The following is a 52,427-nucleotide window of genomic DNA, read 5'->3' as shown; positions in this document are numbered from 1 at the left end:
GAGGATGTTATGGAAAAAATCACATTAACCATGCCAGCGAGCCGCGCGTTAAGCGGCAAAGCGCTCGCAGGGGTTGTTGGTTCCGGGGATATGGAGGTGCTGTTTGCCGCCGAACCGGGCCAGACGTTAACCATTGATATCACCACGTCCGTCGACAACAGCCGCGGTCGCTGGGAGGCGTTGTTCAACCGCCTGCACACCGTCAGCAGCCTGCCTGCAGGAAAACTGACGATCCACGACTTTGGCGCGACGCCGGGGGTGGCACGCATTCGTATCGAACAGGTTTTTGAAGGGGTGAGCCATGCGTGATGATCGGAGTTTTATTGAATTAAAAGCTCGCCAGCGTGCGCAGGCATTGCTGGACGACGGGAGCTATCGCGAACTGCTGGATCCTTTTGAAGGCATTATCTCCCCGTGGCTGGGGCCGCAGGGCATCGTTCCTCAGGCCGATGACGGCATGGTGGTCGCCAAAGGCACCCTCAACGGCCAGCCTGCGGTAGTGGTGGCGATCGAAGGTGCGTTCCAGGGCGGCAGTATGGGCGAAGTGTCCGGCGCCAAAATGGCGGCGGCGCTGGAGCTGGCGGCTGAAGATAACCGCAACGGGATCCCGACGCAGGCGGTACTGTGTCTCGAAACCGGCGGCGTGCGTCTGCAGGAAGCCAACCTGGGCCTGGCGGCCATTGCCGATATTCATGCAGCAATTGTTGACCTGCGCCGTTACACCCCGGTGGTCGGGATTGTGGCCGGGACCGTGGGCTGCTTCGGTGGGATGTCTATCGCTGCTGCACTGTGCAGCTACCTGATTGTCACCCGCGAAGCGCGTCTCGGTCTGAATGGTCCTCAGGTTATCGAGCAGGAAGCGGGAATTGAAGAGTATGACTCCCGCGACCGTCCGTTTATCTGGAGCATGACCGGTGGAGAAGTCCGCTATGAAAGCGGCCTGGTGGATGCGCTGGTTGGCGATGGCGTGAACGCGGTGAAAGCGGCGATGAACGACGCGATTGCCAAAGGCGTGCCTGCAAAACATCGCACCGATAACTATGACGATTACCTGAACCGTCTGACGAATTTCGACACCCGCAAACAGGCCGATGCCGAACAGATTAAAGCGCTCTTTGCCCGGGAGGTGAAATGATGACTAACTCAGTAAGCCGTGGCGAACTCTGGCTGCAAACGCTCGCGCCGAACGCCAGACGCCTAGAGGGGTTATGCCCGTCCGTACAGGCGGCCGATGGTGAACTTAACGGTGAAACGGTACGTTTTGTTGCCGTGGTACCGGATGCCAACAACCACTTCCCGCGCGCGGCGAAAGGGGAAGTCGGTCTGCTGGAAGGCTGGACGCTGGCAAAAGTGGTGAGCGAAACCGTTGCCGCCGATGCCAACAGCGCCGTGAAGCGCCCGATCGTGGCGGTGATTGACGTGCCAAGCCAGGCCTATGGCCGTCGTGAAGAGGCATTTGGTATTCACCAGGCGTTGGCCGGCGCGGCGGCGGCCTATGCTAACGCGCGTCTGGCCGGTCATCCGGTGATTGGGCTTATCGTTGGTAAAGCGATGTCCGGCGCGTTTCTGGCGCACGGGTACCAGGCAAACCGCCTGATTGCCTTTAACGATAAAGGCGTGCTGATCCATGCCATGGGTAAAGAGTCTGCGGCGCGTATTACGCTACGTACCGTGGATGCGCTGGAAAAACTGGCGGCAACGATCCCGCCAATGGCCTATGACATCAGCAACTACGCCACACTGGGGCTGCTTTCCAACCTGCTGGACATCAGCAACCCGGATGCCCCTTCTGAAAACGATCTGACGCAGGTGAAAACCACGCTGCAACAGGCCATCCATGACGCTCGTCAGGACAACACCCTGAAAAACCGTCTCGGTGCTGACAATCGCCGCAGCTCTGCCCTCGTACGCGAACGCATGCGGGCAAGCTGGTAAGTAAAAAGAGACCTGCCAGATGCACTCCCCGCGGACGTAACCGTTACGTCCGCGCGGGAACCTGCATCCTGAAAATAATAATCATCGCGCCAGTGCTTAAACTTTTTTACTACAGGTGAATTATGACTTACGTAATTGTTCATGCTCTTGCACCGATTTTCGTCATCATGCTGCTGGGATTCTGGGCCGGTAAGGCAAAGATGGTCGATAACAAAAATGTCTCCCTGCTCAATATCTTCGTCATGGATTTTGCTTTGCCTGCCGCGCTGTTCAGCGCCACGGTGCAAACCCCGTGGACTGGCATCGTAGCCCAGTCACCGCTGATTCTGGTGCTGACCCTGGCGATGTGGATAACCTACGCGGCCATTTACTTCCTCGCGACCAGCGTCTTTAAAAAATCCCCACAGGATGCCGCCGTGCTTACGCTGACGGTTGCGCTGCCAAACTATGCCGCGCTTGGCTTGCCGATTCTGGGCAGTGTGCTGGGTGAAAGCTCTTCAACCTCACTGTCCGTGGCGGTCTCTATTGCCTGTGGTTCGGTACTGATGACGCCGTTCTGCCTGCTGATTCTGGAACGTGAAAAAGCGCGTGCCGAAGGCAATAACTCCGGTTCAACGCTCTCGATGCTGCCGGTGCTGATGTGGCGCTCGATTAAAAAACCGATTGTGATGGGACCCCTGCTGGGTGTGATTTTGTCTGCAGTCGGCATCAAAATGCCTGAACTTGTTCTGGCCGCCATTAAGCCACTGGGGCTTTCTGCAACGGCTGCCGCGCTGTTCCTGACCGGGGTGATCCTCTCTGCGCGTAAGCTGCAGATCAACACCATGGTGATTACCTCAACCGTAGCCAAGCTGCTGATCCAGCCTGCGATTGCCTGGGGTATCGTTCTGATCTTCGGTCTGCACGGCTCCGTGGCGATCACCGCTATCCTGATGATTGCGCTCTCTGCCGGTTTCTTCGGCGTGGTGTTCGGTAACCGCTTTGGCGTGCAGTCTCCGGATGCGGAAGCGGTGCTGCTGTTAAGCTCGGTACTGTGTATCCTGTCGCTGCCACTGTTTATCTCGCTGACTTCAGGAATGTAATCATGACCACAACATTACGCCCTCACGACCTCATCTGGCTTAACGCGCGTGACGCGCTGGAAGGCATCACTCACGACTGGGTGGATGCGGTATGGCATACCGGTTTACCGGTGGTCGTGCGGCGTGATGTTGATAACGCTGGCCGTATTCCCGTTGGCGTACGCGGTTTACGCCGCGACCAGCGGGCGGCCGGTTGGGTGAAGCCAGAAAACGTCGTGCGGGTGGTCTCACCCGAGGCGTTGAGCGTGACCGCCGATCTTCTGCGTTCACCGTTTGTGACTCAGCCACCGGTTCAGGTGGCGTTGCAACTTTCTCAGCAGTCATGGCCGTGGACGTGGGGAATTACGGGCAGCACGGGCTACGCCCTGGCGACCGGTATCCCGGTCATTCATGCCGACAGCGATCTCGATCTGCTGGTGCGAGCCCCTCAGCCTCTGTCGGCTGACGCTTTTCGTGTCTGGGCGTCACAGCTCAGCCGCGCGTTATGTCGGGCAGACACTCAAGTCGACACCCCTGAAGGCGGCTTTGCGCTGACGGAGTGGCTGCGCGACGGCAAAACGTTGCTGAAGACCCGCCGTGGGCCGCGCCTGGTGGCGGACCCGTGGCACAGGGAGGAGTGATGAAAATACTGTTTACCTTTCCAGGGCAGGGCACCCAGCATGCCGGTATGCTGCAAAACCTGCCTGGCACGACGCTGGAGCAGGCCCGCGAGGTATTGGGTGGCGAAGTCGATACGCTGGATACCGCGGCAGCGTTAACCCACACGCGAGCCGTTCAGCTTTCGTTGTTAATTGCCGGTGTTGCCTGGGCGCGTGAGCTTGAACAACGCGGCGTGGCACCGGATATCGTCAGCGGTCTGTCTATTGGCGCGTATCCGGCCGCGGTCATTGCCGGTGCGCTGGAATTTGCCGACGCGCTGAAGCTGGTCGCGCTGCGTGGCGATCTCATGGAGCAAGCCTATCCGCACGGTTATGGCCTGACCGCGATAATGGGTCTGACCCTGCCTCAGGTTGAAGCGTTGCTGGAAGGCACCGGAACGTATATCGCCAATCTGAACGCGGAAACGCAGATTGTGATCGCCGGCACCGATGAGGGGATGGCGCAGGTGGCGAAACGCGCGCTGGCAAAAGGGGCTAATAAGGCGCATCGGCTGACCGTCAGCGTGCCTTCCCATTGCGAGCTGTTGGCGGAGCCGGCGCACAAGCTGGTGGAGGCATTCACATCCGTCACGCTCACACGCCCGCGCTGTGCTTACCTGAGCGGCAGCACAGGACGCGTGCTCTGGACGCCTGAGAAAATCGCGGACGATCTGGCGATGAATATGGCGCGCACGGTGCGCTGGCAGGAAGCGGTGATTTCTGCCAACGAGCGTGAAGCTCGGCTGGCGATTGAAATGCCACCAGGCGGAGTACTGACCTGCCTGACGCGTCAGGCGGCCTGGGAAGGGGAGTCGGTTTCGCTGGAGCGCAGTGGTGTAGACGTGGCGGTACACCTCGCTAAGCGGCTACAGCGGTAGGGTCTGCGCAGGGTCGGTGGCGATACTGCGGGCATACATTCGCCCTTCGGCTGCCAGTGCCCGCAGGCTGGGGTCTTGCTCGCGGTTGCGGGCAAACACAATGGCAATCAACTGCTGCATTTGATACGGCTGGGCCAGCTTCAGTAGCTGTACTGAGTTCTCATACACTTTCTTCATTCTGCCTGGCATGAGCGTAAAGCCCACGCCCGCCTGCACCAGACTCAGCATCGAGAAAATGTCATTTACGCGGGTGACGATTTCCGGTTCGAAACCGGCAATATGAAACGCCTCCTGAAACCCGGCGTAGGTGGCAAACCCTTCCGACAGCGCGACAAACTTCTGGTCTTTGTAATCACGTAAGTCGGCAGGCCCGCTGGTGTTCAGCGTGGCAGAGGCTGGTGCGGCAAGAAAAATGTCGTCATGGAACAGGGGGAGCACTTCCAGACTGTTGCGGTCGATATCGCTTTCGGAAATAGAGATGAGGATGGCGTCGAGCAAACCGTCGTCCAGCATACGCAACAGGGTCTCGTTAGAGCCCATCGTCAGGTCCATCTCCAGGTCCGGACGGCGCAGTTTCATCCCCATAATCAGGCGTGGCACGGTTTCCAGCGTCAGCGAGTAGAGCGTGCCGACGCGCAGTCGTCCCTGGCCAACGCCGGCCGTTTTGCGCGCTTCTTCCAGCCCGCGCGCCATTACCTGCATCACTTCCTGACAATATTCCAGCAGCGTCCAGGCTGAAGGCAGCGCAATGAGATTGCGACCTTTGTGCGTAAAGAGCGGGCAGCGCACATTTTCTTCGAGAGTATGCAGCGCGCGGTGCACGCTAACGCCGCTCAGGCCAAGCGCTTCGGCGGTACGGGCGATATTGCCCTTCTCCATAAAGGTCATGAAGATGCTGAGTTTACGAAATGTAATGTCGCTCGTGATATCGAAACTCATAACCCTCCCGGGGATTTAGTCGGCCTGCAGCATGGCTTCCAGCTGTTCCTGGGCGTCCAGCCACGCCATCTCGCACGCTTCGAGGCTGGATTTCGTCTTCGCCTGTGTCTGCAGGCAGTCGGTCAGTTCTGCCTTACGGCTCTGGTCATACAGACCGCTGTCACCCAGCTTCTCTTCAACGGTAGCCAGCAGAGCGTTAAGTTTCTCCATCTCCTTTTCGAGACGGGCAATCTCTTTACGCAGCGGCTGGGTTTGAGTACGCAGTTCCGCTTCACGGCGCTTCTGGTCTTTACGCGCCTGGGCGCTGTTGGCGTTATCTTTCGACGAGTCGTCCGGCTGGTTTTCCTGCTTCTGCACGTCCGTCAGCCACTGCTGGTAGTCTTCCAGATCGCCATCGAACGGCTCGACTTTGCCATCGTGCACTAAATAGAGATCGTCCGTTGTGGAGCGGATCAGGTGACGATCGTGCGAGACGACAACCAGCGCGCCTTCAAACTCAATTAACGCTTCGGTCAGCGCCTGACGCATGTCGAGATCGAGGTGGTTTGTAGGTTCATCGAGCAGCAGCAGGTTCGGACGCTGCCAGACGATAAGCGCCAGCACCAGACGCGCTTTCTCGCCGCCGGAGAAACGTTCGGTGTTTTCGGTGACTTTATCGCCCTGGAAGCCAAAGCCGCCAAGGTAATCGCGCAGCTTCTGCTCCATCTCCTGCGGCGCCAGTCGCGCGAGGTGCTGGATGGGCGATTCATCCGCGCGTAAGAATTCCAGCTGATGCTGGGCGAAGTAGCCAAGCTTAATGCCTTTTGCCAGGCCGATCTCGCCGCTGACCGGGTTAAGCTCGCCCGCCAGCAGTTTAATCAGCGTCGATTTACCGGCGCCGTTACGCCCCAGCAGACCAATACGTGAACCCGGCACCAGGTTGAGCTTGATGGAGTCGAGAATAATGCGATCGCCGTAGCCAGCGCTCACCTTTTCCATCTTCAGCAGTGGGTTCGGCAGGCTCTCGGGCTCGCGAAAACTGAAGTGGAACGGGTTATCGACGTGCGCCGGGGCGATCATCTCCATGCGTTCCAGCATCTTGATGCGGCTCTGGGCCTGCTTGGCTTTAGACGCTTTTGCCTTGAAGCGGTCAACAAAGCTTTGCAGATGCGCCACGCGCTGCTGCTGGCTTTCATACATCGCCTGCTGTTGAGCAAGGCGCGTCGCGCGCTGGCGCTCGAATGAGCTGTAGTTGCCGGTGTATTCAAACAGGCTTTGCTGTTCGATATGAATGATTTTATCCACCACCGGGTCGAGGAAGTCGCGGTCGTGGGAGATCAGAATCAGAGTGCCCTGATAGCTCTTGAGCCACTTCTCCAGCCAAATAACCGCATCGAGATCGAGGTGGTTGGTGGGTTCATCAAGCAGCAGCAGGTCGGAACGGCAAATCAGTGCCTGCGCCAGGTTAAGGCGCATACGCCAGCCGCCGGAGAAGTCGCTGACGGGGCGTTCAAGCTGTTCGTTGCTGAAACCCAGACCGTGCAGCAGGCTGGAGGCGCGGGAGCGAATGGTCCATGCGTCGATGGCGTCCAGCTTACCGTGGACGGTGGCGATAGCATGACCGTCATTACACTCGTTGGCGGCGTTCAGTTCAGCTTCCAGCTTACGGTATTCACGATCGCCGTCGATAACATAGTCGAGAGCGGGTTCGCTCAGGGCAGGCGTCTCCTGATTTACCCAGGCAAGCTGCCAGTTACCCGGATAGGTAAAGTTACCGCCGTCAGCGCTAATCTCGTTTTTCAGCAGCGCAAGCAGGGTCGATTTTCCGCAGCCGTTTTTGCCGACCAGACCCACTTTTTGACCGGGATTGATGGTGGCGGAGGCGTTATCCAGCAGGACGCGCACGCCGCGGCGAATTTGTAACGAGGAGAAAACAATCATAGAAGCGCCGTATGTTCCGACTATGTTAATTTGTCATTATGATAATGTAAGGTGTGGGCCATTTTCCGCACCGGGCCGCCATGGTAGCCCAAAACAACGACGATACACAAAAACAGAAACAGAACCGGGAGGGGAGTGATGTCTCAGACAGCGAAAGTGCTGCTGCTGTATGCCCATCCGGAATCTCAGGACTCGGTGGCAAACCGGGTTCTGCTTAAGCCGGCTACTCAGCTCAGCAATGTGACGGTGCACGATCTCTACGCGCACTATCCTGATTTCTTTATTGATATTCCTTACGAGCAGGAAATGCTGCGTCAGCATGACGTGATTGTGTTCCAGCATCCGCTTTATACCTATAGCTGTCCGGCACTGCTGAAAGAGTGGCTGGACCGTGTGCTGAGCCGGGGGTTCTCCAGCGGGGTGGGGGGCAACCAGCTGGCGGGAAAGTACTGGCGCAGTGTCATTACGACCGGTGAGCCAGAGAGCGCTTACCGCCACGACGGTCTTAACCGTTATCCCATGAGCGATATCCTGCGGCCGTTTGAGCTGACGGCCGCGATGTGCCGCATGCACTGGATGAGCCCGATTATTGTCTACTGGGCACGTCGCCAGAAGCCTGAAGCGCTGGCGAGCCACGCCAGAGCGTATGGCGATTGGCTGGCATCACCGATTTCGGCAGGAGGTCGCTAATGGAAGGATCGAATTTACTCCTGGCCGGCGTGCTGTTTTTATTTGCCGCAGTGGTGGCGGTTCCGCTGGCCGCCCGGCTGGGCATTGGCGCGGTGCTGGGCTACCTGCTGGCCGGGATCGCCATTGGCCCCTGGGGGCTGGGATTCATCAGCGATGTGGATGAAATTCTCCACTTCTCTGAACTGGGCGTGGTGTTCCTGATGTTCATCATTGGCCTCGAACTGAACCCGTCAAAACTGTGGCAGCTCCGGCGATCGATATTTGGCGTGGGGGCGGCGCAGGTCTTGTTCAGTGCTGCGATTCTGGCCGGGCTGTTAATGCTGACCAACTTCTCGTGGCAGGCGGCGGTGATCGGCGGAATAGGTCTTGCGATGTCGTCGACAGCGATGGCGCTGCAGTTAATGCGTGACAAAGGGATGAACCGCAACGAGGCAGGACAGCTGGGCTTTTCGGTACTGCTGTTTCAGGACCTGGCCGTGATCCCGGCGCTGGCACTGGTGCCGTTACTGGCAGGCTCTGGTGACGATCATTTTGACTGGGTCAAAATCTCCATGAAGGTGCTGGCCTTCGCCGGCATGCTGATTGGCGGACGTTTCCTGCTGCGGCCGGTGTTTCGTTTTATTGCCGCCTCTGGCGTGCGCGAGGTGTTTACTGCCGCGACGCTGCTGCTGGTGCTGGGCTCGGCATTGTTTATGGACGCGCTGGGGCTGTCGATGGCGCTCGGTACGTTTATCGCCGGGGTGCTCCTTGCCGAAAGCGAATATCGTCACGAACTGGAAACGGCTATCGATCCGTTTAAAGGGCTGCTGTTAGGGCTGTTCTTTATTTCAGTGGGAATGGCGCTCAACCTGGGCGTGCTCTATACCCATTTGCTGTGGGTGGTGATGAGCGTTGTTGTGCTGGTGGCGGTAAAAACGCTGGTGCTGTATGTCATGGCACGGATATACGGGCTGCGCAGTTCCGAGCGCATGCAGTTTGCCAGCGTCTTAAGTCAGGGCGGAGAGTTCGCGTTCGTGCTGTTCTCCACCGCCTCCTCCCAGAAGCTGTTTAAAGACGATCAGATGGCGCTGCTGCTGGTAACGGTCACGCTGTCGATGATGACCACCCCGCTGCTCATCAGGCTGGTGGATAAGCTGCTCTCACGGCGCTTAAATCCGACAGAGGATGAAGATGAGATGCCGTGGGTGGAGGATGATAAGCCGCAGGTGATTGTGGTGGGCTTTGGCCGCTTTGGGCAGGTGATTGGACGTCTGCTGATGGCGAACAAAATGCGCATTACGGTACTGGAGCGCGATATCAGCGCGGTGAACCTGATGCGTAAATACGGCTACAAGGTTTACTACGGCGACGCGACCCAGCTCGAACTGTTGCGTTCAGCGGGGGCAGAAGCAGCAGAATCCATCGTGATTACCTGCAACGATCCGGAAGATACGATGAAGCTGGTGGAACTGTGCCAGCAGCATTTCCCGCATCTGCATATTCTGGCGCGTGCGCGTGGACGTGTTGAAGCGCACGAACTGCTGCAGGCAGGTGTGAAGCACTTCTCCCGTGAGACATTTTCCAGTGCGCTGGAGTTGGGACGTAAAGCGCTGATTTCGCTGGGCATGCATCCTCATCAGGCTCAGCGGGCCCAGATGCATTTTCGCCGGCTGGACATGCGAATGCTGCGCGAATTAATGCCGGTACACTCTGATACGGCGCAGATCTCCCGCGTGCGGGAAGCGCGTCGGGAGCTGGAAGAGATTTTCCAGCGAGAGATGCAACAGGAACGACGCCAGCTCGATGGCTGGGATGAATTTGAATAAAGGGTAACGAAAGATGGCTGTACGTAAACGCTTTATTGCGGGCGCAAAATGCCCGAGCTGCCAGGCGCAAGATACGCTGGCGATGTGGCGGGAAAATAATATTGATGTCGTAGAGTGTGTTAAGTGCGGTCATCAGATGCGCGAGGCGGATAAAGAAGCCCGCGATCATGTTCGCAAAGAAGAGCAAGTTATCGGGATTTTTCATCCGGACTAGCGATATGCCCTGAGTTTTTTTAAGCTAAAGGGTACACGGGTGCAGATTTCCGCTACAATCTGCGCCAGCAATTTTCCCTTGCTCAGGAGATATCATGAAAGTAGCAAAAGACCTGGTGGTCAGCCTGGCCTATCAGGTACGTACAGAAGACGGTGTGTTGGTTGATGAGTCTCCGGTGAGTGCGCCGCTTGACTACCTGCATGGTCACGGTTCCCTGATTTCCGGCCTGGAAAACGCGCTGGAAGGTCACGACGTTGGCGACAAATTCGACGTTGCTGTTGGCGCGAACGACGCTTACGGTCAGTACGACGACAACCTGGTGCAGCGCGTTCCTAAAGACGTGTTCATGGGCGTTGACGAACTGCAGGTTGGCATGCGCTTCCTGGCGGAAACTGACCAGGGTCCGGTTCCTGTTGAAATCACTGAAGTGGAAGACGACCACGTTGTGGTTGACGGCAACCACATGCTGGCTGGCCAGAACCTGAAATTCAACGTAGAAGTTGTTGCGATCCGTGAAGCGACCGAAGAAGAGCTGGCTCATGGCCACGTTCACGGTGCGCACGGTCACGACCATGACCACGATCACGGCCACGACGGCTGCTGTGGTGGTCACGGCCACGATCACGACCATGGTCACGACCACGGTAAAGGTGGTTGCGGTAACGGCGGCTGCGGTTGCCACTAATTCCGTTATGCGGAAAATAAAAAAGCGGGATAATAATCCCGCTTTTTTTACGCCTCAATAATGAGGTGGTGGCGTCTCTTCTGACTGAGAGGCAATATGTGACGGCTGTGTGGCCTTCAGTTTGTCCGTCAGCAGGCGCATGAGATCCCGCAGTTTCGCCATTTCCAGTTCATGTGCGGTCACGGTCTGGTTTAGCTCTTCGATGGTGATGTCCTGAAAAGCCAGGCGGCTTTCCAGCTCAGCCATTCTCGCTTCTAACATTGTGTCCTTCATCATTCACCTCGTTGTATCTCATTAACCACAATCGGCCAGCGGCGGCGAAGTTTAACTGAGTTTATCCTTAAGTTCAGTATCTATCCCCTTGGCAAGAAACTTATTTAAACAAAAATAGTCTGAAAAGTGGCGAGAATCGGGAGAGTCTGTCTGTAGATTTCTTCCGCAACGTTTTATAGTACGTAACTCATTTACGTTTAACGCTGGGGTGAGAGTCCCCAGGCCCTGGAGATATGGATGAAATCACTGTTTAAAGTAACGCTGCTGGCGACGACGATGGCTGTTGCGCTGAACGCGCCGCTGTCCTTCGCTGCTGATACTGCTGCGAAGCCTGCTGCAACTGCAGACAGCAAAGCGGCGTTCAAAAATGACGACCAGAAATCCGCCTACGCACTTGGCGCATCTCTGGGTCGTTACATGGAAAACTCTCTGAAAGAACAAGAGAAACTGGGCATTAAACTGGACAAAGCTCAGCTGATCGCGGGCGTTCAGGACGCATTTGCAGATAAGAGCAAACTGTCTGACCAGGAAATTGAACAGACTCTGCAGGCGTTCGAAGCACGTGTGAAAGGTGCCGCTCAGACTAAGATGGAAGCGGATGCAAAAGACAACGAAGCGAAAGGCAAAGCCTACCGCGATACCTTTGCTAAAGAGAAGGGCGTGAAAACCTCCTCTACGGGTCTGGTGTACAAAGTTGAGAAAGAAGGTACCGGTGACGCGCCTAAAGACAGCGATACTGTCGTGGTTAACTACAAAGGTACGCTGATCGACGGTAAAGAGTTCGATAACTCTTACACCCGTGGTGAGCCTCTCTCCTTCCGTCTGGATGGTGTGATCCCAGGCTGGACTGAAGGTCTGAAAAACATCAAGAAAGGCGGCAAGATCAAACTGGTTATTCCACCGGATCTGGCATATGGCAAAACCGGCGTTCCAGGTATCCCTGCTAACTCTACCCTGGTCTTTGACGTAGAGCTGCTGGACATCAAACCAGCGCCGAAAGCTGATGCGAAACCAGAAGCGCAGGCAGAACAGAAAGCTGCGACAGACGCGAAGAAGTAATGGTATGAAAACCGCCGCCTTTAAGGCGGCGGTTTTTTTTATTGTGGGGCAGATATAATTAACACTGGAAAGCGTTATGCACGCTGTATTAATTTAGTTGTCCGTGTAGATAATGAGCCTGCCCTGAAAACCTAACGACAGGCTCCTGAAAAGGAGTGTTTTTTTCATGTCCAGGTCGCTTTTAACCAACGAAACCAGTGAACTTGATTTACTGGATCAACGTCCTTTCGACCAGACCGACTTCGATATTCTGAAATCCTACGAGGCGGTAGTGGACGGGTTAGCGATGCTCATTGGGTCCCACTGCGAAATCGTATTGCACTCCCTGCAAGATCTTAAGTGTTCCGCCATCCGCATTGCTAATGGTGAGCATACTGGCCGTAAAATTGGTTCGCCAATCACCGACCTTGCATTGCGTATGCTGCATGACATGACCGGCGCGGACAGCAGCGTCTCCAAATGTTATTTCACCCGCGCCAAAAGCGGCGTACTGATGAAATCAGAAACCATCGCGATTCGTAATCGCGAGCATCGCGTGATCGGTCTGTTGTGCATCAACATGAACCTTGATGTGCCGTTCTCGCAAATCATGAGCACTTTCATACCGCCTGAAACGCCGGACGTTGGCTCCTCAGTTAACTTTGCCTCCTCGGTTGAAGATCTGGTGACGCAGACGCTTGAGTTCACTATCGAAGAGGTGAATGCCGATCGCAACGTATCGAACAACGCCAAGAATCGTCAGATCGTGCTGAATCTCTATGAGAAAGGGATTTTTGACATCAAAGACGCCATTAACCAGGTGGCCGATCGCCTGAACATTTCCAAGCATACGGTCTACCTCTACATCCGCCAGTTCAAAAGCGGTGATTTCCAGGGGCAAGACAAGTAATGCGTTTTTCGCTGATGGTGACAGGCCCGGCGTATGGTACTCAGCAGGCCAGCAGCGCGCTGCAGTTTGCGCATGCGTTACTGGCTGCCGGACATGAGCTGGTGAGCGTCTTCTTTTATCGGGAAGGGGTGTATAACGCCAACCAGTTTACCTCACCGGCCAGCGATGAATTTGATCTGGTGCGCGCCTGGCAGACGCTGAACGAGACAAGGGGGGTTGCGCTGCATATCTGCGTGGCGGCAGCCCTGCGTCGCGGCGTGACCGATGCCACCGAAGCTGAACGTCTTGGCTTGCCAGGGGCCAACCTGCAGCCGGGGTTTTCGTTGAGCGGTCTGGGCGCACTGGCACAGGCTGCGTTAACCTGCGACAGAGTGGTGCAATTCTGATGAAACGCGTGGCGTTTGTTTTTTCATCTGCTCCGCACGGTAGTGCGTCCGGCAGAGAAGGGCTGGATGCGTTGCTCGCAACATCAGCGCTGACCGAAGACATCGGTGTCTTCTTTTTAGGGGATGGCGTGTTTCAGCTTCTGGCGGGCCAGCAGCCGCAGGCTATTCTGGCGCGGGATTACATCGCGACCTTTAAAGTGCTGCCGCTTTACGACATTGAAACCTTTTTTGTCTGCGCTGATTCTCTGGCTGCGCGCGGTCTGAGCGATAAGACGTCTTTCGTGCTGGATGTAACACTCCTCCCGGCCGACGCGCTGCGCGACCAACTTTCCCATTACGACACAGTTCTGAATTTCTGAGGCTGACATGCTCCATACCCTGAGCCGTTCACCGTGGCATTGTGATATCGACGCATTACTGAGCATGCTGCGCGAAGGTGATGACCTGCTGCTTATTCAGGATGGCGTACTGGCTGCGCTTGAAGGGAGTCGTTTCGTTGAAATTCTCAGCAATGCCCCCATATCCGTCTCTGCGCTGAAAGATGATCTTGAGGCGCGAGGTCTTTCTGGTCAAATTTCAGCCAAAATTGACGTGGTTAGCTATACTGATTTCGTCAATCTTACTGTGACGCACGCCAGTCAAATGAACTGGTGATCCGAGATCGCTGTATATTTCTTGACACCTTTTCGACGTAGCCCTAAAATTTCGCGTCCTCATATTGTATGAGGTCGTTTTATTACGTGTTTACGAAGCAAAAGCTAAAACCAGGAGCTATTTAATGGCAACAGTTAACCAGCTGGTACGCAAACCACGTGCGCGCAAAGTTGCAAAAAGCAACGTGCCTGCACTGGAAGCCTGCCCGCAGAAACGTGGCGTATGTACTCGTGTATATACCACCACTCCTAAAAAACCAAACTCCGCACTGCGTAAAGTATGCCGTGTGCGTTTGACTAACGGTTTCGAAGTGACTTCCTACATCGGTGGTGAAGGTCACAACCTGCAGGAGCACTCCGTGATCCTGATCCGTGGCGGTCGTGTTAAAGACCTTCCGGGTGTTCGTTACCACACCGTTCGTGGTGCGCTGGACTGCTCAGGTGTTAAAGACCGTAAGCAGGCTCGCTCCAAGTACGGCGTGAAGCGTCCTAAGGCTTAATGGTTCTCCGTTAAGTAAGGCCAAACTGATTTATCTTAATGTCAAACTAAACTCGTAGAGTTTTGGACAATCCTGAATTAACAACGGAGTATTCCCATGCCACGTCGTCGCGTCATTGGTCAGCGTAAAATTCTTCCAGATCCGAAATTCGGATCAGAACTGCTGGCAAAATTTGTAAATATCCTGATGGTAGATGGTAAAAAATCTACTGCAGAAGCAATCGTATACAGCGCGCTGGAGACCCTGGCTCAGCGCTCTGGTAAAAATGAACTGGAAGCTTTCGAAGTCGCTCTCGACAACGTGCGCCCGACTGTAGAAGTTAAGTCTCGCCGCGTTGGTGGTTCTACTTATCAGGTTCCAGTTGAAGTTCGTCCGGTTCGTCGTAATGCTCTGGCAATGCGTTGGATCGTTGAAGCTGCTCGTAAACGCGGTGATAAATCCATGGCTCTGCGTCTGGCGAACGAACTTTCTGATGCTGCAGAAAACAAAGGTACTGCAGTTAAGAAACGTGAAGACGTTCACCGTATGGCAGAAGCCAACAAGGCGTTCGCACACTACCGTTGGTAATCCCTTCGGAGTATTAGTCACCAGGCGGGCGCTTCAGCGAAGCTGCCCGTCCTGGGTTACTTAACTGAACGCCTAAAGAAACAAACGAGGAATCAAATGGCTCGTACAACACCCATCGCACGTTACCGTAACATTGGTATCAGTGCGCACATCGACGCCGGTAAGACCACTACTACCGAACGTATTCTGTTCTACACCGGTGTAAACCATAAAATCGGTGAAGTTCATGACGGCGCAGCCACCATGGACTGGATGGAACAGGAGCAGGAGCGTGGTATTACTATCACCTCCGCAGCGACTACTGCATTCTGGTCAGGTATGGCTAAGCAGTACGAACCGCATCGCGTTAACATCATCGACACCCCAGGGCACGTTGACTTCACCATCGAAGTAGAACGTTCCATGCGTGTTCTTGACGGCGCGGTAATGGTTTATTGCGCAGTTGGTGGTGTTCAGCCACAGTCTGAGACCGTATGGCGTCAGGCGAACAAATATAAAGTTCCACGCATCGCGTTCGTTAACAAAATGGACCGTATGGGTGCTAACTTCCTGAAAGTTGTTGGTCAGATCAAATCCCGTCTGGGCGCGAACCCTGTTCCGCTGCAGCTGGCAATTGGTGCTGAAGAAGGCTTCACCGGCGTTATCGACCTGGTGAAAATGAAAGCCATCAACTGGAACGATGCAGACCAGGGCGTTACCTTCGAATACGAAGATATCCCAGCTGAGATGCAGGACCTGGCTGACGAATGGCACCAGAACCTGATCGAATCCGCTGCTGAAGCTTCTGAAGAGCTGATGGAGAAATACCTGGGTGGTGAAGAACTGACTGAAGAAGAGATCAAAAAAGCTCTGCGTCAGCGTGTTCTGAACAACGAAATCATCCTGGTAACCTGTGGTTCTGCATTCAAGAACAAAGGTGTTCAGGCGATGCTGGATGCGGTAATTGATTACCTGCCATCCCCGGTTGACGTTCCTGCGATCAACGGCATCCTGGACGACGGTAAAGATACTCCGGCTGAACGTCACGCAAGCGACGAAGAGCCGTTCTCTGCACTGGCGTTCAAAATTGCTACCGACCCATTCGTGGGTAACCTGACCTTCTTCCGCGTTTACTCTGGTGTGGTTAACTCCGGTGACACCATCCTGAACTCCGTGAAAACGGCGCGTGAACGTTTTGGCCGTATCGTACAGATGCACGCTAACAAACGTGAAGAGATCAAAGAAGTTCGTGCGGGCGACATCGCTGCAGCAATCGGTCTGAAAGACGTGACTACTGGTGACACCCTGTGTGACCCGGATCACCCGATCATTCTGGAGCGTATGGAATTCCCTGAGCCGGTAATCTCCATCGCGGTTGAACCAAAAACCAAAGCTGACCAGGAAAAAATGGGTCTGGCTCTGGGCCGTCTGGCGAAAGAAGACCCATCATTCCGCGTATGGACTGATGAAGAATCTAACCAGACCATCATCGCTGGTATGGGTGAACTGCACCTGGACATCATCGTTGACCGTATGAAGCGTGAATTCAACGTTGAAGCGAACGTGGGTAAACCTCAGGTTGCTTACCGCGAAGCGATTCGTGCGAAAGTTACCGATGTTGAAGGTAAACACGCTAAGCAGTCTGGTGGTCGCGGTCAGTACGGTCACGTTGTGATCGACATGTACCCACTGGAGCCGGGCTCTAACCCTAAAGGTTACGAGTTCATCAACGACATCAAAGGTGGTGTAATTCCTGGCGAATACATCCCAGCCGTTGATAAAGGTATCCAGGAACAGCTGAAAGCGGGCCCTCTGGCTGGCTATCCGGTTGTTGACATGGGTGTCCGTCTGCACTTCGGTTCTTACCACGACGTTGACTCCTCTGAACTGGCGTTTAAACTGGCTGCGTCTATTGCCTTTAAAGAAGGCTTTAAGAAAGCAAAACCAGTTCTGCTTGAGCCAATCATGAAGGTTGAAGTAGAGACTCCTGAAGAGAACACCGGTGACGTTATCGGTGACTTGAGCCGTCGTCGCGGTATGCTGCGCGGTCAGGAATCCGAAGTAACTGGCGTTAAGATCCATGCTGAAGTTCCGCTGTCTGAAATGTTCGGATATGCAACTCAGCTGCGTTCTCTGACCAAAGGTCGTGCATCATACACCATGGAATTCCTGAAGTATGATGATGCGCCTAACAACGTTGCTCAGGCCGTTATCGAAGCCCGTGGTAAGTAATCCACAGGATTAAAACCTAAGTCCCGTGCTCTCTCCGAAGGGGAGAGCACTATAGTAAGGAATATAGCCGTGTCTAAAGAAAAATTTGAACGTACAAAACCGCACGTCAACGTTGGTACTATCGGCCACGTTGACCATGGTAAAACTACCCTGACCGCTGCAATCACTACCGTTCTGGCTAAAACCTACGGCGGTGCTGCTCGTGCATTCGACCAGATCGATAACGCACCAGAAGAAAAAGCGCGTGGTATCACCATCAACACTTCTCACGTTGAATATGACACCCCGACTCGCCACTACGCACACGTAGACTGCCCAGGCCACGCCGACTATGTTAAAAACATGATCACCGGTGCTGCGCAGATGGACGGCGCGATCCTGGTTGTTGCTGCGACTGACGGCCCAATGCCTCAGACTCGTGAGCACATCCTGCTGGGTCGTCAGGTAGGCGTTCCTTACATCATCGTGTTCCTGAACAAATGTGACATGGTTGATGACGAAGAGCTGCTGGAACTGGTAGAGATGGAAGTTCGTGAACTGCTGTCTCAGTACGATTTCCCAGGCGACGACACTCCAATCGTTCGTGGTTCCGCGCTGAAAGCGCTGGAAGGCGACGCTGAGTGGGAAGCGAAAATCATCGAACTGGCTGGCTTCCTGGATTCTTACATCCCAGAACCAGAGCGTGCGATCGACAAGCCGTTCCTGCTGCCAATCGAAGACGTATTCTCCATCTCCGGTCGTGGTACCGTTGTTACCGGTCGTGTTGAGCGCGGTATCATCAAAGTTGGCGAAGAAGTTGAAATCGTTGGTATCAAAGAGACTGCTAAGTCTACCTGTACTGGCGTTGAAATGTTCCGCAAACTGCTGGACGAAGGCCGTGCTGGTGAGAACGTAGGTGTTCTGCTGCGTGGTATCAAACGTGAAGAAATCGAACGTGGTCAGGTACTGGCTAAGCCAGGCTCAATCAAGCCACACACCAAGTTCGAATCTGAAGTGTATATCCTGTCCAAAGACGAAGGCGGCCGTCATACTCCGTTCTTCAAAGGCTACCGTCCACAGTTCTACTTCCGTACAACTGACGTGACCGGTACCATCGAGCTGCCAGAAGGCGTTGAGATGGTAATGCCAGGCGACAACATCAAGATGGTTGTGACTCTGATCCACCCAATCGCGATGGACGACGGTCTGCGTTTCGCAATCCGTGAAGGCGGCCGTACCGTTGGCGCGGGCGTGGTTGCTAAAGTTCTGGGCTAATTACTTATCCCTGAATTAAAAAAGGACGCTTCGGCGTCCTTTTTTGTTTTCTGCCGTTATGTGTCTGTCACAAATTTTCGCATTTTTCGTCCTCTCCCGCCCCGTATACGGGTGTTTGTGCTATTGTAATCATAACCATTCTCACTTACACTTTGCGCATATTTTGAACGGGAGTCTTTATGTACGTTTGTTTATGTAATGGTGTAAGTGACAAAAAAATACGTCAGGCCGTTCGCCAGTTTCAGCCACAGTCCTTCCAGCAGCTTCGCAAATTTGTTCCAGTGGGAAATCAATGCGGTAAATGTGTACGTGCTGCACGTGAGATCATGCAGGACGAATTGATGCAGATCCCGGAATACAAAGAGATTGCGTAAGCGCCCATCTTTTTTTTGACATCCCTGTAGCCCGATCTACGCTTCAATGAGTGGAAGCGGAGGGACTATATAATGAAAGGTGATGTTAAAATCATAAGTTATCTCAATAAATTATTGGGAAATGAGCTTGTCGCGATCAATCAGTATTTTCTCCATGCGAGAATGTTCAAAAACTGGGGCCTGATGCGCCTCAACGATGTTGAATACCACGAATCCATCGATGAGATGAAACATGCCGATAAATACATCGAGCGTATTTTATTCCTTGAAGGCATTCCTAACCTGCAGGATCTCGGCAAACTCGGCATCGGTGAAGATGTTGAAGAGATGCTACGATCCGACCTCAGGCTCGAGCTTGAAGGCGCAAAAGATCTCCGCGAAGCCATTGCCTATGCGGACAGTGTTCATGACTACGTCAGCCGCGATATGATGATCCAGATTCTGGCCGATGAAGAAGGGCACATTGACTGGCTTGAAACTGAGCTGGATCTCATCAGTAAAATTGGTCTGCAGAATTATCTTCAATCCCAGATTAAAGTGGCTGACTAAACAGTGTCTGCCAGCCAACGCTTAAACCCGCTGCCGCCAGAAATGGCCCAAAAGGCAGTGGGTTTTTTAATGCCTGTTTATCAGGAGCCGGTAAAGAGAGAATGAGCTGGTAAAGAAGCGCCACCAATGCGGCGGTTAACACCAGTGCGGGCAATATGTGCCAACCGTGCCACGCCCCCAGTGCCGAAAGATATTTCACGTCGCCATAGCCCATCCCTTCACGTCCAGTCAGAAGCCGGTAGCCCCAGTAGATAATCGCAAAGCTCACATACCCTGCCATCGCGCCAGTCACTGCGTTCGAAAGAAAGTCAGGATGAAGGCAACGCTGGAAGAGCAGGCCGGTCCATAAGAGGGGACAGAGGTATTTATCCGGGAGAAGGCCGGCACGAATATCTTCACGTACCAGTAAACCGGAGAGTGCGAAGTAAACGAGCAGAAAGGGGAGGGGAGTCAGCATACGCAAAGCCTCAAAGATGTTTGGTGCATACTCTTCTCATGATGCAAGGCCAGCAATGTCCGTACACAGGAATTGCGTGAGGGGTTCATAAGAAGAGATGAAAGCAGACAGGTTGCTGCAAATAATGGAATGCCCTACGCATCGCATGTCTTTGGCGCTTAATTTCTAAACGGCACTTGCGTCTTGCTCAGATTTACGTATAATGCGCGGGCTTGTCGTAGTTGACGGCGGGTTCAATCTGAACCGGAGTAGCTAATTTTGTTACTCAACAATGCTCCCAATCGGGGAGCTACGTAAGAACGGTTACACTCTCCCATCAATCGTAATGGGTTTGAGGAGTAATCATTTTCGTTTATAAAATAATTGGAGCTCTGGTCTCATGCAGAACCAAAGAATCCGTATCCGCCTTAAAGCGTTTGATCATCGTCTGATCGATCAATCAACCGCGGAAATCGTCGAGACTGCTAAGCGCACTGGTGCGCAAGTCCGTGGTCCGATCCCGCTGCCGACCCGCAAAGAGCGCTTTACCGTTCTGATCTCTCCGCACGTTAACAAAGATGCGCGTGATCAGTACGAAATCCGCACTCACAAGCGTCTGGTTGACATCGTTGAGCCAACTGAGAAAACCGTTGATGCTCTGATGCGTCTGGATCTGGCTGCCGGTGTAGACGTGCAGATCAGCCTGGGTTAATCAGGTCATCGAGCGATTGAGAGGTTGAAACAATGATTGGTTTAGTCGGTAAAAAAGTGGGAATGACCCGCATCTTCACTGAAGATGGCGTTTCTATCCCAGTAACCGTAATCGAAGTTGAAGCAAACCGCGTTACTCAGGTTAAAGATCTGGCTAACGATGGCTACCGCGCTGTTCAGGTTACCACCGGTGCTAAAAAAGCTAACCGTGTAACCAAACCAGAAGCGGGTCACTTCGCTAAAGCTGGCGTTGAAGCTGGCCGTGGTCTGTGGGAATTCCGTCTTGCTGAAGGCGAAGAGTTCACCGTAGGTCAAGACATTAGCGTTGAGCTGTTTGCTGACGTTAAAAAAGTTGACGTAACCGGTACCTCTAAAGGTAAAGGTTTTGCTGGTACCGTTAAGCGCTGGAACTTCCGTACCCAGGACGCTACTCACGGTAACTCCTTGTCTCACCGCGTTCCGGGTTCTATCGGTCAGAACCAGACTCCGGGCAAAGTGTTCAAAGGCAAGAAAATGGCAGGTCAGCTGGGTAACGAACGTGTAACCGTTCAGAGCCTGGACGTAGTACGTGTTGACGCTGAGCGCAACCTGCTGCTGGTTAAGGGTGCTGTTCCGGGTGCTACCGGTAGCGACCTGATCGTTAAACCAGCTGTGAAGGCGTAAGGGGATAGCAATGGAATTAGTATTGAAAGACGCGCAGAGCGCGCTGACTGTTTCCGAAACTACCTTCGGTCGTGATTTCAACGAAGCGCTGGTTCACCAGGTTGTTGTTGCTTATGCAGCTGGTGCTCGTCAGGGTACTCGTGCTCAGAAGACTCGTGCTGAAGTAACTGGTTCTGGCAAAAAGCCATGGCGCCAGAAAGGTACCGGCCGTGCGCGTTCAGGTTCTATCAAGAGCCCGATCTGGCGTTCAGGTGGCGTGACCTTCGCTGCGCGTCCACAGGACCACAGTCAAAAAGTTAACAAAAAGATGTACCGCGGCGCGCTGAAAAGCATTCTGTCCGAACTGGTACGTCAGGATCGTCTGATCGTTGTCGAGAAGTTCTCTGTAGAAGCGCCTAAAACTAAGCTGCTGGCACAGAAACTGAAAGACATGGCTCTGGAAGATGTGCTGATCATCACCGGTGAGCTGGACGAGAACCTGTTCCTGGCCGCACGTAACCTGCACAAGGTTGACGTACGCGATGCGACTGGTATCGACCCGGTTAGCCTGATCGCCTTCGACAAAGTCGTAATGACTGCTGATGCTGTTAAGCAAGTTGAGGAGATGCTGGCATGATTCGTGAAGAACGTCTGCTGAAGGTGCTTCGCGCACCGCACGTTTCTGAAAAAGCGTCTACTGCGATGGAAAAAACAAACACCATCGTTCTCAAAGTTGCTAAAGACGCGACCAAAGCAGAGATCAAAGCTGCTGTGCAGAAACTGTTTGAAGTCGAAGTCGAAGTCGTTAACACCCTGGTTGTTAAAGGGAAAGTTAAACGTCACGGACAGCGTATCGGTCGTCGTAGCGACTGGAAAAAAGCTTACGTCACCCTTAAAGAAGGCCAGAACCTGGACTTCGTTGGCGGCGCTGAGTAAGTCGGAGGAGTAATACAATGGCAGTTGTTAAATGTAAACCGACATCTCCGGGTCGTCGCCACGTAGTTAAAGTGGTTAACCCTGAGCTGCACAAGGGCAAACCTTTTGCTCCGTTGCTGGAAAAAAACAGCAAATCCGGTGGTCGTAACAACAATGGCCGTATCACCACTCGTCACATCGGTGGTGGCCACAAGCAGGCTTATCGTATTGTTGACTTCAAACGCAACAAAGACGGTATCCCAGCAGTTGTTGAACGTCTTGAGTACGATCCGAACCGTTCCGCGAACATCGCGCTGGTTCTGTACAAAGACGGTGAACGCCGTTACATCCTGGCCCCTAAAGGCCTGAAAGCTGGCGACCAGATTCAGTCTGGCGTTGATGCTGCAATCAAAGCAGGCAACACCCTGCCGATGCGCAATATCCCGGTTGGTTCTACCGTTCATAACGTAGAAATGAAACCAGGTAAAGGCGGTCAGCTGGCGCGTTCCGCGGGTACTTACGTTCAGATCGTTGCTCGTGACGGTGCTTATGTCACCCTGCGTCTGCGTTCTGGTGAAATGCGTAAAGTCGAAGCAGATTGCCGCGCTACTCTGGGCGAAGTTGGCAATGCTGAGCATATGCTGCGCGTTCTGGGTAAAGCTGGTGCTGCACGCTGGCGTGGTGTTCGTCCTACCGTTCGCGGTACTGCGATGAACCCAGTAGACCACCCACATGGTGGTGGTGAAGGTCGTAACTTTGGTAAGCACCCGGTAACTCCGTGGGGCGTTCAGACCAAAGGTAAGAAGACCCGCAGCAACAAGCGTACTGATAAATTTATCGTACGTCGCCGTAGCAAATAATTTTAGAGGATAAGCCATGCCACGTTCTCTCAAGAAAGGTCCTTTTATTGACCTGCACTTGCTGAAGAAGGTAGAGAAAGCGGTGGAAAGCGGAGACAAGAAGCCCCTGCGCACTTGGTCCCGTCGTTCAACGATCTTTCCTAACATGATCGGTTTGACCATCGCTGTCCATAATGGTCGTCAGCACGTTCCAGTCTTTGTTACCGACGAAATGGTTGGTCACAAACTGGGTGAATTCGCACCGACTCGTACTTATCGCGGCCACGCTGCTGATAAAAAAGCGAAGAAGAAATAAGGTAGGAGGAAGAGATGGAAACTTTAGCTCAACATCGCCATGCTCGTTCTTCTGCTCAGAAGGTTCGCCTTGTTGCTGACCTGATTCGCGGTAAGAAAGTGTCGCAGGCCCTGGACATCCTGACCTATACCAACAAGAAAGCTGCGGTATTGGTCAAGAAAGTACTGGAATCTGCCATTGCTAACGCTGAACACAACGATGGCGCTGACATCGACGATCTGAAAGTCGCGAAAATTTTCGTAGATGAAGGCCCAAGCATGAAGCGCATTATGCCGCGTGCGAAAGGTCGTGCAGATCGCATCCTGAAGCGCACCAGCCACATTACTGTGGTTGTGTCCGATCGCTGAGACTCTGGAGACTAGCAATGGGTCAGAAAGTACATCCTAATGGTATTCGCCTGGGTATTGTAAAACCATGGAACTCTACCTGGTTTGCGAACACCAAAGAATTCGCTGACAACCTGGACAGCGATTTTAAAGTACGTCAGTACCTGACTAAGGAACTGGCTAAAGCGTCTGTATCTCGTATCGTTATCGAGCGTCCAGCTAAGAGCATTCGTGTAACCATTCACACTGCTCGTCCTGGCATCGTTATCGGTAAGAAAGGCGAAGACGTAGAAAAACTGCGCAAGGTCGTAGCGGATATCGCTGGCGTTCCTGCACAGATCAATATCGCTGAAGTTCGTAAGCCTGAACTGGACGCTAAATTGGTTGCTGACAGCATCACTTCACAGCTGGAACGTCGTGTTATGTTCCGTCGTGCTATGAAGCGTGCTGTACAGAACGCAATGCGTCTGGGCGCTAAGGGTATCAAAGTTGAAGTTAGCGGCCGTCTGGGCGGCGCGGAAATCGCACGTACCGAATGGTACCGCGAAGGTCGCGTACCGCTGCACACTCTGCGTGCTGACATCGACTACAACACCTCTGAAGCGCACACCACTTACGGTGTAATCGGCGTTAAGGTATGGATCTTCAAAGGTGAGATCCTGGGTGGTATGGCTGCTGTTGAACAACCGGAAAAACCGGCTGCTCAACCTAAAAAGCAGCAGCGTAAAGGCCGTAAATAAGGAGCGTCGCTGATGTTACAACCAAAGCGTACAAAATTCCGTAAAGTGCACAAAGGCCGCAACCGTGGTCTGGCGCAGGGTACGGATGTTAGCTTCGGCACTTTCGGTCTGAAAGCTGTTGGCCGTGGTCGTCTGACTGCACGTCAGATCGAAGCAGCACGTCGTGCAATGACCCGTGCAGTTAAGCGTCAAGGTAAGATCTGGATCCGTGTATTCCCGGACAAACCGATCACCGAGAAGCCGCTGGAAGTTCGTATGGGTAAAGGTAAAGGTAACGTGGAGTACTGGGTTGCCTTGATCCAACCGGGCAAAGTCCTTTATGAAATGGACGGTGTTCCGGAAGAGCTGGCCCGTGAAGCCTTCGGCCTGGCAGCAGCGAAACTGCCTATCAAAACCACCTTTGTAACTAAGACGGTGATGTAATGAAAGCAAAAGAGCTGCGTGAAAAAAGCGTTGAAGAGCTGAACGCTGAGCTGCTGAACCTGCTGCGTGAGCAGTTCAACCTGCGTATGCAGGCTGCAAGTGGCCAGCTGCAACAGACTCACCTGCTGAAGCAAGTGCGTCGCAATGTTGCGCGCGTTAAGACTTTACTGACTCAGAAGGCGGGTGCGTAATGACCGATAAAATCCGTACTCTGCAAGGTCGTGTTGTTAGCGACAAAATGGAGAAATCCATCGTTGTAGCTATCGAACGTATTGTGAAACACCCGATCTACGGTAAATTCATCAAACGTACGACCAAACTGCACGTACATGACGAGAACAACGAATGTGGTATCGGCGACAAGGTTGAAATCCGTGAATGCCGTCCACTGTCCAAGACTAAGTCCTGGACGCTGGTTCGCGTTGTAGAGAAAGCGGTTCTGTAATAGAGTACGCATTCTCAATACGAATAAACGGCTCAGCGATGAGCCGTTTATTTTTTCTACCCATATTGTAGAAGCGGTGTTATAATGCCGCGCCCTCGATATGGGGCTTTTTAACGGCTCTGATTTTAGAGTCTCAGGTAGTAGTTGACATTAGCGGAGCACTAAAATGATCCAAGAACAGACTATGCTGAACGTCGCCGACAACTCCGGTGCACGTCGCGTAATGTGTATCAAGGTTCTGGGTGGCTCGCACCGTCGCTACGCAGGCGTAGGCGACATCATCAAGATCACCATCAAAGAAGCAATTCCACGTGGTAAGGTCAAAAAAGGTGATGTGCTGAAAGCGGTAGTGGTGCGCACCAAGAAGGGTGTTCGTCGCCCTGACGGTTCTGTCATTCGCTTCGATGGTAATGCATGCGTTATTTTGAACAATAACAGTGAGCAGCCAATCGGCACGCGTATCTTTGGGCCGGTAACTCGTGAACTTCGTACTGAAAAGTTCATGAAAATTATCTCTCTGGCACCAGAAGTACTCTAAGGAGCGAATCATGGCAGCGAAAATCCGTCGTGATGACGAAGTTATCGTGTTAACCGGTAAAGATAAAGGTAAACGCGGTAAAGTAAAAAATGTCCTGTCTTCCGGCAAGGTCATTGTTGAAGGTATCAACCTGGTTAAGAAACATCAGAAGCCGGTTCCGGCCCTGAACCAACCAGGCGGCATCGTTGAAAAAGAAGCTGCTATTCAGGTTTCTAACGTTGCAATCTTCAATGCGGCAACCGGCAAGGCTGACCGTGTAGGCTTTAGATTCGAAGACGGGAAAAAAGTCCGTTTCTTCAAGTCTAACAGCGAAACTATCAAGTAATTTGGAGTAGTACGATGGCGAAACTGCATGATTACTACAAAGACGAAGTAGTTAACAAACTCATGACTGAGTTTAACTACAATTCTGTCATGCAAGTCCCTCGGGTCGAGAAGATCACCCTGAACATGGGTGTTGGTGAAGCGATCGCTGACAAGAAACTGCTGGATAACGCAGCAGCTGACCTGACAGCAATCTCCGGTCAAAAACCGCTGATCACCAAAGCACGCAAATCTGTTGCAGGCTTCAAAATCCGTCAGGGCTATCCGATCGGCTGTAAAGTAACTCTGCGTGGCGAACGCATGTGGGAGTTCTTTGAGCGCCTGATCACTATTGCTGTACCACGTATCCGTGACTTCCGTGGCTTGTCCGCTAAGTCTTTCGACGGTCGTGGTAACTACAGCATGGGTGTCCGTGAGCAGATCATCTTCCCAGAGATCGACTACGATAAAGTCGACCGCGTGCGTGGTTTGGATATTACCATTACCACTACTGCGAAATCTGATGAAGAAGGCCGTGCTCTGCTGGCTGCCTTTGACTTCCCGTTCCGCAAGTAAGGTAGGGTTACTGAATGGCTAAGCAATCAATGAAAGCACGCGAAGTAAAACGCGTAGCTTTAGCTGATAAATTCTTCGCTAAACGCGCTGAACTGAAAGCGATCATTTCTGATGTGAACGCTTCCGACGAAGATCGTTGGAATGCGGTTCTCAAGCTGCAGTCTCTGCCGCGTGATTCCAGCCCGTCTCGTCAGCGTAACCGCTGTCGTCAAACAGGTCGTCCACATGGTTATGTGGGCAAGTTTGGGTTGAGCCGTATCAAACTGCGTGAAGCCGCCATGCGCGGTGAAGTACCAGGCTTGAAAAAGGCTAGCTGGTAATTACCAATTGAATCACGGGAGTAAAGACAGATGAGCATGCAAGATCCGATCGCGGATATGCTGACCCGTATCCGTAACGGTCAGGCCGCGAACAAAGTTGCGGTCACCATGCCTTCCGCCAAGCTGAAAGTGGCAATTGCCAACGTGCTGAAGGAAGAAGGTTTTATCGAAGATTTTAAAGTTGAAGGCGACACCAAGCCGGAACTGGAACTTACTCTCAAGTATTTCCAGGGTAAAGCTGTTGTAGAAAGCATTCAGCGTGTCAGCCGCCCAGGTCTGCGCATCTATAAGAAAAAAGATGAGCTGCCTAAAGTTATGGCTGGTCTTGGTATCGCAGTTGTTTCTACCTCTAAAGGTGTTATGACTGATCGTGCAGCGCGCCAGGCTGGTCTTGGTGGCGAAATTATCTGCTACGTAGCCTAATCGGAGGAAAGAATGTCTCGTGTTGCTAAAGCACCGGTCGTTATTCCTGCCGGCGTTGATGTAAAAATCGACGGTCAGGTTATTACGATCAAAGGTAAAAACGGCGAGCTGACTCGTACCCTCAACAAAGCTGTTGAAGTTAAACATGCAGATAACGCTCTGACCTTCGGTCCACGTGATGGTTTCGTGGATGGATGGGCTCAGGCTGGTACCGCGCGTGCCCTGCTGAACTCAATGGTTGTTGGTGTTACCGAAGGCTTCACTAAAAAGCTTCAACTGGTTGGTGTAGGTTATCGTGCAGCTATCAAAGGGAATGCAGTAGGCCTGTCTCTGGGCTTCTCACACCCTGTTGAGCATCCGCTGCCGGCCGGTATCACTGCAGAATGTCCGACCCAGACTGAAATCGTGCTGAAAGGCGCTGATAAACAGCTGATCGGTCAGGTTGCAGCAGATCTGCGCGCCTACCGTCGTCCTGAGCCTTATAAAGGCAAGGGTGTTCGTTACGCCGACGAAGTCGTGCGTACCAAAGAGGCTAAGAAGAAGTAAGGTAACACTATGGATAAGAAATCTGCTCGTATCCGTCGTGCGACCCGCGCACGCCGCAAGCTCAAAGAGCTGGGTGCAACTCGCCTGGTGGTACATCGTACCCCGCGTCATATTTACGCACAGGTCATTGCACCAAACGGTTCTGAAGTTCTGGTAGCTGCTTCTACTGTAGAAAAAGCTATTGCAGAGCAATTGAAGTACACCGGTAACAAAGACGCCGCTGCAGCTGTAGGTAAAGCTGTTGCAGAACGCGCTCTGGAAAAAGGCATCAGCAATGTTTCCTTTGACCGTTCCGGGTTCCAATATCATGGTCGTGTCCAGGCACTGGCAGATGCTGCCCGTGAAGCTGGCCTTCAGTTCTAAGGTAGAGGTGTAAGATGGCTCACATCGAAAAACAGGCTGGCGAACTGCAGGAAAAGCTGATCGCGGTTAACCGCGTATCTAAAACCGTTAAAGGTGGTCGTATTTTCTCCTTCACAGCTCTGACTGTAGTTGGCGATGGTAACGGTCGCGTTGGTTTTGGTTACGGTAAAGCGCGTGAAGTTCCAGCAGCGATCCAGAAAGCGATGGAAAAAGCCCGTCGCAATATGATTAACGTCGCGCTGAACAACGGTACCCTGCAGCACCCAGTTAAAGGTGTTCACACGGGTTCTCGTGTATTCATGCAGCCAGCTTCAGAAGGTACCGGTATCATCGCCGGTGGTGCAATGCGCGCCGTTCTGGAAGTTGCTGGGGTTCATAACGTTCTGGCTAAAGCATACGGTTCCACCAACCCGATTAACGTGGTTCGTGCAACTATTGATGGCCTGGAAAATATGAATTCTCCAGAAATGGTCGCTGCCAAGCGTGGTAAATCCGTTGAAGAAATTCTGGGGTAATTGACCATGGCAAAGACTATTAAAATCACTCAAACCCGCAGTGCAATCGGTCGTCTGCCGAAACACAAGGCAACGCTGCTTGGCCTGGGTCTGCGTCGTATTGGTCATACCGTTGAGCGTGAGGATACTCCCGCTGTTCGTGGTATGGTCAACGCGGTTTACTTCATGGTTAAAGTTGAGGAGTAAGAGATGCGTTTAAATACTCTGTCTCCGGCCGAAGGCTCTAAAAAGGCGGGTAAACGCCTGGGTCGTGGTATCGGTTCTGGCCTCGGCAAAACCGGTGGTCGTGGTCACAAAGGTCAGAACTCTCGTTCTGGCGGTGGCGTACGTCGCGGTTTCGAGGGTGGCCAGATGCCACTGTACCGTCGTCTGCCGAAGTTCGGCTTCACTTCTCGCAAAGCAGCGATTACAGCGGAAATCCGTCTGTCTGACCTGGCGAAAGTTGAAGGCGGCGTTGTAGACCTGAACACGCTGAAAGCGGCAAACATTATCGGTATCCAGATCGAGTTCGCGAAAGTGATCCTGGCTGGTGAAGTTTCTACTCCGGTAACTGTTCGTGGCCTGCGTGTTACTAAAGGTGCTCGTGCTGCTATCGAAGCCGCTGGCGGTAAAATTGAGGAATAAGTAGCAGATGGCTAAGCAACCGGGATTAGATTTTCAAAGTGCCAAAGGTGGATTTGGCGAGCTGAAACGCAGACTGCTGTTTGTTATCGGCGCGCTGATTGTGTTCCGTGTTGGCTCTTTTATTCCGATCCCTGGTATCGATGCCGCTGTACTTGCCAAACTGCTTGAGCAACAGCGAGGCACCATCATTGAAATGTTTAACATGTTCTCTGGTGGTGCTCTCAGCCGTGCTTCTATCTTCGCTCTGGGTATCATGCCGTATATTTCGGCATCGATTATTATCCAGCTGCTGACGGTCGTTCATCCGGCCCTGGCAGAACTGAAGAAAGAAGGGGAGTCTGGACGTCGTAAGATAAGCCAGTACACCCGTTACGGCACTCTGGTGCTGGCAATATTCCAGTCGATCGGTATTGCTACCGGTCTTCCGAATATGCCTGGTATGCAGGGCCTGGTATTAAACCCAGGCTTTGCATTCTATTTCACCGCTGTTGTAAGTCTGGTCACAGGAACAATGTTCCTGATGTGGCTCGGCGAACAGATTACTGAACGTGGTATCGGTAACGGTATCTCAATCATTATCTTCGCTGGTATCGTTGCGGGTCTCCCGCCAGCCATTGCCCACACTATCGAGCAAGCGCGTCAAGGCGACCTGCACTTCCTCCTGTTGCTGTTGGTTGCAGTATTAGTATTTGCAGTGACGTTCTTTGTTGTCTTCGTTGAACGTGGTCAACGCCGCATTGTGGTGAACTACGCTAAGCGTCAACAAGGTCGTCGTGTCTATGCTGCACAGAGCACACATTTACCGCTGAAAGTGAACATGGCGGGGGTTATCCCGGCTATCTTCGCTTCCAGTATTATTCTGTTCCCGGCAACCATCGCGTCATGGTTCGGGGGCGGTACTGGTTGGAACTGGCTGACAACAATTTCGCTGTATTTGCAGCCTGGGCAACCACTTTATGTGTTACTCTATGCGTCTGCGATCATCTTCTTCTGTTTCTTCTACACGGCGTTGGTTTTCAACCCGCGTGAAACAGCAGATAACCTGAAGAAGTCCGGTGCATTTGTACCAGGAATTCGTCCGGGAGAGCAAACGGCGAAGTATATCGATAAAGTAATGACTCGCCTGACTTTGGTTGGTGCGCTTTATATTACTTTTATCTGCCTGATCCCGGAGTTCATGCGTGATGCAATGAAGGTACCGTTCTACTTCGGTGGGACCTCACTGCTTATCGTTGTTGTCGTGATTATGGACTTTATGGCTCAAGTGCAAACTCTGATGATGTCCAGTCAGTATGAGTCTGCATTGAAGAAGGCGAACCTGAAAGGCTACGGCCGCTAAATGGTCGCCTGAGAAGTTACGGAGAGTAAAAATGAAAGTTCGTGCTTCCGTCAAGAAATTATGCCGTAACTGCAAAATCGTTAAGCGTGATGGTGTCATCCGTGTGATTTGCAGTGCCGAGCCGAAGCATAAACAGCGCCAAGGCTGATTATTTCGCATATTTTTCTTGCAAAGTTGGGTTGAGCTGGCTAGATTAGCCAGCCAATCTTTTGTATGTCTGTACGTTTCCATTTGAGTATCCTGAAAACGGGCTTTTCAGCATGGTGCGTACATATTAAATAGTAGGAGTGCATAGTGGCCCGTATAGCAGGCATTAACATTCCTGATCAGAAACATGCTGTGATCGCATTAACTTCGATCTATGGCGTCGGCAAGACCCGTTCCAAAGCCATTCTGGCTGCAGCGGGTATCGCTGAAGATGTTAAGATCAGTGAGCTGTCTGAAGAACAAATCGACACGCTGCGTGACGAAGTTGCCAAATTTGTCGTTGAAGGTGATCTGCGCCGTGAAATCAGCATGAGCATCAAGCGCCTGATGGATCTTGGTTGCTATCGCGGTTTGCGTCATCGTCGTGGTCTGCCAGTGCGCGGTCAGCGTACTAAGACCAACGCACGTACCCGTAAGGGTCCGCGCAAACCGATCAAGAAATAATCGGGGTGATTGAATAATGGCAAAGGCACCAGTTCGTGCACGTAAACGTGTAAGAAAACAAGTCTCTGACGGCGTGGCTCATATCCATGCTTCTTTCAACAACACCATCGTTACTATTACTGATCGTCAGGGTAACGCTTTGGGTTGGGCAACAGCCGGTGGTTCCGGTTTCCGTGGTTCTCGCAAATCCACTCCGTTTGCAGCTCAGGTTGCAGCAGAGCGTTGCGCAGAAGCCGTAAAAGAATACGGCATCAAGAATCTGGAAGTTATGGTTAAAGGTCCGGGTCCGGGTCGTGAATCTACTGTTCGCGCTCTGAACGCCGCTGGTTTCCGCATCACGAATATTACTGATGTGACTCCGATCCCTCATAACGGTTGTCGTCCGCCGAAAAAACGTCGCGTATAACGCTCGTTTTTTAGGTTAGTTGGAGATAGAAAATGGCAAGATATTTGGGTCCTAAGCTCAAGCTGAGCCGTCGTGAGGGCACCGACTTATTCCTTAAGTCTGGCGTTCGCGCGATCGATACCAAGTGTAAAATTGAACAAGCTCCTGGCCAGCACGGTGCGCGTAAACCGCGTCTGTCTGACTATGGTGTGCAGTTGCGTGAAAAGCAAAAAGTTCGCCGTATGTACGGTGTGCTGGAGCGTCAGTTCCGTAACTACTATAAAGAAGCAGCACGTCTGAAAGGCAACACAGGTGAAAACCTGCTGGCTCTGCTGGAAGGTCGTCTGGACAACGTTGTTTACCGTATGGGCTTCGGCGCGACTCGTGCTGAATCACGCCAGTTGGTTAGCCATAAAGCAATCATGGTAAACGGTCGTGTTGTTAACATCGCTTCTTATCAGGTTAAAGCGAATGACGTTGTTAGCATTCGTGAGAAAGCGAAAAAGCAATCTCGCGTGAAAGCCGCTCTGGAGCTGGCTGAGCAGCGTGAAAAGCCAACCTGGCTGGAAGTTGATGCTGGCAAGATGGAAGGTACGTTCAAGCGTCAGCCAGAACGTTCTGATCTGTCTGCGGACATTAACGAACACCTGATCGTCGAGCTTTACTCCAAGTAAAGCTTAGTACCAAAGAGAGGACACAATGCAGGGTTCTGTGACAGAGTTTCTAAAACCGCGCCTGGTAGATATCGAGCAAGTGAGTTCGACGCACGCCAAGGTGACCCTTGAGCCTTTAGAGCGTGGCTTTGGCCATACTCTGGGTAACGCACTGCGCCGTATTCTGCTCTCATCGATGCCGGGTTGCGCGGTGACCGAGGTTGAGATTGATGGTGTACTTCATGAGTACAGCACCAAAGAAGGCGTTCAGGAAGATATCCTTGAAATCCTGCTCAACCTGAAAGGGCTGGCGGTGAGAGTTCAGGGTAAAGATGAAGTTATTCTTACTCTGAATAAATCTGGCATTGGCCCTGTGACTGCAGCCGACATCACCCACGACGGTGATGTTGAAATCGTCAAGCCGCAGCACGTGATCTGCCACCTGACCGATGAGAACGCAGCGATTAGCATGCGTATCAAAGTTCAGCGCGGTCGTGGTTATGTGCCGGCTTCTGCCCGAATTCATTCGGAAGAAGATGAGCGCCCAATCGGCCGTCTGCTGGTCGACGCATGCTACAGCCCTGTAGAGCGTATTGCCTACAATGTTGAAGCAGCGCGTGTAGAACAGCGTACCGACCTGGACAAGCTGGTCATCGAAATGGAAACCAACGGCACAATCGATCCTGAAGAGGCGATTCGTCGTGCGGCAACCATCCTGGCAGAACAACTGGAAGCTTTCGTTGACTTACGTGATGTTCGTCAGCCGGAAGTGAAAGAAGAGAAACCAGAATTCGATCCGATCCTGCTGCGCCCTGTTGACGATCTCGAATTGACTGTCCGCTCTGCTAACTGCCTCAAGGCAGAAGCTATCCACTATATCGGTGATCTGGTACAGCGTACCGAGGTTGAGTTGCTGAAAACGCCGAACCTGGGTAAAAAATCTCTTACCGAGATTAAAGACGTGCTGGCTTCACGTGGTCTGTCTCTGGGCATGCGCCTGGAAAACTGGCCACCAGCAAGCATTGCTGACGAGTAACCGGATCACAGGTTAAGGTTTTACTGAGAAGGATAAGGTCATGCGCCATCGTAAGAGTGGTCGTCAACTGAACCGCAACAGCAGCCATCGCCAGGCTATGTTCCGCAACATGGCAGGTTCACTGGTTCGTCATGAAATCATCAAGACGACCCTGCCTAAAGCGAAAGAGCTGCGTCGCGTAGTTGAGCCGCTGATTACTCTTGCCAAGACTGACAGCGTTGCAAATCGTCGTCTGGCATTCGCCCGTACTCGTGATAACGAGATCGTGGCAAAACTGTTTAACGAACTGGGTCCGCGTTTCGCGAGCCGTGCCGGTGGTTACACTCGTATTCTGAAGTGTGGCTTCCGTGCAGGCGACAACGCTCCGATGGCTTACATCGAGCTGGTTGATCGTTCAGAATCTAAAGCAGAAGCTGCTGCAGAGTAATCTGTAGTAACGTAAAAAAACCCGCTTCGGCGGGTTTTTTTATATCCGCTGAATGCCCACTTCTCTACAATATCTGTATCTTTTCTGTTCATCTTCTGGAGTTATTCATGTGGTTGCTCGACCAGTGGGCAGAACGCCATATCAGCGATGCTCAGCGAAAAGGCGAATTTGATAACCTTGCGGGACGCGGCGAGCCGTTAGTGCTTGATGATGATTCGCATGTTGCCACTGAATTACGGGCCGGATATCGCTTACTCAAAAATGCCGGTTGTTTACCACCGGAACTGGAGCAGCGTAAAGAGGCCATGCAACTGGCTGACCTGCTGAAAGGGATTCGCAAGGATGATCCCAGCCACCGTGAAATTAGCCGTCGACTGGCTCTCATCGAACTCAAAATGCGTCAGGCCGGAATGAGCACAGACTTTTTGCACGGTGAGTACAGTGACAGGCTAATGCAGAAAATCAATGAGGAATAACCATGTACCGTATCGGTGAACTTGCCAGGCTTGCTAACGTAACGCCGGACACTATCCGCTATTACGAAAAGCAGCAGATGATTGATCACGAGGTTCGTACTGAAGGTGGATTTCGACTCTATACCGATCATGACCTGCAGCGCTTACGGTTTATCCGCTACGCTCGCCAGCTTGGTTTCACGCTGGACTCGATCCGCGAGTTACTTTCGATCCGCATCGATCCTGAACACCATACTTGCCAGGAGTCGAAGAGCATCGTACAGGCAAGGCTTGATGAAGTTGAAGCGCGTATACAGGAACTGCAGACCATGCAGCGTTCTCTGCAACGGTTGAATGACGCCTGCTGCGGTACAGCTCATAGCAGTATTTATTGTTCAATTCTTGAAGCCCTTGAACAGGGGGCCAGTGGAACTCAGGGCTGTTGATTTTTACTTCATCCGGGACTAGACTCCCGTCGACATAAACCATGCTCAGGAGAAATTATGAGCCGCTATCAGCATACGAAAGGGCAAATTCAGGACAATGCCATTGAGGCCCTGCTCCACGACCCGCTTTTCAGGCAGCGTATTGAGAAGAATAAAAAAGGAAAAGGGAGTTATTTACGAAAAGGGAAACATGCAAAGCGGGGTAACTGGGAGGCCAGTGGCAAGCAAGCGGAATCGCTTTTTTACCACTGGCCTTCCTTTTTTCAACGTCTGATTAAGAGCGGTTATTTTGCTCTTTCAAAAGATCGCGAATTTCAGTCAATAACACTTCTTCTTTTGTCGGGGCAGGCGGCGCAGCCGGCTCTTCAGCCTTTTTACGGTTAAGCTTATTGATAAGCTTGATAGCCATAAAAATGGCGAACGCCACGATCACGAAATCAAATATGTTCTGAATGAAAACGCCATAATGCATAACAACGGCAGGGACATCACCCTGTGCATCCCGAAGCGTCACGGCAAACTGTTTAAAATCAATGCCCCCGATTAACAGTCCGAGGGGAGGCATAATAATGTCGGCTACCAGTGATGAAACGATCTTACCGAACGCTGCACCGATAATGACACCCACTGCCAGATCCACCACATTCCCGCGCATCGCAAATTCGCGAAATTCTTTAACTAAACTCATTTTCTTCTCCTTGAGCCAACTGACGATTATAAGTTTAACAAATGATTAGTTAATTTCCATTGGGGATAATTAATCGTTATGAAAAATAAAAGGCATGGGAATAAGAGGGTTAATAATCAGGTGCCCTTTTATAAGCACCTGATTGATTACAGGAAGAATGGACTTGGCTGGAATAAACGTTCGACGTCGGTAATAAATTTTTTATCGGTAAGGAACATAATGACGTGGTCGCCTTGCTCGATACGTAAATTATCATTCGCAATCATCACGTCGTTTCCACGCACCACGGCACCAATAATTGTTCCCGGTGGCAGTTTAATTTCATCGATAGCGCGGCCCACAACGCGTGATGTGGTTTCATCACCATGAGCAACGGCCTCAATGGCTTCAGCCACACCGCGGCGAAGGGAGGATACGCCAACAATATCCGCTTTACGGACATGGCTCAGCAGGGCAGAAATGGTTGCTTGCTGCGGTGATATCGCGATATCAATAACGCTTCCCTGCACGAGGTCAACGTAGGCGCGGCGTTGAATAAGCACCATGACCTTTTTTGCCCCCATACGTTTGGCGAGCATGGCGGACATAATGTTCGCCTCGTCGTCGTTAGTGACGGCAATAAACAGATCAACTTGATCAATATGCTCTTCTGCCAGCAGCTCTTGATCTGAGGCATCGCCATAAAATACGATGGTGTTTTGCAGCTTTTCAGCCAGCTCAGCCGCGCGCTGTTGATCGCGCTCGATCAGCTTCACGCTGTAGTCTTTTTCCAGCCGGTGCGCCAGTCCCGCGCCGATATTACCACCGCCAACGAGCATAATGCGTTTATACGGTTTTTCGAGACGCTGCAGTTCACTCATTACCGCGCGAATATGCTGAGATGCCGCGATGAAGAAGACTTCATCACCTGCCTCGACTATGGTTGAACCCTGTGGGCGAATTGGCCTGTCATGGCGGAAAATGGCTGCAACGCGGGTATCAATATGCGGCATATGCTCACGCATGGTGGAGAGCGCATTACCGATCAATGGGCCGCCGTAATATGCCTTAACGACCGCCAGGCTCACTTTACCTTCGGCGAAGTTCACCACCTGCAGCGCACCAGGATATTCGATCAGGCGGTAGATATTGTCGATAACCAGCTGTTCTGGGGCGATAAGATGGTCGATAGGGACCGCTTCGGAATTAAACAGCTTCTCTGCATCCCGGACATAGTCCGGGGAACGGATGCGCGCGATCCGGTTCGGCGTGTTGAACAGCGAATAGGCCACCTGACATGCCACCATGTTGGTTTCGTCAGAACTGGTCACCGCAACCAGCATGTCAGCATCGTCGGCGCCCGCTTCACGCAGGACACGCGGATGCGAGCCATGACCTTGCACGACGCGAAGGTCAAATTTGTCCTGTAAAACACGCAGCCGATCGCCATTGGTATCGACAATCGTGATGTCATTATTTTCGCCAACAAGGTTTTCAGCCAGCGTCCCACCAACCTGTCCGGCACCCAGAATGATTATCTTCATATCTCGTGACCTGTTCTCAACATCACTCTTTGATTAGCTTAGCGTAAAAGAAGCCATCACCTTCTTCAGCGGCCGGCAGATTCTGCAGGCCTGGGCGTTCAGGCGTGCCCGTGTCGTGTAGCACTGCATCCGGGGTACGTTTAAGGAAGGCTGCAATCTGCTGGCTGTTTTCTTCCGGAAGGACCGAACAGGTCGCATAGACCAGTGTGCCTCCTGGCTTCAGGTGTGGCCAAATGGCATCAAGAATGTCGGATTGCAGTTGAGTCAGTTCCTTGATATCGCGATCGCGACGTAACCACTTAATATCCGGGTGGCGACGAATAACGCCGGTTGCCGAGCATGGCGCATCCAGCAAGATGCGATCGAATTGCGTTTCACCACACCATTCTGCGGGTTTGCGGCCATCGCCTTGCTTAACCTGCGCTTTCATTCCCAGGCGCTTAAGGTTGTCATAGACGCGTGAAAGACGCTGCTCATCGATATCCACGGCCATGACGTTTGCCTGAGGGGCCACTTCCAGAATATGCGTCGTCTTGCCGCCTGGTGCGGCGCAGAGATCGAGGATGTGCTCGCCGTTTTTAGGTTCCAGCCAGGCCATGCAGCCCTGCGCGGAAGCATCTTGTACGGTCACCCAGCCTTCATCAAAACCGGGTAAAGCATGTACCGGAGCTGGAGAGGCTAAACGTACAGCGTCAGGATATGCTTCATGTGTGAAGCCGCTCATTCCAGCCTCTTCCAGTAAAGCCAGCCAGGCGTCGCGCGTATGGTGATTACGGTTGACGCGTAACCACATCGGCGGACGCTGATTATTCGCGTCGGCAATTGCCTGCCACTGCTCTGGCCAGGCTTTTTTAAGGCGATTCAGGAGCCAGTCAGGATGCAGATAACGTGCTTCACTTTGCCTGAACTCAGCCAGAAGTTCTTCCTGCTGTCGCTGGAACTGGCGCAGAACGCCATTAATCAACCCTTTCAGCATAGGACGTTTAATCACAACGGCACCTTCCACTGTCTCAGCCAGTGCGGCATGAGGCGGGATACGCGTGTGAAGAAGCTGATAGAAGCCAACCATAATCAAATAATGCACGGTGCGCTGCTTGCCGGTCATTGGACGTGACATCAGCTTATTAACCAGCCACTCAAGCTGAGAAAGCGTGCGCAGGACGCCAAAACAGAGCTCCTGAAGCAGGGCTTTGTCTTTGTCGGACACTTTTTGCTGCAAAGCTGGCAGGATATTGCTCAATGACTGGCCCTGCTCGACAACCTGCTCAACGGCCTGAGCCGCCATACTGCGTAAATTTTGTTTTTTCATAACCGTAAAAATAAAAATGCCCGGAAACACCGGGCGCTAAAATTAAATGAGGTCAGGCAAGGCGATTGCCCGGGATAAACCATTCGCGACGAGAATTTAACAAATCCTGTGCGCTCATCGCCTTCTTACCCGCAGGTTGTAGCGATTCCAGATTCAGGATCCCTTGTGCGGTAGCTACCTGAATACCGTTCTTGCTGGCGTCGATAATCGTACCGGGCTCAGCCGTTGTGTGACCGTCAATAAGGGAGGCTTTCCAGACTTTCACCGGCTGCTCGTCGATAACCATCCAGCTCATCGGCCATGGGTTAAAGGCGCGAATGCAGCGTTCAAGTTGAGCCGCTGACAGAGACCAGTCAATCCGGGCTTCTTCTTTACTCAGTTTTTCAGCGTAAGTGACCAGCGCTTCATCCTGAACTTCAGGTTTCGCCGTATTATTCGCAATCTGCTGGAGGGTTTCAATCAGCCCTTGCGGGCCAAGCTGTGCCAGCTTGTCATACAGGGTGGCACTGGTATCCTCGGCCGTAATGGGGCAGGCCAGTTTATAAAGCATGTCACCGGTGTCTAAACCTACATCCATCTTCATGATTGTGACGCCCGTTTCAGCATCACCCGCCCATAAAGAGCGCTGAATAGGTGCTGCCCCACGCCAGCGTGGAAGCAGAGAACCATGCACGTTAATGCAACCCAGGCGAGGCATATCAAGCACAGCTTTTGGCAGAATTAAACCGTAAGCCACCACCACCATTACATCGGCATTCAGGTCAGCGACAAGCTGCTGGTTTTCCTGAGGGCGCAAGGATGCTGGCTGGAAAACAGGTAACCCATGCTCTTCTGCCAGCACCTTAACAGGACCTGGCATCAGTTTTTTACCACGGCCAGCCGGGCGATCCGGTTGGGTAAACACGCCAACAACCTGGTGGCCAGAAGATAACAGCGCGTCAAGATGACGCGCTGCAAAATCAGGGGTTCCCGCGAAGATAATACGTAGTGATTTAGACACGATGATCCTTGTATCCGGGGGGACGTTATGCGCGAGAACGCAAACGATCCAGTTTCTCTACTTTCTGACGAATTCGTTGCTGCTTCAGCGGCGAGAGGTAATCGATAAACAGTTTACCGACCAGATGATCCATCTCATGCTGAATACAGATCGCCAGCAGGTCGTCAGCTTCCAGTTCGAACGGATTGCCGTCACGATCCAGGGCGCGAATTTTCACTTTTTCGGCACGCGGCACTAAAGCACGCTGTTCCGGAATAGACAGACAACCTTCCTCAATACCTGTTTCGCCACTCTTCTCGAGCAGCTCAGGATTGATTAACACCAGGCGGCCATCGCGATTTTCAGATACGTCGATCACGATAATACGCTTATGAATGTCGACCTGAGTGGCCGCAAGACCAATACCTTCTTCGGCGTACATGGTATCGAACATATCATCAACGATACGCTGAATTTCTGCATTCACTTCTTTTACCGGTTCAGCGACGATGCGAAGGCGCTCGTCCGGAATATGTAACACTTGCAAAACTGCCATAAATTTCCAGAGTCGTGTTCAGGAGTTGATAAGAATATTATCTCCTATTCTAGACAAAACCCCCATCGATTGACAGCATCAGTGACCAATCGCAATGATTGCGGAGGCCGCTTATGGCAGGGGAAAGGATGACGTCGACTGAGTTATGGCTACGGTTAATACACACCGGTTCTCTTTATGGCGATGTGATGCTGGAAGCGGCAGCACGATTGCACAACCAGACAACCATTGACGGTCCCGTTGTCAGAGACGCCGGTCTGTCTGTCAAACAGGCTGCACGGTTCTTTGCGCTCAGGGAAAGTGAGCTGGAAAGTAGCCTGCTCTGGCTTGAGCAGCCGGGTAACTATCTGATCACGGCGGATCACCCCCTTTATCCCCCCTTACTCCGGACGATCCCGGATTATCCAGGCGCAGTCTTTGTTAAAGGCAACCCTGATGTACTGAATGCAGTTCAGCTGGCGGTTGTTGGAAGCCGTGCACCGTCATGGTACGGCGAGCGATGGGGAAAAATTCTTTGTGAACAGCTTTCTCAAAGTGGTTTAACGATCACCAGCGGGCTGGCCTGCGGAATTGACGGTGTCGCCCACAACGCAGCGCTATCGGCAAAAGGGCGTAGCGTCGCGGTGCTGGGTAACGGTCTCTTTAGTATTTATCCTCGTCGGCATCAGGCGCTGGCTGCGCGGCTTATCGATTCTGGTGGCGCGATAGTGTCTGAGTTTCCGCTGTCAGCACAGCCCCGGCCGGGACACTTCCCCCGGCGTAATCGAATTATCAGCGGGCTAAGTCAGGGGGTGTTCGTGGTTGAAGCAGCGGTACGCAGCGGTTCGCTTGTGACCGCACGGTGTGCGCTTGAGCAGGGGCGAGACGTGTTTGCCTTACCCGGCCCAATTGGAAACCCGGGATGCGAAGGGCCGCACTGGCTGATAAAGCAGGGTGCAACACCGGTAACGGAAGTCAGGGACATTCTTGAAAATTTGCAATATGGATTGCAATGGCTGCAGGAAGATCCCGAAAAGCGACATTATTCATCAGATCAGGGAAAGGTGGCATTGCCATTTCCCAAGCTCCTGGCTAACGTAGGAGATGAGGTAACACCTGTTGACGTTGTCGCTGAACGTGCCGGCCAACCTGTGCCAGTTACGGTAGCACAGCTACTCGAACTGGAGTTAGCAGGATGGATCGCAGCTGTACCCGGCGGCTATGTCCGATTAAGGAGGGCAAGCCATGTTCGACGTACTGATGTATTTGTTTGAGACTTACATCCATAACGAAGCAGAAATGCGAGTGGATCAGGACAAATTGACACAGGATCTTACCGATGCGGGGTTTGAGCGGGAAGATATCTATAATGCGTTGATGTGGCTGGAAAAACTGGCTGATTATCAGGAAGGCCTCGCCGAACCGATGCAGTTAGCTTCTGACCCATTGTCTGTGCGCATCTACACAGCTGAAGAGTGTGAAAGGCTGGACGCGAGCTGCCGGGGATTCATTTTATTCCTTGAGCAGATTCAGGTGCTAAACCTCGAAACGAGAGAGATGGTGATAGAGCGCGTTATGGCGCTGGATACGGCAGACTTCGAACTGGAAGACCTCAAGTGGGTCATCCTGATGGTTCTGTTTAATATTCCAGGCTGTGAAAATGCCTATCAGCAAATGGAAGAATTACTCTTTGAAGTGAATGAAGGTATGCTGCATTAATTCAATGTGCAGCACCAAGAGTTGTTATGGCCAAATCAGCACTATTCACGGTGCATAAAAATGAGCCCTGCCCGCAGTGCGGGGCTGAACTTGTTATTCGGTCCGGGAAACACGGCCCGTTTCTCGGTTGTTCCCACTATCCGGAATGTGATTATGTCCGTCCCCTGAAAAGCCAGGCGGATGGACATATCGTTAAAATTCTGGAGGGACAGCTTTGCCCTCTTTGCGGCAGCGAGTTAGCGCTACGTCAGGGGCGTTTCGGCATGTTTATTGGCTGTAGCCACTATCCTGAATGTGAACATACAGAACAAATTGATAAACCCGATGAAACGGCTATTGCCTGTCCTCAATGCCAGCGTGGACAACTGGTGCAGCGCCGTTCTCGTTTTGGTAAGACCTTTCATTCCTGCGATCGCTATCCTGAATGTCAGTTTGTTATCAATTTCAAACCGGTAGCGGGTGTCTGCTCTCATTGCAATTATCCGCTACTTATAGAGAAAAAAACGGCGCAAGGTTTGAAACGCTTCTGCGCCAGTAAACAATGTGGAAAGCCGGTTCCGGCGGATCAAAACAGTGAAGAATAACCTGCCATCAGGCTCCATTGCTCATGCGGTGGATGTCCTGAAAAATGAAGAAGTCATCGCCTATCCAACTGAAGCTGTTTTTGGGGTCGGTTGCGATCCTGACAGCGAAACGGCCGTTGCCCGACTGCTCACACTTAAACAGAGGCCAGTCGAAAAAGGGCTTATTTTAATCGCTGCTAACTATGAGCAGCTTAAGCCTTATATCGATGATTCCATGCTAACGCCGGAGCAGCGGGAGACTATTTTCTCAGCATGGCCCGGCCCCGTGACCTTTGTTTTCCCGGCGAAGCCGACAACGCCGCGCTGGTTGACCGGGCGCTTTGATTCCCTCGCCGTGCGCGTGACGGACCATCCGCTGGTGGTCGAACTTTGCCTGGCCTTTGGAAAACCACTGGTCTCAACCAGCGCGAATCTGACCGGGCAGCCACCTTGCCGCACAACCGACGAAGTAAGGGCGCAGTTTGGGAATGATTTCCCGGTTGCCGTCGGTGAGACGGGAGGGCGCCTCAATCCGTCTGAAATCCGCGACGCCTTGACCGGCGAACGTTTTCGCCAGGGGTAATCCAATGGAAACCTATGCTGTTTTTGGTAATCCGATAGCGCACAGCAAGTCACCGTTAATCCATCAACTGTTTGCCGAGCAACTGCAAATAAATCATCCCTATGGCCGCGTGCTGGCACCTGTTGATGCATTTATTCCTGCGCTGGAGGGTTTCTTCAACGCGGGTGGCAAAGGTGCGAATGTAACGGTACCGTTTAAAGAGGAAGCCTTCGAACGTGCGGATGAACTCACCGAGCGTGCTTCCCTTGCGGGTGCAGTGAATACCTTAAAACGGCTTGAGGATGGACGCCTGCTGGGAGATAACACTGACGGAATTGGGTTACTGAGCGATCTGGAAAGGCTCTCGTTTATTAAACCTGGTTTCAGGGTTCTGCTGATTGGTGCGGGCGGAGCGTCGCGGGGAGTATTGCTGCCTCTGCTGTCACTGGATTGCGCGGTGACCATTACAAACAGGACCTTCTCGCGGGCAGAAGCGCTGGCTGCGTTGTTCGCACATACCGGCAGCGTGAGCGCGGTCGCCCTGGATGAACTTGCCGATCGTGAGTTTGATCTGATCATCAACGCCACCTCCAGCGGTATCGGTGGTGACGTGCCGGCGATCCCTGCTTCGCTGGTAAGTGCCCATATTTACTTCTACGACATGTTCTATCAGAAAGGGAAGACACCTTTTTTGAACTGGTGTGAACAGCACGGCGGAAAACACGTAGCCGATGGGCTGGGAATGCTGGTGGGGCAGGCGGCACACGCGGTGCTGCTCTGGCACGGTGTATTGCCTTCGGTCGAACCGGTCATTGAAAAGCTGAAAAGGGAGCTCATGGTGTGAATCAGGCAATTCATTTTCCGGACAGGGAAAGCTGGGACGAGAGTAAACAGGCGGTCTGTTTCCCGGTGCTGGTGCATGGAATGCAACTTACCTGCGCCATTCGTGGGGAAACGCTGTTGCGTCGCTTTGGTGGTTCAGACCCGTTAGAGGTGTTTTGTGAAAATCGCTGGGATCTTGAAGAGGAAGCCAGCGATTTAATCCGCGATCAGCAGGAAGACGATCAGGGCTGGGTCTGGGTATCCTGACTCAGATAGTCATTCTTCCATTTAACGTAGTTATTCGCCGAGTATTTTAATCCTTCGATCTCTGCCTCCTTCAGGGGGCGGATCTGTTTTACCGGGCTTCCCAAATAGAGATAGCCGCTCTCCAGTCTTTTGTTCTGGGGAACAAGGCTGCCTGCGCCAATCATCACGTCATCTTCTACAATGACGCCATCCAGCAAAATCGACCCCATGCCAACAAGAACCCGATTACCAATAGTGCAGCCGTGAAGCATCACTTTATGGCCGACGGTGACATCTTCTCCAATGATGAGTGGATTGCCCTGGGGGTTATAGGAGGATTTGTGGGTTACGTGCAGAACGCTACCGTCCTGAATATTGGTGCGTGCGCCAATGGCTACATGGTTTACATCCCCCCGAATAGCGACGAGCGGCCAGATACTGACGTCATCGGCCATTCGAACATCGCCGATGACCACGCTGCTGGCATCGATCATCACGCGATCGCCTTTTTGGGGGAGAAGATCTTTATAAGGACGTAATACTGCGGACATATCTACCTCGAACGATGAGCACTATATAGAAGACTTGATCATATTAAGGGATCGAGGCAAGGCAAAAAGCGTCAATATTTAAGCATATTGGGTGGGATTTCAGCGAAAAGCGCGGAAAATCGACAGTTGAAAAAAAAGATCCAAAAAGTACTTGTGCTAAAAATTGGGATCCCTATAATGCGCCTCCATCGACACGGCGGATGTGAATCACTTCACAGATAACCCGGTCGGTTGAAGAGAAAAAATCCTGAACATCAGGGTTGACTCTGAAAGAGGAAAGCGTAATATACGCCACCTCGCGACGGTGAGCTGTAAGCCGCGTCGCAACTGCTCTTTAACAATTTATCAGACAATCTGTGTGGGCACTCAAAGTGACATGGATTCTTAACGTCCTCGGACGAAAAATGAATACCAAGTCTCTGAGTGAACATACGTAATTCATTACGAAGTTTAATTCACGAGCATCAAACTTAAATTGAAGAGTTTGATCATGGCTCAGATTGAACGCTGGCGGCAGGCCTAACACATGCAAGTCGAACGGTAGCACAGAGAGCTTGCTCTCGGGTGACGAGTGGCGGACGGGTGAGTAATGTCTGGGAAACTGCCTGATGGAGGGGGATAACTACTGGAAACGGTAGCTAATACCGCATAACGTCGCAAGACCAAAGAGGGGGACCTTCGGGCCTCTTGCCATCAGATGTGCCCAGATGGGATTAGCTAGTAGGTGGGGTAACGGCTCACCTAGGCGACGATCCCTAGCTGGTCTGAGAGGATGACCAGCCACACTGGAACTGAGACACGGTCCAGACTCCTACGGGAGGCAGCAGTGGGGAATATTGCACAATGGGCGCAAGCCTGATGCAGCCATGCCGCGTGTATGAAGAAGGCCTTCGGGTTGTAAAGTACTTTCAGCGGGGAGGAAGGTGTTGCGGTTAATAACCGCAGCAATTGACGTTACCCGCAGAAGAAGCACCGGCTAACTCCGTGCCAGCAGCCGCGGTAATACGGAGGGTGCAAGCGTTAATCGGAATTACTGGGCGTAAAGCGCACGCAGGCGGTCTGTCAAGTCGGATGTGAAATCCCCGGGCTCAACCTGGGAACTGCATTCGAAACTGGCAGGCTAGAGTCTTGTAGAGGGGGGTAGAATTCCAGGTGTAGCGGTGAAATGCGTAGAGATCTGGAGGAATACCGGTGGCGAAGGCGGCCCCCTGGACAAAGACTGACGCTCAGGTGCGAAAGCGTGGGGAGCAAACAGGATTAGATACCCTGGTAGTCCACGCCGTAAACGATGTCGACTTGGAGGTTGTGCCCTTGAGGCGTGGCTTCCGGAGCTAACGCGTTAAGTCGACCGCCTGGGGAGTACGGCCGCAAGGTTAAAACTCAAATGAATTGACGGGGGCCCGCACAAGCGGTGGAGCATGTGGTTTAATTCGATGCAACGCGAAGAACCTTACCTACTCTTGACATCCAGAGAACTTTCCAGAGATGGATTGGTGCCTTCGGGAACTCTGAGACAGGTGCTGCATGGCTGTCGTCAGCTCGTGTTGTGAAATGTTGGGTTAAGTCCCGCAACGAGCGCAACCCTTATCCTTTGTTGCCAGCGGTCCGGCCGGGAACTCAAAGGAGACTGCCAGTGATAAACTGGAGGAAGGTGGGGATGACGTCAAGTCATCATGGCCCTTACGAGTAGGGCTACACACGTGCTACAATGGCGCATACAAAGAGAAGCGAACTCGCGAGAGCAAGCGGACCTCATAAAGTGCGTCGTAGTCCGGATTGGAGTCTGCAACTCGACTCCATGAAGTCGGAATCGCTAGTAATCGTAGATCAGAATGCTACGGTGAATACGTTCCCGGGCCTTGTACACACCGCCCGTCACACCATGGGAGTGGGTTGCAAAAGAAGTAGGTAGCTTAACCTTCGGGAGGGCGCTTACCACTTTGTGATTCATGACTGGGGTGAAGTCGTAACAAGGTAACCGTAGGGGAACCTGCGGTTGGATCACCTCCTTACCTTAAAGAACCTGCCTTTGTAGTGCTCACACAGATTGTCTGATGAAAAGTAAATAGCAAGGCGTCTTGCGATTGAGACTTCAGTGTCCCCTTCGTCTAGAGGCCCAGGACACCGCCCTTTCACGGCGGTAACAGGGGTTCGAATCCCCTAGGGGACGCCACTTGCTGGTTCGTGAGTGAAAGTCACCTGCCGACATATCTCAAAACTCATCTTCGGGTGACGTTTGAGATATTTGCTCTTTAAAAATCTGGATCAAGCTGAAAATTGAAACGACACACAGTTAATGTGTGTTCGAGTCTCTCAAATTTTCGCAAGCCGGTGATGAATCGAAAGAAACATCTTCGGGTTGTGAGGTTAAGCGACTAAGCGTACACGGTGGATGCCCTGGCAGTCAGAGGCGATGAAGGACGTGCTAATCTGCGAAAAGCGCCGGCGAGGTGATATGAACCTTTGACCCGGCGATGTCCGAATGGGGAAACCCAGTGTGTTCCGACACACTATCGTTAACTGAATACATAGGTTAACGAGGCGAACCGGGGGAACTGAAACATCTAAGTACCCCGAGGAAAAGAAATCAACCGAGATTCCCCCAGTAGCGGCGAGCGAACGGGGAGCAGCCCAGAGTCTGAATCAGCTTGTGTGTTAGTGGAAGCGTCTGGAAAGTCGCACGGTACAGGGTGACAGTCCCGTACACGAAAGCACACAGGTTGTGAACTCGAAGAGTAGGGCGGGACACGTGGTATCCTGTCTGAATATGGGGGGACCATCCTCCAAGGCTAAATACTCCTGACTGACCGATAGTGAACCAGTACCGTGAGGGAAAGGCGAAAAGAACCCCGGCGAGGGGAGTGAAAAAGAACCTGAAACCGTGTACGTACAAGCAGTGGGAGCCTCTTTTATGGGGTGACTGCGTACCTTTTGTATAATGGGTCAGCGACTTATATTCTGTAGCAAGGTTAACCGTATAGGGGAGCCGAAGGGAAACCGAGTCTTAACTGGGCGTTAAGTTGCAGGGTATAGACCCGAAACCCGGTGATCTAGCCATGGGCAGGTTGAAGGTTGGGTAACACTAACTGGAGGACCGAACCGACTAATGTTGAAAAATTAGCGGATGACTTGTGGCTGGGGGTGAAAGGCCAATCAAACCGGGAGATAGCTGGTTCTCCCCGAAAGCTATTTAGGTAGCGCCTCGTGAACTCATCTTCGGGGGTAGAGCACTGTTTCGGCTAGGGGGCCATCCCGGCTTACCAACCCGATGCAAACTACGAATACCGAAGAATGTTATCACGGGAGACACACGGCGGGTGCTAACGTCCGTCGTGAAGAGGGAAACAACCCAGACCGCCAGCTAAGGTCCCAAAGTCATGGTTAAGTGGGAAACGATGTGGGAAGGCACAGACAGCCAGGATGTTGGCTTAGAAGCAGCCATCATTTAAAGAAAGCGTAATAGCTCACTGGTCGAGTCGGCCTGCGCGGAAGATGTAACGGGGCTAAACCATGCACCGAAGCTGCGGCAGCGACGCTTATGCGTTGTTGGGTAGGGGAGCGTTCTGTAAGCCGTTGAAGGTGTCCTGTGAGGGGTGCTGGAGGTATCAGAAGTGCGAATGCTGACATAAGTAACGATAAAGCGGGTGAAAAGCCCGCTCGCCGGAAGACCAAGGGTTCCTGTCCAACGTTAATCGGGGCAGGGTGAGTCGACCCCTAAGGCGAGGCCGAAAGGCGTAGTCGATGGGAAACAGGTTAATATTCCTGTACTTGGTGTTACTGCGAAGGGGGGACGGAGAAGGCTATGTTAGCCGGGCGACGGTTGTCCCGGTTTAAGCATGTAGGCGGAACGATTAGGTAAATCCGGTCGTTTATTAACGCTGAGGTGTGATGACGAGGCACTACGGTGCTGAAGTAACAAATGCCCTGCTTCCAGGAAAAGCCTCTAAGCATCAGGTAACACGAAATCGTACCCCAAACCGACACAGGTGGTCAGGTAGAGAATACCAAGGCGCTTGAGAGAACTCGGGTGAAGGAACTAGGCAAAATGGTGCCGTAACTTCGGGAGAAGGCACGCTGATATGTAGGTGAAGCCCCTGCGGGTGGAGCTGAAATCAGTCGAAGATACCAGCTGGCTGCAACTGTTTATTAAAAACACAGCACTGTGCAAACACGAAAGTGGACGTATACGGTGTGACGCCTGCCCGGTGCCGGAAGGTTAATTGATGGGGTTAGCGGTAACGCGAAGCTCTTGATCGAAGCCCCGGTAAACGGCGGCCGTAACTATAACGGTCCTAAGGTAGCGAAATTCCTTGTCGGGTAAGTTCCGACCTGCACGAATGGCGTAATGATGGCCAGGCTGTCTCCACCCGAGACTCAGTGAAATTGAACTCGCTGTGAAGATGCAGTGTACCCGCGGCAAGACGGAAAGACCCCGTGAACCTTTACTATAGCTTGACACTGAACACTGGTCCTTGATGTGTAGGATAGGTGGGAGGCTTTGAAGCGTGGACGCCAGTCTGCGTGGAGCCAACCTTGAAATACCACCCTTTAATGGCTGGTGTTCTAACGTAGACCCGTAATCCGGGTTGCGGACAGTGTCTGGTGGGTAGTTTGACTGGGGCGGTCTCCTCCCAAAGAGTAACGGAGGAGCACGAAGGTTAGCTAATCCTGGTCGGACATCAGGAGGTTAGTGCAATGGCATAAGCTAGCTTGACTGCGAGAGTGACGGCTCGAGCAGGTGCGAAAGCAGGTCATAGTGATCCGGTGGTTCTGAATGGAAGGGCCATCGCTCAACGGATAAAAGGTACTCCGGGGATAACAGGCTGATACCGCCCAAGAGTTCATATCGACGGCGGTGTTTGGCACCTCGATGTCGGCTCATCACATCCTGGGGCTGAAGTAGGTCCCAAGGGTATGGCTGTTCGCCATTTAAAGTGGTACGCGAGCTGGGTTTAGAACGTCGTGAGACAGTTCGGTCCCTATCTGCCGTGGGCGCTGGAGAATTGAGGGGGGCTGCTCCTAGTACGAGAGGACCGGAGTGGACGCATCACTGGTGTTCGGGTTGTCATGCCAATGGCACTGCCCGGTAGCTAAATGCGGAAGAGATAAGTGCTGAAAGCATCTAAGCACGAAACTTGCCCCGAGATGAGTTCTCCCTGAGACTTTAAGTCTCCTGAAGGAACGTTGAAGACTACGACGTTGATAGGTCGGGTGTGTAAGCGCAGCGATGCGTTGAGCTAACCGATACTAATGAACCGTGAGGCTTAACCTTACAACGCCGAAGATGTTTTGGCGATGAGAGAGATTTTCAGCTGATACAGATAACAGAATTTGCCTGGCGGCTTTAGCGCGGTGGTCCCACCTGACCCCATGCCGAACTCAGAAGTGAAACGCCGTAGCGCCGATGGTAGTGTGGGGTCTCCCCATGTGAGAGTAGGGAACTGCCAGGCATCAAATTTAGCGTGCTGATATGGCTCAGTTGGTAGAGCGCACCCTTGGTAAGGGTGAGGTCCCCAGTTCGACTCTGGGTATCAGCACCACTTTATACTTAGGTTAAAGTTCGGCAAGAAGTAAAAGAATTTGTCTGGCGGCTTTAGCGCGGTGGTCCCACCTGACCCCATGCCGAACTCAGAAGTGAAACGCCGTAGCGCCGATGGTAGTGTGGGGTCTCCCCATGTGAGAGTAGGGAACTGCCAGACATCAAACAAGTGAAGAGGCCATCCGAAAGGATGGCCTTTTTGCGTTATGTTTCCCGGAAAAAGTCAGACCCGGTAAGCGAAGCGCCACCGGGCTAAGACACGCTTAATGGATCACTTGTGACAGGAAAGCCCGCGTACGTTCAGATTTAGGATGTGCGAAGAACTCATCCGGCGGTGCCTGCTCAACGATTTCCCCACGATCCATAAAGATCACCCGATCGGCCACGGTTCTGGCAAACCCCATTTCGTGCGTCACACACAGCATGGTCATCCCGGACTGCGCCAGTCCAATCATGGTATCCAGTACCTCTTTCACCATTTCCGGATCCAGGGCGGATGTCGGTTCATCAAACAGCATAATTTTCGGTTTCATACAGAGCGAACGGGCGATAGCCACGCGCTGCTGCTGACCGCCTGATATCTGGCCGGGAAATTTATTGGCGTGCTCTGCGATTCGTACCCGTTCCAGGTAGTGCATCGCCAGTGCTTCAGCCTCCTTTTTAGGCATCTTTCGTACCCAAATTGGCGCAAGCGTACAGTTCTGCAGAACGGTTAGATGGGGAAACAGGTTAAAGTGCTGGAACACCATTCCCACTTCCTGGCGCACCCGTTCGATGTTACGAATATCTTCATTCAGCTCGATGCCATCAACAACAATGCGCCCTTGCTGATGTTCTTCAAGGTGGTTAATACAGCGAATGGTCGTGGATTTTCCGGACCCGGAAGGGCCACAAAGAACGATCCGTTCTCCCTGCTTAACCTTGAGGTTAATGTCTTTCAAAACATGAAACTGCCCGTACCATTTATTCACGTTTTCCAGCGTAATCATCGCGTCGGCAGGTGTCATAGTAATCTGGCTCATAATTTCCTCAGTGCGGTGTACGCCCGGTGTTAAAGCGCTTTTCCAGATGCTGGCTATAGCGCGACATGCTAAAACAAAAGATCCAGTAGATCAGTGCAGCGAAGACATATCCCTCGGTGGACATACCCAGCCAGGCAGGGTCAACGGTCGCCTGTTGCACGCTGCTAAAGAGATCGAACAGCCCGATGATGATCACCAGACTGGTATCTTTGAAGAGGGCAATGATGGTATTGACCAGGCCCGGGATAACCAGCTTGAGTGCTTGTGGCAATATCACCAGTCCCTGCGTTTTCCAGTAGCCAAGTGCCAGTGATTCCGCCGCTTCGTACTGACCTTTAGGCAGAGCCTGCAGGCCCCCACGCACCACTTCCGCAACGTAAGCGGACTGGAAAAGGATGACCCCGACCAGGGCACGGATCAGTTTGTCTATCGTTGTCCCTTCTGCCATAAACAGCGGCAACATGACCGAAGACATAAACAGAACGGTGATAAGCGGTACGCCACGCCAGAATTCAATGAAAATAACGGAAAGCACACGTACGACAGGCATTTTTGAGCGCCGCCCAAGCGCGAGCAAAATACCCCATGGCAGTGCGCCGGCTATCCCAACGGACGCGATAATCAGCGTCAGCGTTAACCCACCCCACTGACGTGTTTCAACACGTTCCAGCCCCAGGAAGCCGCCATACAACAGCACCCAAACAATAATGGGATACACCACTGCCCAACAGGCAATATAACGGCCCCGATGAGGCAGTTTTTTCCAGAACATTACGGCGATAGAGAGCAGCCCGATGGCCAGTGCCAGATTAATCCGCCAGCGCTGTTCATGCGGATACAATCCATACATGAACTGGCCAAAACGCTCATGAATAAACACCCAGCAGGCCCCTGCTTTTGTGCAGTCTGCGCGAGTGGATCCCGACCAGTTAGCCTGTAAAAAAGCCCAGTTCAGCAGCGGTGGAATTAATTCCCACATAAGCCACAAACATACAATTGTCAGCAAGCTGTTACTCCAGCTGGAGAACAGATTCTTACGCGCCCAGAGAATAAAACGTCCGCCTGTCGAACTGGCAGGGCGCGAGGAGTGCGACAGTATCGCTTTTGTCATCATAGATCCTTAGCGCTCGACCAGTGCTATACGACGGTTATAGAGGTTCATCAGCAACGAAATCACCAGGCTGATGATCAGATAGACAGACATTGTGATGGCGATAGTTTCAATGGCTTGTCCGGTCTGGTTAAGCACGGTTCCGGCAAACAGCGACACCATATCGGGGTAACCAATGGCGGCCGCCAGCGATGAGTTTTTGACAATATTGAGGTATTGACTGGTCAGCGGCGGAATGATGACCCGTAACGCTTGCGGAATAATGACCTGACGAAGCGTCACCGTATGGGGTAATCCCAGCGAGCGCGCCGCCTCGTGTTGCCCGTAAGGAACGGCCTGGATCCCCGCACGAATAATCTCGGCG

The 52,427-nt window shown here is 52.5% G+C and carries 71 protein-coding genes, 2 tRNA genes and 4 rRNA genes (1 of these 77 only partly in view); 64 read left to right on the top strand and 13 right to left on the bottom strand.

Features of this window, described 5'->3' with window-relative positions:
- Positions 1-9: 9 nt before the first annotated feature.
- The 6 genes from mdcC (at position 10) to mdcH (ending at position 4,533) form a co-directional block, all read left to right on the top strand.
- Positions 10-309 carry a malonate decarboxylase acyl carrier protein gene (gene mdcC / locus HV340_RS21165; RefSeq protein WP_020884595.1) on the top strand — a complete coding sequence of 100 codons (300 nt, stop codon included), beginning with the start codon at positions 10-12 and terminating at the stop codon, positions 307-309.
- Entirely contained in the window at positions 302-1,135 is an 834-nt protein-coding gene (locus HV340_RS21160; RefSeq protein WP_014171921.1) for a biotin-independent malonate decarboxylase subunit beta, read from the top strand. The genes mdcC and HV340_RS21160 overlap by 8 nt, the downstream gene beginning before the upstream one ends.
- Complete coding sequence (gene mdcE / locus HV340_RS21155; protein ID WP_032670503.1) at positions 1,135-1,935, top strand: biotin-independent malonate decarboxylase subunit gamma; 801 nt, start codon at positions 1,135-1,137, stop codon at positions 1,933-1,935. Before HV340_RS21160 ends, mdcE begins: the two co-directional genes overlap by 1 nt.
- Positions 1,936-2,057: 122 nt before the next feature.
- A complete protein-coding gene (locus HV340_RS21150; RefSeq protein WP_049023801.1) occupies positions 2,058-3,017 on the top strand; it encodes an AEC family transporter in 960 nt (319 codons plus the stop codon).
- A 2-nt stretch (positions 3,018-3,019) separates the two neighbouring features.
- A complete protein-coding gene (locus HV340_RS21145; protein ID WP_181216207.1) occupies positions 3,020-3,637 on the top strand; it encodes a malonate decarboxylase holo-ACP synthase in 618 nt (205 codons plus the stop codon).
- On the top strand, positions 3,637-4,533 hold the full coding sequence (gene mdcH / locus HV340_RS21140) for a malonate decarboxylase subunit epsilon (RefSeq protein WP_025202877.1): 897 nt from the start codon (positions 3,637-3,639) through the stop codon (positions 4,531-4,533). The genes HV340_RS21145 and mdcH overlap by 1 nt, the downstream gene beginning before the upstream one ends.
- Here mdcH and HV340_RS21135 read toward each other — a convergent pair.
- Together HV340_RS21135 and HV340_RS21130 are read right to left on the bottom strand one after the other, a co-directional pair.
- Positions 4,522-5,472, bottom strand: a complete 951-nt coding sequence (locus HV340_RS21135) for a LysR family transcriptional regulator (protein ID WP_014171916.1) — start codon at positions 5,470-5,472, stop codon at positions 4,522-4,524. The two genes, mdcH and HV340_RS21135, sit on opposite strands and share 12 nt — an antisense overlap.
- Before the next feature lie 15 nt (positions 5,473-5,487).
- Complete coding sequence (locus HV340_RS21130) at positions 5,488-7,392, bottom strand: ABC transporter ATP-binding protein (RefSeq protein ID WP_181216206.1); 1,905 nt, start codon at positions 7,390-7,392, stop codon at positions 5,488-5,490.
- Positions 7,393-7,530: 138 nt separating this feature from the next.
- Here HV340_RS21130 and kefG point away from each other — a divergent pair, with 138 nt between their 5' ends.
- The 4 genes from kefG (at position 7,531) to slyD (ending at position 10,786) form a co-directional block, all read left to right on the top strand.
- Positions 7,531-8,082 (top strand): glutathione-regulated potassium-efflux system ancillary protein KefG, encoded by a 552-nt coding sequence (gene kefG, locus HV340_RS21125; protein ID WP_181216205.1) that lies wholly within the window; start codon positions 7,531-7,533, stop codon positions 8,080-8,082.
- A complete protein-coding gene (gene kefB, locus HV340_RS21120) occupies positions 8,082-9,887 on the top strand; it encodes a glutathione-regulated potassium-efflux system protein KefB (RefSeq protein WP_020884602.1) in 1,806 nt (601 codons plus the stop codon). The genes kefG and kefB overlap by 1 nt, the downstream gene beginning before the upstream one ends.
- A gap of 13 nt (positions 9,888-9,900) precedes the next feature.
- Positions 9,901-10,101: a YheV family putative zinc ribbon protein gene (locus HV340_RS21115; protein WP_013099038.1), complete on the top strand. Its 201-nt coding sequence runs from the start codon at positions 9,901-9,903 to the stop codon at positions 10,099-10,101.
- A 94-nt stretch (positions 10,102-10,195) separates the two neighbouring features.
- Positions 10,196-10,786 carry a peptidylprolyl isomerase gene (gene slyD, locus HV340_RS21110; protein ID WP_014171912.1) on the top strand — a complete coding sequence of 197 codons (591 nt, stop codon included), beginning with the start codon at positions 10,196-10,198 and terminating at the stop codon, positions 10,784-10,786.
- Between the two features lie 54 nt (positions 10,787-10,840).
- Here the strand turns inward: slyD and HV340_RS21105 are convergent, their stop codons facing one another.
- Entirely contained in the window at positions 10,841-11,059 is a 219-nt protein-coding gene (locus tag HV340_RS21105) for a protein SlyX (protein WP_020884603.1), read from the bottom strand.
- Positions 11,060-11,296: 237 nt separating this feature from the next.
- Between HV340_RS21105 and fkpA the strand changes: the two genes are divergently transcribed.
- The 11 genes from fkpA to bfr all read left to right on the top strand — a co-directional run bounded on the left by fkpA (position 11,297) and on the right by bfr (position 19,501).
- The gene (fkpA, locus tag HV340_RS21100; RefSeq protein ID WP_014171910.1) at positions 11,297-12,118 is read left to right on the top strand and encodes an FKBP-type peptidyl-prolyl cis-trans isomerase; all 822 of its coding nucleotides are present in this window, start codon (positions 11,297-11,299) and stop codon (positions 12,116-12,118) included.
- 166 nt (positions 12,119-12,284) lie between these two features.
- Positions 12,285-13,007: a transcriptional regulator gene (locus HV340_RS21095; RefSeq protein ID WP_014171909.1), complete on the top strand. Its 723-nt coding sequence runs from the start codon at positions 12,285-12,287 to the stop codon at positions 13,005-13,007.
- Positions 13,007-13,393, top strand: a complete 387-nt coding sequence (gene tusD / locus HV340_RS21090; RefSeq protein ID WP_014171908.1) for a sulfurtransferase complex subunit TusD — start codon at positions 13,007-13,009, stop codon at positions 13,391-13,393. The genes HV340_RS21095 and tusD overlap by 1 nt, the downstream gene beginning before the upstream one ends.
- Complete coding sequence (tusC, locus tag HV340_RS21085; protein WP_014171907.1) at positions 13,393-13,752, top strand: sulfurtransferase complex subunit TusC; 360 nt, start codon at positions 13,393-13,395, stop codon at positions 13,750-13,752. The genes tusD and tusC overlap by 1 nt, the downstream gene beginning before the upstream one ends.
- A gap of 7 nt (positions 13,753-13,759) precedes the next feature.
- The gene (tusB, locus tag HV340_RS21080) at positions 13,760-14,047 is read left to right on the top strand and encodes a sulfurtransferase complex subunit TusB (RefSeq protein ID WP_059306246.1); all 288 of its coding nucleotides are present in this window, start codon (positions 13,760-13,762) and stop codon (positions 14,045-14,047) included.
- A 124-nt stretch (positions 14,048-14,171) separates the two neighbouring features.
- A complete protein-coding gene (gene rpsL, locus HV340_RS21075) occupies positions 14,172-14,546 on the top strand; it encodes a 30S ribosomal protein S12 (protein ID WP_000246815.1) in 375 nt (124 codons plus the stop codon).
- A 96-nt stretch (positions 14,547-14,642) separates the two neighbouring features.
- Complete coding sequence (rpsG, locus tag HV340_RS21070) at positions 14,643-15,113, top strand: 30S ribosomal protein S7 (protein WP_003861706.1); 471 nt, start codon at positions 14,643-14,645, stop codon at positions 15,111-15,113.
- A 96-nt stretch (positions 15,114-15,209) separates the two neighbouring features.
- Positions 15,210-17,324 (top strand): elongation factor G, encoded by a 2,115-nt coding sequence (gene fusA, locus HV340_RS21065; RefSeq protein WP_014171904.1) that lies wholly within the window; start codon positions 15,210-15,212, stop codon positions 17,322-17,324.
- Between the two features lie 69 nt (positions 17,325-17,393).
- A complete protein-coding gene (gene tuf, locus HV340_RS21060; protein ID WP_023323999.1) occupies positions 17,394-18,578 on the top strand; it encodes an elongation factor Tu in 1,185 nt (394 codons plus the stop codon).
- 179 nt (positions 18,579-18,757) lie between these two features.
- On the top strand, positions 18,758-18,952 hold the full coding sequence (bfd, locus tag HV340_RS21055; RefSeq protein ID WP_008503493.1) for a bacterioferritin-associated ferredoxin: 195 nt from the start codon (positions 18,758-18,760) through the stop codon (positions 18,950-18,952).
- Between the two features lie 72 nt (positions 18,953-19,024).
- Positions 19,025-19,501 carry a bacterioferritin gene (gene bfr / locus HV340_RS21050; RefSeq protein WP_014171902.1) on the top strand — a complete coding sequence of 159 codons (477 nt, stop codon included), beginning with the start codon at positions 19,025-19,027 and terminating at the stop codon, positions 19,499-19,501.
- Here the strand turns inward: bfr and HV340_RS21045 are convergent.
- The gene (locus HV340_RS21045; protein ID WP_032680163.1) at positions 19,485-19,958 is read right to left on the bottom strand and encodes an A24 family peptidase; all 474 of its coding nucleotides are present in this window, start codon (positions 19,956-19,958) and stop codon (positions 19,485-19,487) included. The two genes, bfr and HV340_RS21045, sit on opposite strands and share 17 nt — an antisense overlap.
- A 379-nt stretch (positions 19,959-20,337) precedes the next feature.
- Here HV340_RS21045 and rpsJ point away from each other — a divergent pair, with 379 nt between their 5' ends.
- From rpsJ to HV340_RS20890, 31 genes are all read left to right on the top strand, one after another.
- Positions 20,338-20,649, top strand: a complete 312-nt coding sequence (gene rpsJ / locus HV340_RS21040; RefSeq protein ID WP_001181005.1) for a 30S ribosomal protein S10 — start codon at positions 20,338-20,340, stop codon at positions 20,647-20,649.
- A gap of 32 nt (positions 20,650-20,681) precedes the next feature.
- Positions 20,682-21,311, top strand: coding sequence for a 50S ribosomal protein L3 (gene rplC / locus HV340_RS21035; protein ID WP_006178923.1), 630 nt, complete (start codon positions 20,682-20,684; stop codon positions 21,309-21,311).
- A gap of 10 nt (positions 21,312-21,321) precedes the next feature.
- The gene (rplD, locus tag HV340_RS21030; protein ID WP_000424395.1) at positions 21,322-21,927 is read left to right on the top strand and encodes a 50S ribosomal protein L4; all 606 of its coding nucleotides are present in this window, start codon (positions 21,322-21,324) and stop codon (positions 21,925-21,927) included.
- On the top strand, positions 21,924-22,226 hold the full coding sequence (rplW, locus tag HV340_RS21025) for a 50S ribosomal protein L23 (protein ID WP_000617546.1): 303 nt from the start codon (positions 21,924-21,926) through the stop codon (positions 22,224-22,226). The genes rplD and rplW overlap by 4 nt, the downstream gene beginning before the upstream one ends.
- A 17-nt stretch (positions 22,227-22,243) precedes the next feature.
- Positions 22,244-23,065, top strand: coding sequence for a 50S ribosomal protein L2 (rplB, locus tag HV340_RS21020; protein ID WP_000301859.1), 822 nt, complete (start codon positions 22,244-22,246; stop codon positions 23,063-23,065).
- A 16-nt stretch (positions 23,066-23,081) separates the two neighbouring features.
- Positions 23,082-23,360 (top strand): 30S ribosomal protein S19, encoded by a 279-nt coding sequence (gene rpsS, locus HV340_RS21015; protein WP_001138117.1) that lies wholly within the window; start codon positions 23,082-23,084, stop codon positions 23,358-23,360.
- Between the two features lie 14 nt (positions 23,361-23,374).
- Entirely contained in the window at positions 23,375-23,707 is a 333-nt protein-coding gene (rplV, locus tag HV340_RS21010) for a 50S ribosomal protein L22 (protein ID WP_002919773.1), read from the top strand.
- A gap of 17 nt (positions 23,708-23,724) precedes the next feature.
- Complete coding sequence (rpsC, locus tag HV340_RS21005) at positions 23,725-24,426, top strand: 30S ribosomal protein S3 (RefSeq protein WP_000529945.1); 702 nt, start codon at positions 23,725-23,727, stop codon at positions 24,424-24,426.
- A gap of 12 nt (positions 24,427-24,438) precedes the next feature.
- Complete coding sequence (rplP, locus tag HV340_RS21000; RefSeq protein WP_002919759.1) at positions 24,439-24,849, top strand: 50S ribosomal protein L16; 411 nt, start codon at positions 24,439-24,441, stop codon at positions 24,847-24,849.
- A complete protein-coding gene (gene rpmC / locus HV340_RS20995; protein ID WP_003863282.1) occupies positions 24,849-25,040 on the top strand; it encodes a 50S ribosomal protein L29 in 192 nt (63 codons plus the stop codon). The genes rplP and rpmC overlap by 1 nt, the downstream gene beginning before the upstream one ends.
- On the top strand, positions 25,040-25,294 hold the full coding sequence (gene rpsQ, locus HV340_RS20990; protein WP_008503489.1) for a 30S ribosomal protein S17: 255 nt from the start codon (positions 25,040-25,042) through the stop codon (positions 25,292-25,294). Before rpmC ends, rpsQ begins: the two co-directional genes overlap by 1 nt.
- 166 nt (positions 25,295-25,460) lie before the next feature.
- Entirely contained in the window at positions 25,461-25,832 is a 372-nt protein-coding gene (gene rplN, locus HV340_RS20985) for a 50S ribosomal protein L14 (protein WP_002919748.1), read from the top strand.
- A gap of 10 nt (positions 25,833-25,842) precedes the next feature.
- Positions 25,843-26,157, top strand: a complete 315-nt coding sequence (gene rplX / locus HV340_RS20980) for a 50S ribosomal protein L24 (protein WP_000729185.1) — start codon at positions 25,843-25,845, stop codon at positions 26,155-26,157.
- A gap of 14 nt (positions 26,158-26,171) precedes the next feature.
- The gene (gene rplE / locus HV340_RS20975; RefSeq protein WP_001096206.1) at positions 26,172-26,711 is read left to right on the top strand and encodes a 50S ribosomal protein L5; all 540 of its coding nucleotides are present in this window, start codon (positions 26,172-26,174) and stop codon (positions 26,709-26,711) included.
- Positions 26,712-26,725: 14 nt separating this feature from the next.
- Complete coding sequence (rpsN, locus tag HV340_RS20970; RefSeq protein WP_003863291.1) at positions 26,726-27,031, top strand: 30S ribosomal protein S14; 306 nt, start codon at positions 26,726-26,728, stop codon at positions 27,029-27,031.
- A 30-nt stretch (positions 27,032-27,061) separates the two neighbouring features.
- Positions 27,062-27,454: a 30S ribosomal protein S8 gene (gene rpsH, locus HV340_RS20965; RefSeq protein ID WP_006178918.1), complete on the top strand. Its 393-nt coding sequence runs from the start codon at positions 27,062-27,064 to the stop codon at positions 27,452-27,454.
- A gap of 12 nt (positions 27,455-27,466) precedes the next feature.
- Entirely contained in the window at positions 27,467-28,000 is a 534-nt protein-coding gene (gene rplF, locus HV340_RS20960; protein WP_003863296.1) for a 50S ribosomal protein L6, read from the top strand.
- A gap of 9 nt (positions 28,001-28,009) precedes the next feature.
- The gene (gene rplR, locus HV340_RS20955; protein WP_013099023.1) at positions 28,010-28,363 is read left to right on the top strand and encodes a 50S ribosomal protein L18; all 354 of its coding nucleotides are present in this window, start codon (positions 28,010-28,012) and stop codon (positions 28,361-28,363) included.
- 14 nt (positions 28,364-28,377) lie between these two features.
- Entirely contained in the window at positions 28,378-28,878 is a 501-nt protein-coding gene (rpsE, locus tag HV340_RS20950) for a 30S ribosomal protein S5 (RefSeq protein WP_003863299.1), read from the top strand.
- A 6-nt stretch (positions 28,879-28,884) separates the two neighbouring features.
- Entirely contained in the window at positions 28,885-29,064 is a 180-nt protein-coding gene (rpmD, locus tag HV340_RS20945) for a 50S ribosomal protein L30 (protein WP_003863301.1), read from the top strand.
- 3 nt (positions 29,065-29,067) lie between these two features.
- Entirely contained in the window at positions 29,068-29,502 is a 435-nt protein-coding gene (gene rplO / locus HV340_RS20940) for a 50S ribosomal protein L15 (RefSeq protein WP_003863304.1), read from the top strand.
- 7 nt (positions 29,503-29,509) lie between these two features.
- Complete coding sequence (gene secY / locus HV340_RS20935; RefSeq protein WP_014171896.1) at positions 29,510-30,841, top strand: preprotein translocase subunit SecY; 1,332 nt, start codon at positions 29,510-29,512, stop codon at positions 30,839-30,841.
- Between the two features lie 31 nt (positions 30,842-30,872).
- Positions 30,873-30,989: a 50S ribosomal protein L36 gene (gene rpmJ, locus HV340_RS20930; RefSeq protein WP_000868187.1), complete on the top strand. Its 117-nt coding sequence runs from the start codon at positions 30,873-30,875 to the stop codon at positions 30,987-30,989.
- 146 nt (positions 30,990-31,135) lie between these two features.
- Positions 31,136-31,492, top strand: coding sequence for a 30S ribosomal protein S13 (gene rpsM, locus HV340_RS20925; RefSeq protein WP_003863308.1), 357 nt, complete (start codon positions 31,136-31,138; stop codon positions 31,490-31,492).
- 16 nt (positions 31,493-31,508) lie between these two features.
- Positions 31,509-31,898: a 30S ribosomal protein S11 gene (gene rpsK, locus HV340_RS20920; RefSeq protein ID WP_003863312.1), complete on the top strand. Its 390-nt coding sequence runs from the start codon at positions 31,509-31,511 to the stop codon at positions 31,896-31,898.
- Positions 31,899-31,930: 32 nt separating this feature from the next.
- The gene (gene rpsD / locus HV340_RS20915) at positions 31,931-32,551 is read left to right on the top strand and encodes a 30S ribosomal protein S4 (RefSeq protein WP_004868345.1); all 621 of its coding nucleotides are present in this window, start codon (positions 31,931-31,933) and stop codon (positions 32,549-32,551) included.
- A gap of 25 nt (positions 32,552-32,576) precedes the next feature.
- Entirely contained in the window at positions 32,577-33,566 is a 990-nt protein-coding gene (gene rpoA, locus HV340_RS20910) for a DNA-directed RNA polymerase subunit alpha (RefSeq protein WP_002919219.1), read from the top strand.
- Between the two features lie 40 nt (positions 33,567-33,606).
- Entirely contained in the window at positions 33,607-33,993 is a 387-nt protein-coding gene (rplQ, locus tag HV340_RS20905) for a 50S ribosomal protein L17 (RefSeq protein ID WP_001216372.1), read from the top strand.
- Between the two features lie 107 nt (positions 33,994-34,100).
- Positions 34,101-34,469: a DUF1992 domain-containing protein gene (locus tag HV340_RS20900; RefSeq protein ID WP_059306649.1), complete on the top strand. Its 369-nt coding sequence runs from the start codon at positions 34,101-34,103 to the stop codon at positions 34,467-34,469.
- 2 nt (positions 34,470-34,471) lie between these two features.
- Positions 34,472-34,894, top strand: a complete 423-nt coding sequence (gene zntR / locus HV340_RS20895) for a Zn(2+)-responsive transcriptional regulator (protein ID WP_014171894.1) — start codon at positions 34,472-34,474, stop codon at positions 34,892-34,894.
- A 57-nt stretch (positions 34,895-34,951) separates the two neighbouring features.
- Positions 34,952-35,278, top strand: a complete 327-nt coding sequence (locus tag HV340_RS20890) for an alternative ribosome-rescue factor A (protein WP_126547865.1) — start codon at positions 34,952-34,954, stop codon at positions 35,276-35,278.
- Here the strand turns inward: HV340_RS20890 and mscL are convergent.
- From mscL to def, 5 genes are all read right to left on the bottom strand, one after another.
- Positions 35,169-35,582 (bottom strand): large-conductance mechanosensitive channel protein MscL, encoded by a 414-nt coding sequence (gene mscL / locus HV340_RS20885; protein WP_014171892.1) that lies wholly within the window; start codon positions 35,580-35,582, stop codon positions 35,169-35,171. The two genes, HV340_RS20890 and mscL, sit on opposite strands and share 110 nt — an antisense overlap.
- Before the next feature lie 146 nt (positions 35,583-35,728).
- On the bottom strand, positions 35,729-37,105 hold the full coding sequence (gene trkA / locus HV340_RS20880; protein ID WP_014171891.1) for a Trk system potassium transporter TrkA: 1,377 nt from the start codon (positions 37,103-37,105) through the stop codon (positions 35,729-35,731).
- A 22-nt stretch (positions 37,106-37,127) separates the two neighbouring features.
- On the bottom strand, positions 37,128-38,414 hold the full coding sequence (rsmB, locus tag HV340_RS20875) for a 16S rRNA (cytosine(967)-C(5))-methyltransferase RsmB (RefSeq protein WP_059306648.1): 1,287 nt from the start codon (positions 38,412-38,414) through the stop codon (positions 37,128-37,130).
- A 52-nt stretch (positions 38,415-38,466) separates the two neighbouring features.
- Positions 38,467-39,414 carry a methionyl-tRNA formyltransferase gene (gene fmt, locus HV340_RS20870; RefSeq protein WP_059306647.1) on the bottom strand — a complete coding sequence of 316 codons (948 nt, stop codon included), beginning with the start codon at positions 39,412-39,414 and terminating at the stop codon, positions 38,467-38,469.
- Positions 39,415-39,439: 25 nt separating this feature from the next.
- Positions 39,440-39,949: a peptide deformylase gene (def, locus tag HV340_RS20865; RefSeq protein ID WP_008503479.1), complete on the bottom strand. Its 510-nt coding sequence runs from the start codon at positions 39,947-39,949 to the stop codon at positions 39,440-39,442.
- A gap of 128 nt (positions 39,950-40,077) precedes the next feature.
- Here def and dprA point away from each other — a divergent pair, with 128 nt between their 5' ends.
- From dprA to HV340_RS20835, 6 genes are read left to right on the top strand one after another with little or no spacing between them, the layout of a single operon-like run.
- Complete coding sequence (gene dprA, locus HV340_RS20860) at positions 40,078-41,202, top strand: DNA-protecting protein DprA (protein ID WP_059306646.1); 1,125 nt, start codon at positions 40,078-40,080, stop codon at positions 41,200-41,202.
- Positions 41,174-41,647, top strand: a complete 474-nt coding sequence (smg, locus tag HV340_RS20855; RefSeq protein WP_014171887.1) for a DUF494 family protein Smg — start codon at positions 41,174-41,176, stop codon at positions 41,645-41,647. Before dprA ends, smg begins: the two co-directional genes overlap by 29 nt.
- 26 nt (positions 41,648-41,673) lie before the next feature.
- Positions 41,674-42,231, top strand: coding sequence for a type I DNA topoisomerase (locus HV340_RS20850; RefSeq protein WP_032680170.1), 558 nt, complete (start codon positions 41,674-41,676; stop codon positions 42,229-42,231).
- Entirely contained in the window at positions 42,221-42,793 is a 573-nt protein-coding gene (tsaC, locus tag HV340_RS20845; protein WP_032680171.1) for an L-threonylcarbamoyladenylate synthase type 1 TsaC, read from the top strand. Before HV340_RS20850 ends, tsaC begins: the two co-directional genes overlap by 11 nt.
- Before the next feature lie 4 nt (positions 42,794-42,797).
- Positions 42,798-43,616 (top strand): shikimate dehydrogenase, encoded by an 819-nt coding sequence (gene aroE, locus HV340_RS20840; RefSeq protein ID WP_181216204.1) that lies wholly within the window; start codon positions 42,798-42,800, stop codon positions 43,614-43,616.
- Positions 43,613-43,861, top strand: coding sequence for a DUF1488 domain-containing protein (locus HV340_RS20835; RefSeq protein WP_014171883.1), 249 nt, complete (start codon positions 43,613-43,615; stop codon positions 43,859-43,861). The genes aroE and HV340_RS20835 overlap by 4 nt, the downstream gene beginning before the upstream one ends.
- On the opposite strand, the gene HV340_RS20830 is transcribed toward HV340_RS20835, so the two are convergent.
- Entirely contained in the window at positions 43,837-44,391 is a 555-nt protein-coding gene (locus HV340_RS20830) for a gamma carbonic anhydrase family protein (RefSeq protein WP_014171882.1), read from the bottom strand. The two genes, HV340_RS20835 and HV340_RS20830, sit on opposite strands and share 25 nt — an antisense overlap.
- A 472-nt stretch (positions 44,392-44,863) precedes the next feature.
- On the opposite strand from HV340_RS20830, the gene HV340_RS20825 reads away from it, so the two are divergent.
- The 6 genes from HV340_RS20825 (at position 44,864) to rrf (HV340_RS20800) (ending at position 50,090) form a co-directional block, all read left to right on the top strand.
- Positions 44,864-46,403, top strand: a 16S ribosomal RNA gene (locus HV340_RS20825).
- A gap of 85 nt (positions 46,404-46,488) precedes the next feature.
- Positions 46,489-46,564 (top strand) — tRNA-Glu (locus HV340_RS20820).
- A 192-nt stretch (positions 46,565-46,756) separates the two neighbouring features.
- Positions 46,757-49,663 (top strand): 23S ribosomal RNA (locus tag HV340_RS20815).
- Positions 49,664-49,725: 62 nt separating this feature from the next.
- A 5S ribosomal RNA gene (gene rrf, locus HV340_RS20810) occupies positions 49,726-49,841 on the top strand.
- A 14-nt stretch (positions 49,842-49,855) separates the two neighbouring features.
- Positions 49,856-49,931, top strand: a tRNA-Thr gene (locus tag HV340_RS20805).
- 43 nt (positions 49,932-49,974) lie between these two features.
- Positions 49,975-50,090, top strand: a 5S ribosomal RNA gene (rrf, locus tag HV340_RS20800).
- Together the 16S, 23S and 5S rRNA genes with 2 tRNA genes alongside form the textbook arrangement of a ribosomal RNA operon.
- A 103-nt stretch (positions 50,091-50,193) precedes the next feature.
- On the opposite strand, the gene HV340_RS20795 is transcribed toward rrf (HV340_RS20800), so the two are convergent.
- The 3 genes in view from HV340_RS20795 to HV340_RS20785 are tightly spaced (at most 9 nt apart) and all read right to left on the bottom strand, a layout consistent with a single transcriptional unit that may run on beyond the window.
- Positions 50,194-50,952 (bottom strand): amino acid ABC transporter ATP-binding protein, encoded by a 759-nt coding sequence (locus tag HV340_RS20795; protein WP_014171880.1) that lies wholly within the window; start codon positions 50,950-50,952, stop codon positions 50,194-50,196.
- Positions 50,953-50,959: 7 nt separating this feature from the next.
- Positions 50,960-52,063 carry an amino acid ABC transporter permease gene (locus tag HV340_RS20790; protein ID WP_047743809.1) on the bottom strand — a complete coding sequence of 368 codons (1,104 nt, stop codon included), beginning with the start codon at positions 52,061-52,063 and terminating at the stop codon, positions 50,960-50,962.
- A 9-nt stretch (positions 52,064-52,072) separates the two neighbouring features.
- A protein-coding gene (locus tag HV340_RS20785) for an amino acid ABC transporter permease (RefSeq protein WP_014171878.1) crosses the window boundary here: on the bottom strand, positions 52,073-52,427 show its 3' end. The gene runs 827 nt beyond the window's last position; the window shows 355 of its 1,182 coding nt (coding positions 828-1,182); the start codon falls outside the window, past its right edge — the gene reads right to left on this strand; the stop codon is at positions 52,073-52,075.

Origin of the sequence: Enterobacter sp. RHBSTW-00975 (assembly GCF_013615235.1) — a bacterium.
GTDB lineage: Bacteria > Pseudomonadota > Gammaproteobacteria > Enterobacterales > Enterobacteriaceae > Enterobacter > Enterobacter ludwigii.
This window is presented reverse-complemented; position numbering and strand designations above follow the sequence as displayed.

Excerpts from the sequence above, each read along its gene's own strand:
- bfd (WP_008503493.1), top strand. The coding sequence starts at position 18,758 with ATGTACGTTTGTTTATGTAATGGTGTAAGTGACAAAAAAATACGTCAG.
- rplN (WP_002919748.1), top strand. The coding sequence starts at position 25,461 with ATGATCCAAGAACAGACTATGCTGAACGTCGCCGACAACTCCGGTGCA.
- rplP (WP_002919759.1), top strand. The coding sequence starts at position 24,439 with ATGTTACAACCAAAGCGTACAAAATTCCGTAAAGTGCACAAAGGCCGC.
- kefG (WP_181216205.1), top strand. The coding sequence starts at position 7,531 with ATGTCTCAGACAGCGAAAGTGCTGCTGCTGTATGCCCATCCGGAATCT.
- smg (WP_014171887.1), top strand. The coding sequence starts at position 41,174 with ATGTTCGACGTACTGATGTATTTGTTTGAGACTTACATCCATAACGAA.
- mscL (WP_014171892.1), bottom strand. The coding sequence starts at position 35,582 with ATGAGTTTAGTTAAAGAATTTCGCGAATTTGCGATGCGCGGGAATGTG.
- rpsS (WP_001138117.1), top strand. The coding sequence starts at position 23,082 with ATGCCACGTTCTCTCAAGAAAGGTCCTTTTATTGACCTGCACTTGCTG.
- mdcC (WP_020884595.1), top strand. The coding sequence starts at position 10 with ATGGAAAAAATCACATTAACCATGCCAGCGAGCCGCGCGTTAAGCGGC.
- HV340_RS20890 (WP_126547865.1), top strand. The coding sequence starts at position 34,952 with ATGAGCCGCTATCAGCATACGAAAGGGCAAATTCAGGACAATGCCATT.
- rplC (WP_006178923.1), top strand. The coding sequence starts at position 20,682 with ATGATTGGTTTAGTCGGTAAAAAAGTGGGAATGACCCGCATCTTCACT.
- HV340_RS20830 (WP_014171882.1), bottom strand. The coding sequence starts at position 44,391 with ATGTCCGCAGTATTACGTCCTTATAAAGATCTTCTCCCCCAAAAAGGC.
- slyD (WP_014171912.1), top strand. The coding sequence starts at position 10,196 with ATGAAAGTAGCAAAAGACCTGGTGGTCAGCCTGGCCTATCAGGTACGT.
- rplE (WP_001096206.1), top strand. The coding sequence starts at position 26,172 with ATGGCGAAACTGCATGATTACTACAAAGACGAAGTAGTTAACAAACTC.
- rpsN (WP_003863291.1), top strand. The coding sequence starts at position 26,726 with ATGGCTAAGCAATCAATGAAAGCACGCGAAGTAAAACGCGTAGCTTTA.
- HV340_RS21095 (WP_014171909.1), top strand. The coding sequence starts at position 12,285 with ATGTCCAGGTCGCTTTTAACCAACGAAACCAGTGAACTTGATTTACTG.
- rpsD (WP_004868345.1), top strand. The coding sequence starts at position 31,931 with ATGGCAAGATATTTGGGTCCTAAGCTCAAGCTGAGCCGTCGTGAGGGC.
- rpsL (WP_000246815.1), top strand. The coding sequence starts at position 14,172 with ATGGCAACAGTTAACCAGCTGGTACGCAAACCACGTGCGCGCAAAGTT.
- trkA (WP_014171891.1), bottom strand. The coding sequence starts at position 37,105 with ATGAAGATAATCATTCTGGGTGCCGGACAGGTTGGTGGGACGCTGGCT.
- aroE (WP_181216204.1), top strand. The coding sequence starts at position 42,798 with ATGGAAACCTATGCTGTTTTTGGTAATCCGATAGCGCACAGCAAGTCA.
- HV340_RS20795 (WP_014171880.1), bottom strand. The coding sequence starts at position 50,952 with ATGAGCCAGATTACTATGACACCTGCCGACGCGATGATTACGCTGGAA.
- rpsQ (WP_008503489.1), top strand. The coding sequence starts at position 25,040 with ATGACCGATAAAATCCGTACTCTGCAAGGTCGTGTTGTTAGCGACAAA.
- rpsK (WP_003863312.1), top strand. The coding sequence starts at position 31,509 with ATGGCAAAGGCACCAGTTCGTGCACGTAAACGTGTAAGAAAACAAGTC.
- kefB (WP_020884602.1), top strand. The coding sequence starts at position 8,082 with ATGGAAGGATCGAATTTACTCCTGGCCGGCGTGCTGTTTTTATTTGCC.
- rpsE (WP_003863299.1), top strand. The coding sequence starts at position 28,378 with ATGGCTCACATCGAAAAACAGGCTGGCGAACTGCAGGAAAAGCTGATC.
- fkpA (WP_014171910.1), top strand. The coding sequence starts at position 11,297 with ATGAAATCACTGTTTAAAGTAACGCTGCTGGCGACGACGATGGCTGTT.
- tusB (WP_059306246.1), top strand. The coding sequence starts at position 13,760 with ATGCTCCATACCCTGAGCCGTTCACCGTGGCATTGTGATATCGACGCA.
- tusD (WP_014171908.1), top strand. The coding sequence starts at position 13,007 with ATGCGTTTTTCGCTGATGGTGACAGGCCCGGCGTATGGTACTCAGCAG.
- tusC (WP_014171907.1), top strand. The coding sequence starts at position 13,393 with ATGAAACGCGTGGCGTTTGTTTTTTCATCTGCTCCGCACGGTAGTGCG.
- HV340_RS20850 (WP_032680170.1), top strand. The coding sequence starts at position 41,674 with ATGGCCAAATCAGCACTATTCACGGTGCATAAAAATGAGCCCTGCCCG.
- rpsJ (WP_001181005.1), top strand. The coding sequence starts at position 20,338 with ATGCAGAACCAAAGAATCCGTATCCGCCTTAAAGCGTTTGATCATCGT.
- rplF (WP_003863296.1), top strand. The coding sequence starts at position 27,467 with ATGTCTCGTGTTGCTAAAGCACCGGTCGTTATTCCTGCCGGCGTTGAT.
- HV340_RS21145 (WP_181216207.1), top strand. The coding sequence starts at position 3,020 with ATGACCACAACATTACGCCCTCACGACCTCATCTGGCTTAACGCGCGT.
- rpoA (WP_002919219.1), top strand. The coding sequence starts at position 32,577 with ATGCAGGGTTCTGTGACAGAGTTTCTAAAACCGCGCCTGGTAGATATC.
- HV340_RS21115 (WP_013099038.1), top strand. The coding sequence starts at position 9,901 with ATGGCTGTACGTAAACGCTTTATTGCGGGCGCAAAATGCCCGAGCTGC.
- rplV (WP_002919773.1), top strand. The coding sequence starts at position 23,375 with ATGGAAACTTTAGCTCAACATCGCCATGCTCGTTCTTCTGCTCAGAAG.
- rpmJ (WP_000868187.1), top strand. The coding sequence starts at position 30,873 with ATGAAAGTTCGTGCTTCCGTCAAGAAATTATGCCGTAACTGCAAAATC.
- rplR (WP_013099023.1), top strand. The coding sequence starts at position 28,010 with ATGGATAAGAAATCTGCTCGTATCCGTCGTGCGACCCGCGCACGCCGC.
- rplB (WP_000301859.1), top strand. The coding sequence starts at position 22,244 with ATGGCAGTTGTTAAATGTAAACCGACATCTCCGGGTCGTCGCCACGTA.
- zntR (WP_014171894.1), top strand. The coding sequence starts at position 34,472 with ATGTACCGTATCGGTGAACTTGCCAGGCTTGCTAACGTAACGCCGGAC.
- HV340_RS21130 (WP_181216206.1), bottom strand. The coding sequence starts at position 7,392 with ATGATTGTTTTCTCCTCGTTACAAATTCGCCGCGGCGTGCGCGTCCTG.
- rplO (WP_003863304.1), top strand. The coding sequence starts at position 29,068 with ATGCGTTTAAATACTCTGTCTCCGGCCGAAGGCTCTAAAAAGGCGGGT.
- HV340_RS21160 (WP_014171921.1), top strand. The coding sequence starts at position 302 with ATGCGTGATGATCGGAGTTTTATTGAATTAAAAGCTCGCCAGCGTGCG.
- rplW (WP_000617546.1), top strand. The coding sequence starts at position 21,924 with ATGATTCGTGAAGAACGTCTGCTGAAGGTGCTTCGCGCACCGCACGTT.
- rplQ (WP_001216372.1), top strand. The coding sequence starts at position 33,607 with ATGCGCCATCGTAAGAGTGGTCGTCAACTGAACCGCAACAGCAGCCAT.
- secY (WP_014171896.1), top strand. The coding sequence starts at position 29,510 with ATGGCTAAGCAACCGGGATTAGATTTTCAAAGTGCCAAAGGTGGATTT.
- rplX (WP_000729185.1), top strand. The coding sequence starts at position 25,843 with ATGGCAGCGAAAATCCGTCGTGATGACGAAGTTATCGTGTTAACCGGT.
- rsmB (WP_059306648.1), bottom strand. The coding sequence starts at position 38,414 with ATGAAAAAACAAAATTTACGCAGTATGGCGGCTCAGGCCGTTGAGCAG.
- HV340_RS21135 (WP_014171916.1), bottom strand. The coding sequence starts at position 5,472 with ATGAGTTTCGATATCACGAGCGACATTACATTTCGTAAACTCAGCATC.
- dprA (WP_059306646.1), top strand. The coding sequence starts at position 40,078 with ATGACGTCGACTGAGTTATGGCTACGGTTAATACACACCGGTTCTCTT.
- mdcE (WP_032670503.1), top strand. The coding sequence starts at position 1,135 with ATGACTAACTCAGTAAGCCGTGGCGAACTCTGGCTGCAAACGCTCGCG.
- rplD (WP_000424395.1), top strand. The coding sequence starts at position 21,322 with ATGGAATTAGTATTGAAAGACGCGCAGAGCGCGCTGACTGTTTCCGAA.
- rpsG (WP_003861706.1), top strand. The coding sequence starts at position 14,643 with ATGCCACGTCGTCGCGTCATTGGTCAGCGTAAAATTCTTCCAGATCCG.
- rpsH (WP_006178918.1), top strand. The coding sequence starts at position 27,062 with ATGAGCATGCAAGATCCGATCGCGGATATGCTGACCCGTATCCGTAAC.
- HV340_RS20900 (WP_059306649.1), top strand. The coding sequence starts at position 34,101 with ATGTGGTTGCTCGACCAGTGGGCAGAACGCCATATCAGCGATGCTCAG.
- def (WP_008503479.1), bottom strand. The coding sequence starts at position 39,949 with ATGGCAGTTTTGCAAGTGTTACATATTCCGGACGAGCGCCTTCGCATC.
- mdcH (WP_025202877.1), top strand. The coding sequence starts at position 3,637 with ATGAAAATACTGTTTACCTTTCCAGGGCAGGGCACCCAGCATGCCGGT.
- HV340_RS21105 (WP_020884603.1), bottom strand. The coding sequence starts at position 11,059 with ATGAAGGACACAATGTTAGAAGCGAGAATGGCTGAGCTGGAAAGCCGC.
- HV340_RS21045 (WP_032680163.1), bottom strand. The coding sequence starts at position 19,958 with ATGCTGACTCCCCTCCCCTTTCTGCTCGTTTACTTCGCACTCTCCGGT.
- fusA (WP_014171904.1), top strand. The coding sequence starts at position 15,210 with ATGGCTCGTACAACACCCATCGCACGTTACCGTAACATTGGTATCAGT.
- HV340_RS20790 (WP_047743809.1), bottom strand. The coding sequence starts at position 52,063 with ATGACAAAAGCGATACTGTCGCACTCCTCGCGCCCTGCCAGTTCGACA.
- bfr (WP_014171902.1), top strand. The coding sequence starts at position 19,025 with ATGAAAGGTGATGTTAAAATCATAAGTTATCTCAATAAATTATTGGGA.
- HV340_RS21150 (WP_049023801.1), top strand. The coding sequence starts at position 2,058 with ATGACTTACGTAATTGTTCATGCTCTTGCACCGATTTTCGTCATCATG.
- rpmD (WP_003863301.1), top strand. The coding sequence starts at position 28,885 with ATGGCAAAGACTATTAAAATCACTCAAACCCGCAGTGCAATCGGTCGT.
- rpsC (WP_000529945.1), top strand. The coding sequence starts at position 23,725 with ATGGGTCAGAAAGTACATCCTAATGGTATTCGCCTGGGTATTGTAAAA.
- rpmC (WP_003863282.1), top strand. The coding sequence starts at position 24,849 with ATGAAAGCAAAAGAGCTGCGTGAAAAAAGCGTTGAAGAGCTGAACGCT.